Annotated in this window: 29 protein-coding genes and 1 pseudogene; 14 read left to right on the top strand and 16 right to left on the bottom strand. The window is 70.9% G+C overall.

Annotation, left to right across the window (positions count from 1 at the left end; genetic code table 11):
• Positions 1–416: ATP-binding cassette domain-containing protein (locus tag OP86_RS22850; protein WP_033332990.1), on the bottom strand; the 416-nt coding region annotated here is incomplete at its 3' end.
• A gap of 134 nt (positions 417–550) precedes the next feature.
• Between OP86_RS22850 and OP86_RS22845 the strand changes: the two genes are divergently transcribed.
• Both OP86_RS22845 and OP86_RS22840 read left to right on the top strand, forming a co-directional pair.
• On the top strand, positions 551–1,729 hold the full coding sequence (locus OP86_RS22845; RefSeq protein ID WP_030256767.1) for a sensor histidine kinase: 1,179 nt from the start codon (positions 551–553) through the stop codon (positions 1,727–1,729).
• Positions 1,726–2,385: a response regulator gene (locus OP86_RS22840; RefSeq protein ID WP_030060300.1), complete on the top strand. Its 660-nt coding sequence runs from the start codon at positions 1,726–1,728 to the stop codon at positions 2,383–2,385. The genes OP86_RS22845 and OP86_RS22840 overlap by 4 nt, the downstream gene beginning before the upstream one ends.
• A 58-nt stretch (positions 2,386–2,443) precedes the next feature.
• Here OP86_RS22840 and OP86_RS22835 read toward each other — a convergent pair whose 3' ends face one another.
• From OP86_RS22835 to OP86_RS22800, 8 genes are all read right to left on the bottom strand, one after another.
• Positions 2,444–3,553, bottom strand: a complete 1,110-nt coding sequence (locus OP86_RS22835; RefSeq protein ID WP_199815166.1) for a hypothetical protein — start codon at positions 3,551–3,553, stop codon at positions 2,444–2,446.
• 349 nt (positions 3,554–3,902) lie between these two features.
• A complete protein-coding gene (locus tag OP86_RS22830) occupies positions 3,903–4,568 on the bottom strand; it encodes a hypothetical protein (protein ID WP_030256762.1) in 666 nt (221 codons plus the stop codon).
• 208 nt (positions 4,569–4,776) lie between these two features.
• Positions 4,777–5,796, bottom strand: a complete 1,020-nt coding sequence (locus tag OP86_RS22825; RefSeq protein ID WP_030060303.1) for an N-acetylglucosamine kinase — start codon at positions 5,794–5,796, stop codon at positions 4,777–4,779.
• 94 nt (positions 5,797–5,890) lie between these two features.
• Positions 5,891–7,213, bottom strand: a complete 1,323-nt coding sequence (locus OP86_RS22820) for a 6-phospho-beta-glucosidase (protein WP_051830440.1) — start codon at positions 7,211–7,213, stop codon at positions 5,891–5,893.
• Positions 7,213–8,130 carry a carbohydrate ABC transporter permease gene (locus OP86_RS22815; RefSeq protein ID WP_030060305.1) on the bottom strand — a complete coding sequence of 306 codons (918 nt, stop codon included), beginning with the start codon at positions 8,128–8,130 and terminating at the stop codon, positions 7,213–7,215. Before OP86_RS22815 ends, OP86_RS22820 begins: the two co-directional genes overlap by 1 nt.
• A 21-nt stretch (positions 8,131–8,151) precedes the next feature.
• On the bottom strand, positions 8,152–9,165 hold the full coding sequence (locus OP86_RS22810) for a carbohydrate ABC transporter permease (protein ID WP_051830439.1): 1,014 nt from the start codon (positions 9,163–9,165) through the stop codon (positions 8,152–8,154).
• 27 nt (positions 9,166–9,192) lie between these two features.
• Complete coding sequence (locus tag OP86_RS22805; protein WP_030256759.1) at positions 9,193–10,548, bottom strand: ABC transporter substrate-binding protein; 1,356 nt, start codon at positions 10,546–10,548, stop codon at positions 9,193–9,195.
• A 176-nt stretch (positions 10,549–10,724) separates the two neighbouring features.
• Positions 10,725–11,915, bottom strand: a complete 1,191-nt coding sequence (locus tag OP86_RS22800; protein ID WP_030060308.1) for an ROK family transcriptional regulator — start codon at positions 11,913–11,915, stop codon at positions 10,725–10,727.
• A gap of 317 nt (positions 11,916–12,232) precedes the next feature.
• Here OP86_RS22800 and OP86_RS22795 point away from each other — a divergent pair, with 317 nt between their 5' ends.
• A complete protein-coding gene (locus tag OP86_RS22795) occupies positions 12,233–12,670 on the top strand; it encodes a tetratricopeptide repeat protein (RefSeq protein ID WP_324604091.1) in 438 nt (145 codons plus the stop codon).
• An 85-nt stretch (positions 12,671–12,755) separates the two neighbouring features.
• On the opposite strand, the gene OP86_RS22790 is transcribed toward OP86_RS22795, so the two are convergent.
• Complete coding sequence (locus OP86_RS22790) at positions 12,756–13,940, bottom strand: mechanosensitive ion channel family protein (RefSeq protein WP_030060310.1); 1,185 nt, start codon at positions 13,938–13,940, stop codon at positions 12,756–12,758.
• A 524-nt stretch (positions 13,941–14,464) separates the two neighbouring features.
• Between OP86_RS22790 and OP86_RS22785 the strand changes: the two genes are divergently transcribed.
• A complete protein-coding gene (locus OP86_RS22785; protein WP_030060311.1) occupies positions 14,465–15,109 on the top strand; it encodes an HNH endonuclease in 645 nt (214 codons plus the stop codon).
• Between the two features lie 126 nt (positions 15,110–15,235).
• Here the strand turns inward: OP86_RS22785 and OP86_RS33800 are convergent, their stop codons facing one another.
• Positions 15,236–19,168: a glycoside hydrolase family 84 protein gene (locus OP86_RS33800; protein ID WP_234434889.1), complete on the bottom strand. Its 3,933-nt coding sequence runs from the start codon at positions 19,166–19,168 to the stop codon at positions 15,236–15,238.
• Positions 19,169–19,358: 190 nt separating this feature from the next.
• Complete coding sequence (locus OP86_RS33795; protein WP_030256751.1) at positions 19,359–23,693, bottom strand: ricin-type beta-trefoil lectin domain protein; 4,335 nt, start codon at positions 23,691–23,693, stop codon at positions 19,359–19,361.
• Positions 23,694–24,057: 364 nt separating this feature from the next.
• Here OP86_RS33795 and OP86_RS22770 point away from each other — a divergent pair, with 364 nt between their 5' ends.
• Positions 24,058–31,329, top strand: coding sequence for an RHS repeat-associated core domain-containing protein (locus OP86_RS22770; protein WP_051830438.1), 7,272 nt, complete (start codon positions 24,058–24,060; stop codon positions 31,327–31,329).
• On the top strand, positions 31,329–31,583 hold the full coding sequence (locus OP86_RS22765) for a hypothetical protein (RefSeq protein ID WP_030060316.1): 255 nt from the start codon (positions 31,329–31,331) through the stop codon (positions 31,581–31,583). Before OP86_RS22770 ends, OP86_RS22765 begins: the two co-directional genes overlap by 1 nt.
• Positions 31,584–31,762: 179 nt before the next feature.
• Here the strand turns inward: OP86_RS22765 and OP86_RS22760 are convergent, their stop codons facing one another.
• From OP86_RS22760 to OP86_RS22750, 3 genes are read right to left on the bottom strand one after another with little or no spacing between them, the layout of a single operon-like run.
• Entirely contained in the window at positions 31,763–33,019 is a 1,257-nt protein-coding gene (locus tag OP86_RS22760; RefSeq protein ID WP_030060317.1) for a tyrosine-type recombinase/integrase, read from the bottom strand.
• Positions 33,019–33,207, bottom strand: a complete 189-nt coding sequence (locus OP86_RS22755) for a helix-turn-helix domain-containing protein (RefSeq protein WP_030060318.1) — start codon at positions 33,205–33,207, stop codon at positions 33,019–33,021. Before OP86_RS22755 ends, OP86_RS22760 begins: the two co-directional genes overlap by 1 nt.
• Entirely contained in the window at positions 33,204–34,694 is a 1,491-nt protein-coding gene (locus OP86_RS22750) for a replication initiator (protein ID WP_324604090.1), read from the bottom strand. The genes OP86_RS22755 and OP86_RS22750 overlap by 4 nt, the downstream gene beginning before the upstream one ends.
• Positions 34,695–35,277: 583 nt before the next feature.
• On the opposite strand from OP86_RS22750, the gene OP86_RS22745 reads away from it, so the two are divergent.
• The 7 genes and pseudogenes from OP86_RS22745 to OP86_RS39240 all read left to right on the top strand — a co-directional run.
• Entirely contained in the window at positions 35,278–35,664 is a 387-nt protein-coding gene (locus OP86_RS22745) for a winged helix-turn-helix domain-containing protein (protein WP_051830437.1), read from the top strand.
• Positions 35,665–36,320: 656 nt separating this feature from the next.
• Positions 36,321–36,668, top strand: coding sequence for a hypothetical protein (locus OP86_RS22740; RefSeq protein WP_234434888.1), 348 nt, complete (start codon positions 36,321–36,323; stop codon positions 36,666–36,668).
• Positions 36,668–36,919: a DUF7848 domain-containing protein gene (locus tag OP86_RS22735; RefSeq protein ID WP_030062275.1), complete on the top strand. Its 252-nt coding sequence runs from the start codon at positions 36,668–36,670 to the stop codon at positions 36,917–36,919. The genes OP86_RS22740 and OP86_RS22735 overlap by 1 nt, the downstream gene beginning before the upstream one ends.
• A 169-nt stretch (positions 36,920–37,088) precedes the next feature.
• Positions 37,089–37,550: an EndoU domain-containing protein gene (locus tag OP86_RS35105; protein ID WP_078588604.1), complete on the top strand. Its 462-nt coding sequence runs from the start codon at positions 37,089–37,091 to the stop codon at positions 37,548–37,550.
• Positions 37,551–37,556: 6 nt separating this feature from the next.
• Positions 37,557–37,907, top strand: coding sequence for a hypothetical protein (locus OP86_RS22730; protein ID WP_030062274.1), 351 nt, complete (start codon positions 37,557–37,559; stop codon positions 37,905–37,907).
• Positions 37,908–38,468: 561 nt separating this feature from the next.
• Entirely contained in the window at positions 38,469–38,882 is a 414-nt protein-coding gene (locus OP86_RS36840; protein WP_157849817.1) for a hypothetical protein, read from the top strand.
• A 66-nt stretch (positions 38,883–38,948) separates the two neighbouring features.
• A pseudogene (locus OP86_RS39240) lies at positions 38,949–39,116 on the top strand (Imm1 family immunity protein); the annotation flags it as partial.
• Positions 39,117–39,194: 78 nt separating this feature from the next.
• On the opposite strand, the gene OP86_RS22725 reads toward OP86_RS39240, so the two are convergent.
• Positions 39,195–39,368: a hypothetical protein gene (locus tag OP86_RS22725; protein ID WP_234434887.1), complete on the bottom strand. Its 174-nt coding sequence runs from the start codon at positions 39,366–39,368 to the stop codon at positions 39,195–39,197.
• Between the two features lie 170 nt (positions 39,369–39,538).
• On the opposite strand from OP86_RS22725, the gene malQ reads away from it, so the two are divergent.
• Positions 39,539–41,676: 4-alpha-glucanotransferase (gene malQ, locus OP86_RS22720; protein ID WP_051830436.1), on the top strand; the 2,138-nt coding region annotated here is incomplete at its 3' end.

Here is a 41,676-nt window from a genome sequence, read left to right as displayed (position 1 = left end):
GCGATGCCGAGGCGCTGCTTCATGCCCAGCGAGTAGCCGCCGATCCGCCGCCCGGCGGCCTTGCCGAGCCCGACCTCCGCCAGCACCTCCTCGACCCGCCCGAGCGGGATGCGGTTGCCGCGGGCCAGCGCCGACAGGTGCGCCCGGGCGCTGCGCCCGCCGTGCACGTCGCCCGCGTCCAGCAGCGCGCCGACGTGCCGCAGGCCGCGCGGGCGGCGGGCGAAGGGCACGCCGTCCACGGTGACGCTGCCCCCGGTGGGGGTGTTGAGGCCCAGGATCATCCGCAGCGTGGTGGACTTGCCGGCGCCGTTGGGGCCGAGGAAACCGGTGACGGTGCCCGGTCGGACGGTGAAGGTCAACTGGTCGACGGCCGTGGTGGCGCCGTACCGCTTGGTCAGTCGCTCGATCTCGATCACGGGGACCACGCTGCCGGTCCGGCCCGCAGCCGGGCATCGGGCCGCGGGCCACAACCGCGGGCCGCGGCACCCGCCCCCGGGACTACTCCCGCGGGCCAATGTGCCGCCGAGCCGCCCGCGGCTACCATCGCGTCATGATCACCGAACCCCGTACGCCCCTGCTCAGGCGCCTGCCCGCGGGCGTGTGGGTGGCGGCGTTCTGGACGGCCATCGTGGTGTTCCGCTTCTTCACCCGGGCCGACGAACTGCGGCACCTCCTCGACTACGACGGCAACACCGAGGACATGCCGATGGTGGTCACGGCCGTGGTCACCACCCTGGTGGCGTTCCTGCTGGTCCGGCTGCCGCTGGCGGCCGTCGCCGTGGCGCTGGCGGGCGGCGTCTTCACGCTCGGGATGCGGGAGGTCCCGGCGACGTGTCCGCTGCAGTTCCTGATCGCCGAAGCGGTGGTCGGCTACTGCGCGGCCGCCCGCTCCCGCCTGGTCTCGACGACCGCGGTGGGGATGCCGCTGGCCCTGCTCGCCGGGCTCTACCTCTGGGGCACCGTCAACGGCCAGGTCGTGAACCCGTACGCCTACGGCGGCCTGGCCGCGACCGTCCTGATCGCCTGGCTGGTCGGCAACACCGTCCACCAGAGCCGCGCGCACGTCGAGGCGCTGCGCGGGCGCGCCACCGGGCAGGCCGTGACCGCCGAACGGCTGCGGATCGCCCGCGAGTTGCACGACATGGTCGCCCACAACATCGGCATCATCGCGATCCAGGCCGGCATGGGCAGCCGGGTCATGGACACCCAGCCCGCCGAGACCCGCAACGCGCTGAACGCCATCGAGGCCACCAGCCGGGAGACCCTGGCCGGCCTGCGTCGGATGCTCGGCGCGCTGCGGGCCGGCGAGAACGAGTCGGCTCCGCTCGAAGTCGCCCCCGGGATGGCCGAGTTGGACCGTCTGGTGGACCGCAGCGCGGGCGCCGGCGTACGGGTCGCGGTGACCCGTGGCGGCGAACCGCGCGCCCTGCCCGCCGACGTCGACCTGGCCGCGTTCCGGATCGTGCAGGAGTCGGTGACCAACGTGGTCAAGCACTCCGGCACCCGCGACTGCCACGTCACCGTCGACTACCGGCCGCACGAACTGGCCGTCACCGTCGTCGACCTGGGCGCGGGCCCGCCGACCGCCACCCCGGGCACCGGCTACGGCATCGCCGGCATGCGCGAGCGGGTCGCCCTGCTGCACGGCGAGTTCACCGCCGGCCCGCGCCCCGAAGGCGGCTTCCGCGTCGCCGCCCGACTGCCGATCCCCGTGGAGGTGGGACCGTGATCCGTGTCGTTCTGGTGGACGACCAGCCGCTCATCCGCACCGGCCTGCGCGTGCTCATCGCCGACGCCCCCGACCTGGAGGTGGTCGGCGAGGCCGGCGACGGCGCCGAGGCCGTCGAACTGGTCACCCGGCTGCGCCCCGACGTCGCCGTGATGGACATCCGGATGCCGGGCACGGACGGCATCGAGGCCACCCGCCGGATCACCGCCGACCCGGACCTGCCCACCCACGTCCTCGTCCTCACCACCTTCGACGACGACGACTACGTCTACGGCGCGCTGCGGGCCGGCGCGAGCGGCTTCCTGGTCAAGGACCTCGCCCTGGAGACCATCCTGGACGGCGTGCGGATCGTCGCCGCCGGGGACGCCCTGATCGCCCCCGGCATCACCCGCCGGCTGATCGGCGAGTTCGCCGCCCGCCCGGAGGCCGCCGCCGCCCGGCCCCGGCGGGCCCTCGTCGACAGCGTCACCGAACGCGAACGCGAGGTGCTCACCCTGGTCGGCCGCGGCCTGTCCAACGCCGAGATCGCCGCGGAGCTCACCATCAGCGTCGCCACCGCCAAGGCCCACGTGGCCCGGCTCTTCACCAAGCTCGACGCCCGCGACCGGGTCCATCTGGTCATCCAGGCCTACGAGTTCGGCCTGGTCAGCGCATAGCGAAGCGCCGGGGCGGGCCCCCACGGCCCACCCCGGCGCCTACCCCCTGGTCAGATCGTCAGGGGACGATCGCGTGCGAGATCTGGCAGCCGCTCACCGCGTTCGACCAGGTCCCCTGCATGGCGAAGGAGCCGGTCGCGAAGGCCACGTTCTGCGAGCCACCGGTGCCGCCGACGCCCTTCCAGGCGCACTTGTCGGCGTTCTCGTACCCGGTCGAGTCGGTCCAGCCGCCGGCCGGGTTCTGGTCGGTGACGGTCTCCGAGTACTCGTGGCCGTACACCATGGTCACGCCGTCCAGCAGGCCCGCGCTACCGCTGTTGACGTAGTTCTGGCCGCAGGAGGTGCCCATGTCGGTCACGTACGGGTCGTTGGTGAACGCCAGGTCGCCGTACGGGGAGGAGGCCGCGCCACCGCTCAGCGTGGTGTCGCCGTTCCAGTCGTGCCAGGCGCAGAAGTTGCCGGTCGAGGTGTTGAAGCCGTCCGGGTGGGTGCCGGTGGGGGAGAGCACCACGTACTGCACGTTGCGGTTGGCGGCGGCGGAGGTGTTGCCGAAGTGCCCGGCGCCCTTGATCGCCTCGTTGGCGATCTGGTTGCCGGTGGCGTTGCTCGGCGCGGCGGCCGAGGTGTCCACCCAGACGCCGGCCAGCGCACCGCCGGTCGGGTAGCCGACGTGCGCGGCGGTCGACGGGCAGCTGGTGGCGCCCTTGGCGATGCCCTCGCAGTACTGGGTCATGACGCCGGACCAGGTCTCGTTGTTGGTGCCCAGACCCTTGAACAGCTGCTGCGCGCGGACGGCCTCGCCCGACGGGTCACCGGAAAGGGTGGTGTACCCGTTGGAGTCGGTGCCCTGGGTGCCCCACTGGGAGCCCCAGAAGATCAGGTAGACCTTCGGCGCGCCGGTGGTGACACCGATGCCGTCGACGCCGCCGCCGTACTTCAGGTTCGACGTACGGGTTGCGGCGGCGGAGTTGGCGTTGGCGTGCTCGGCGCTCTCCCTGGTGGGGACGGCGCCGTGCCGGTACGGGTGGGACTGCCCGGCGAACTCGCTGCCCGGCTGGTCGGCCTGGGCGGCCGGCGCGGCGGCGAATCCGGCGGTGGCGAGCGCGAGCGCGCCGAGGCCGGTCAGGGCCCGGGTCCGCATCCGGCGGGAGGTGGGGGACATGCCCATCGTGAGGGTTCCTCTCTCATGCCGACCGCACCGGGGTAGGGCGCGGCGGCACCGTGGGGGGACGAAGGGGAGTGCGACGACGGCAGACCGGAGCAGCGGACCGTCCGTCATGGCCGGTCAGCGGCGTGGGGATGGGGAGCCGGTTTCACCGTCGACGGCCGGAAGCAAAGCAGAGCCGCTGAAATTGGGTCAACGACGCCACGGGTAAGACCAGCCCCAAGGGGGGCTCCAGCGGACGTCATGAACGTCAAAAGCCCGCAGCTGGCACCTGGTTGACGCGCGTAGCGCAGCCGATTATCAACAGTTGCGAGGAGCTTCTACACCGTATTCCCGCTGCTGGCCGCCGCGGTCACGGCCCCGGGACCTCGCCGATCCGCATGATCCGCCCGTGTGAGTCCAGCACCACGTCGTAGGCGTTTCCGTGGCAGCCCCACGGGTCCGCCGGGTCGCGTTCCGCCAGGCAGTCGTTGAGGTGGGTGATCAGCTCTTCCAGCGGGACGGGCTTGGCCCGGTCGCCGCGGGGGCGGTCGACCAGGGTGGCCGTCACTCCGGCTGCCGCGAAGCCGTAGTGGACGGGCGTGCCGGTGGGGGTGTAGCGGGCCGGTTCGCAGGTGTAGCGGGCGGGTTGGGCGGTGACTTCGGCGGGGCCGGCGGAGACGACGACGAGGACCTGGTGGCCGGGGGCTTCCGCGGGGGCCGTGCAGTCGGGGGCGGAGTCGCCGGTGAGACCGGAGCCGGGACCGTAGCCGGGATCGGAGTCGGGGTCGGAGCCGGAGGAGGGATCGGCGGCGGAGGTGGTGACGGTCGGGTCGGCGGCGGGGGAGTAGCCCTCCTCGCCCTCCTCCGTGAGGTAGTCCTCGTCGTCGAGGAAGTCGTCCGCACCCTCGTCGGCGGCCGCGGCGGCGGAGGCGGCGGCCACCGTCGGGCGGGAGTCTGCGGGCGTGCAGCCGGAGAGGACGGCTGCGGTGCCGCCGGCCAGCAGGGCGGCGACGAGGAGGTTGCGGGGCACGGCCATGGCACAAGTCTCCCCGGGCGGCGGCGGAAGTCGGTACTCGGGATACACGACGGGAGCCCGTGGCGCGGTTCCCTCCCTGCCGTCTCGTGAAACTTCCTCCCCGTTACTTCCCGCCCGCAGGCCCCTCCCCCGCCGGACGTGCGGATCCGACGGGGGAGGGAGTCATCGAAGCGGCGTCAGCCGTCAGCCGTCAGCCAGCCGTCAGCCCTCAGGCCGCCACCGGCCGCGGCCCCTCGTACGCCTCGCGCAGCCGCGCCTGCGCCTCCCCGCCCGCCTCCAGGTGGTCGAGCCCGAGCAGGGCCGCGCCCAGGACGGGCGGCGCGACGACGACACGCGGTTCGGCCAGCGGGGCGGCCTTCGCGAGGCGGGCCGTGAGGTTGTCGAGCAGCAGCGGCTGCCGGGAGGCGAGCACGCCGCCGCCCAGGACGACCGGGGCGGGGGAGTCCAGCAGGTCCAGGCGGCCCAGGGCGACCACGGCCAGCCGGACGATCTCGTCGGCCTGGCGGTCGATCAGCTCCAGCGCGACCTCGTCGCCTTCGCCGGCGACCGCGAACAGCACCCGGACGAGCTCGTGCAGCCGCGTGTTCGGCAGGTGTCCGAGGTGGACGGCCTCGGCGACGGCGCCGGCGCTGGGCAGGCCGAAGTGTTCGGCGATGGCCCGGGCGAGGGCGGTGGGCCCGCCGCGGCCGTCCTCGGCGCGTACGGCGTGCCACATGCTGGTGATGGCCAGGCCGGCGCCGCCGCCCCAGTCGCCGGTGAGTTCGCCGAGGGCGGGGAAGCGGGCGGTGCGGCCGTCGGGGAGGAGGCCGACGCAGTTGATCCCGGCGCCGCAGACGACGGCGACGCCGCGCGGGCCGTCGGTGCCGGCTCTGAGCAGGCCGAAGGTGTCGTTGGCGACGGTGTTGCTGGCGCCCCAGGGGTGGGATTCGAGGGCGTCGCGCAGCGCCTGTTCCTCGACCGGCAGGTCGGCGTTGGCGAGGCAGGCGCTGACGTGGCTGGTGAGCACGCCGCTCCAGGTGGGGTGGCCGGCCTCGGCGGCGGCCTGTTCGACCAGCGGGGCGAGGCCGGCGACGGCTGCGGCGCCGCCGATCTTCTGGGGTTCGAAGCCGCCGCCGCGGGCGGTGCCGAGGACGGTGCCGTCGGCGCCGATCAGGGCGACGTCGGTCTTGGAGTTTCCCGCGTCGATGGCGAGTACGCCGGGCAGGAGCGGTTCGGGCTGGTGGGTCATGTGGTCCCCGCGGCTCGTACGTGGCCCGGCCGTCAGTCGCGGCCGGGGGCCCGGCCGGGAAGTCGTCGGCCGGGGGTGGACGGTCTCCTCCGGGTCAGGCCCAGGCGAGGTGCTCGCGGTTGTGGGCGAGCAGCCGGTCCGTGAGCCGGTCGGCGAGTTCGATCTGGCCGACCAGCGGGTGGGCGAGCAGGGCGTCGAAGACCCGGTCGCGGCCGCCGTGCAGGGCGGCGTCGAGGGCGAGGTGCTCGTACGCGGTGACGGCGGCGACGAGCCCGGCGTAGAGCGGTTCCAGCGGGCGCTGCGGCAGCGGGCGCACGCCCGCCGCGTCGACCTCGGCCGGCACCTCGATGACGGCGTCGTCCGGGAGGAAGGGCAGGACGCCGTCGTTGCGGGTGTTCACCACCTGGACGGAGGTGCCGCCGCCGGTCCCGAGCAGTGCGGCGATCAGCTGGACGGCGGCCTCCGAGTAGAAGGCGCCGCCGCGCTTGCCGAGCAGTTCGGGCTTGGTGTCGAGGGTCGGGTCGGCGTACATCTCCAGCAGCTGCCGTTCGATCTCGGCGACCTGCGCGGCCCGCGAGCCCTGTTCCCTGAGCTCGGCGACCACCGCGTCGTGCTGGTAGAAGTACCGCAGGTAGTAGGACGGTACGACGCCGAGCCGTGTGATGACGGCCTGCGGCAGGTGCAGGTCCTCGGCGATGTCCTTGCCGAAGTCCCGCAGCAGTTCGGGGAGCACCTCCCGGCCGCTCGCGGAACCCGGGTCGTCCAGCAGGGTCACCCCGCGCTCCCAGGTCAGGTGGTTCAGCCCGACGTGGTCGAGCCGGACGAGCTCCGGGGCCACCCCGAGGTGCGCGGCGAACTTGCGCTGGAAGCCGATGGCGACGTTGCACAGCCCGACGGCCTTGTGGCCGGCCGTCTGCAGCGCCCGGGTGACGATGCCGACCGGGTTGGTGAAGTCCACGATCCACGCGTCCGGGTTGGTCCGGCGGACCTGCTCGGCGATGTCGAGGACCACCGGGACGGTGCGCAGCGCCTTGGCGAGCCCGCCGGCGCCGGTGGTCTCCTGCCCGACGCAGCCGCACTCCAGCGGCCAGGTCTCGTCCCGGTCGCGGGCCGCCTGCCCGCCGACGCGCAGCTGCAGCAGGACGGCGTCGGCGTCGGCGACACCCGCGGCCAGGTCGGTCGTCACGGTGACCGCGGCGCCGTGCCCCTGCTTGGCGAAGATCCGCCGGGCGAGCCCGCCGACCAGCTCCAGCCGTTCGGCGGCCGGGTCGATCAGCACCAGTTCGCCGATCGGCAGGGTGTCGCGCAGCCGGGCGAAGCCGTCGATCAGTTCCGGGGTGTACGTCGAACCGCCGCCGACGATGGCCAGCTTGAGCGCGGAGGCCGAGGCGGCTCCGGACGTCTTCGGTACGGACATCAGCCCTTGACCCCTGTCAGTGTCACGCCTTCGATGAAGGCCTTCTGAGCGAAGAAGAAGAGGACGATCACCGGTGCCATCACCAGCAGGGTGGCGGCCATGGTGAGGTTCCAGTTGGTGTGGTGGGCGGCCTTGAACGACTCCAGGCCGTAACTGAGCGTCCAGGCCTCGCGGTTGTTGCTGGCGTAGATCTGCGGGCCGAAGTAGTCGTTCCAGCAGTAGAAGAACTGGAACAGCGCGACCGCCGCGATGGCCGGCTTGGCCATCGGCAGGACGACCCGCAGCAGGGTGCGCAGGTCGCCGCAGCCGTCGATCCGGGCGGCCTCGATGTACTCCTTGGGGATGGTCAGCAGGAACTGGCGCAGCAGGAAGATGGAGAACGCGTCGCCGAAGGCCATCGGGATGATGAGCGGCCAGAGCGAGCCGCTCAGGCCCATCTGCTTGGCCCAGAACAGGTACATCGGGATGACGGTGACCTGCGGCGGCAGCATCATCATCGCGATGACGGCCATCAGCGCCAGGTTGCGGCCCCGGAAGCGGAACTTGGCGAGCGCGTAGGCGACGGGCAGGCTGGAGACGACGGTCAGCAGGGTGCCGAGCCCGGCGTAGAGCAGGGTGTTGCGCCACCAGGTGAGGAAGCCGGGGGTGTCCCAGACCTTGCTGTAGTTGCCCCACTGCCAGCTGGTGGGCCAGTAGTCGGTGGTGAGCGCCTGCTGGTCGGACATCACCGAGGTGAGGAAGACGAAGACGAAGGGCAGCAGGAAGAACAGCGCGGCGGCGATGGCCAGCGAGTGCACGGCCACCCAGTTGAGCAGCGCGCGGCGCCGGGCGGCCCGGGCGGCGGGGCCGCCGGGGCAGGCCGGGCGGGTGGAGCCGGTCGGGGCCGGTGCCCCGGTGAGCGTGTTGCTGAGAGTCATGATCAGGTCCTCACTGGCCCGCTAGTCGTCGCTCGCCATGAAGCCGGAGCGCCGGCGGAGCAGAATCGAGGTGACGGCCATCGACATGGCGAACAGCACCAGGGCGACGACGCAGGCCGCGCCGTAGTTGAAGCGCTGGAAGCCGAGGTTGTAGACCATCTGCGGCAGGGTCCAGGTGGAGCCGTTGGGGTAGCCGGGCTCGAACTGCTGGCCGGAGTTGCCCGCGATGCCGCTGGCGACCTTCCCGGCGACGATGGCCTGGGTGTAGTACTGCATGGTCTGGATGACGCCGGTGACCACCGCGAACATGATGATCGGCGAGATGTTCGGCAGCGTGACGTACCGGAACCGCTGGAAGGGGCCGGCGCCGTCCAGTTCGGCCGCCTCGTACTGCTCCTTGGGGACATCCAGCAGCGAGGCCATGAAGATGACCATCAGGTCGCCGACGCCCCACATGGCGAGCAGGGTGAGCGCGGGCTTGGACCAGTCCGGGGAGGCGAACCAGCCGGGCTGCGGCAGGCCGAGCTCGCCGAGCAGGTGGTTGACCGGGCCGGTGCCGGGGTTGAACAGGAAGGCGAAGGCGACGGTCGCGGCCACCGGCGGGGCCAGGTACGGCAGGTAGAAGAGCGTGCGGAAGAAGCCGGCGCCGGTCTTGACCTTGGTGATGAGCATCCCGATGCCGAGGCCGAAGAGGACCCGCAGGCTCACCATGACGACGACCAGCCACAGGGTGTTGCGCAGGCCCTGCCAGAAGGTCGGCAGCTGGTCGAAGACGTAGTGCCAGTTCTTGAGGCCGTTGAAGGTTGGTGAGCCGAAGCCGTTGTACTGGGTGAAGGAGAAGTAGGCGGTGGAGACCAGCGGGTAGACGAAGAAGACGCTGAAGCCGATCAGCCAGGGGGAGAGGAAGGCGAGGGTGCGGGCCGCCTCCCGGCGGCGCTTCCGGCGCAGCAGGTGCTGCGTGGAGGGCGCCGCCGGGCCGGTCGGGCCGGCACCCTCGGAGGTGCCTCCCTTGCGGGTGCCGAACGCGAGTGACATGGGAGCTCCGTGGGCCGTTCGCGGCGCTTACTTGGCCTGGGCGATGTCGGTGTCGACCTGCTTGGCCGTGGCGTTCAGCCCGGCCTGCAGGTCGGTCTGCTTGCCGGACTCGTAGTCGTAGCCCAGGTTCTGCAGGGAGACGATGTAGCCGCTGCCGTTGACGGCCGGCGGGGTGGTGCCGGAGTGCGGGTTCCGGGCGACGTCCAGGAAGGTCCTGAAGTTGTCGTCGGTGACGAGCTTCGGCGAGTCGAGCGCCGCGAAGGTGCTGGGCACGTTGTGGATCGCGTTGGCGAAGCTGACGACCGCGTCGGTGTCGGTGGTCAGGTACTTGACGAACTCCCAGGCGGCGGCCTGCTTCTTGCTGGTGCTGGCGATGCCGACGATGGTGCCGGTCTGGTAGCCGCGGCCGTAGGTGTCGGCCTGGTCGTCCGGGACGGGGAAGGCGGCGGTGGCCCACTCGAAGCCGGGCTTGTTGTCGGCGAGCGAGGCGGCGCGCCACTCGCCGTCGATGGCCATCGCGACCTGGCCGGTGTGGAAGGGGTTCTTGGCGCTGAACTCCTCGCCGAAGGTCGAGCGGAACTTCTCCAGCTTGGCGTAGCCGCCGAGTTGGTCGACCAGGCCCTTCTGCCACGTGAGCATCGCGGCGACCTTCGGGTCGGTGCCGATGTTCGACTTGCCGTCGGTGCCGAAGTAGGTGGGGCCGTACTGGCCGAGGAAGTGCTCGGTGGTGGACTCGTAGCCGTGGTAGAGCGGCATGAAGCCGAGCTGCTTGTACGAGTCGCCGTCGGCGACGGTCAGCTTGGCGGCGTCCTCGGCGAACTCGCTGAAGGTCTTGGGCGGGTTGGCGATGCCGGCGTCGGCGAAGGCCTTCTTGTTGTAGTACAGGCCGTAGGCGTCGCCGAGCAGCGGCAGCGAGCACTGGTTGCCCTGGAACTGCGTGTAGTCGAGCATCGCGGCCGGGAAGGTCTTGGCCGGGTCGATGCCGCTCTTCTGCAGCAGCGGCTTGAGGTCGGTGAAGGCCTTGGTGGAACAGAACATGCCGACGTTGTTGGTGGTGAACGAGGACACCACGTCGGGCGCGTCGTCGCCGCCGGCCCGCAGCGCCTGGTTGACCTTGTCGTCCGGGACGTTGCCCACGGCCTTGACGTGGATGTTGGGGTGGGTCTTCTCGAAGGCGGCGATGTTGTCGTTGATCGCCTTGGTCTCGTTGTCCTGGCTCCAGCCGTGCCAGAAGGTGATGGTGACGTCCTTGCCGCCGGCCGAGTCGTCGGTGCCGCCCGAGTCGCTGGAACCGGTGCAGGCGGTGGCGAGCAGGGCCAGGACGGCGCTGCCGGCGACGGCGACGATCGTGCGGCGTCCTCTGCGGGAGGTGGTGGCGTGCACTTCGAGGTCCTCCTGGGGGTGCGCGGGCAGGCGTCATTGCCTCGGGGCCCGCGTTCGGGGGTCGGGGAGAGGTGGGTGCAGGTGTACGAGGTGACAGGGGAGCGTCAGTGGGCGGGTCAGGGGGTGGGTCAGTGAGCGGTTCAGTGAGCGGTTCAGTGGGCGGGTCAGTGGGTGGGTCAGTGGGTGGAGAAGACCGCCTCGCGGGCGTCGGACAGAGCACGCTGCAGGGCGCCGAGCAGGACCGGCGAGCCGGGCAGGGCGCTGCTGCGGACCTCCGGTCTGGCGATGGAGATCCTGGCCAGTTCCTCCTCGACGAGCGCGCGCAGCCGTTCCCCGCCCGCGCTCGGCACCGCCCCGGACAGGACCACCAGCTGGGGGTCGACGACGGAGACGATCACGGCCAGGCCGACGGCGAGCCGCCCGGCCAGCTCGCTGAGGAAGGCGTCGCCGGCGCCCGGGGTCGCCAGGGCCTTGGCGATCGACTCCTGCGCCGTGGGCGCGCCGAGCCCGTGCTCGCGGGCCAGCGCCCGGACGGCGGGTGCGCCGACGAGGGCCTGGAACCCGCCGAACTTGCGCCGCCGGGAGTCCCATTCGACGGGGGAGTCGGGCACCGGCATGTAGCCGACCTCCCCGGCGCCGCCGGTGAAGCCGCGGTGCAGCCGCCCGGCGATCACGATCGCGGCGCCGACGCCCGCCTCGGCCCAGAGCAGGACGAAGTCCTCGAAGCCGGCCGCCGCGCCGGAGGCCTGCTCGGCGACGGCGGCCAGGTTGACGTCGTTCTCGATCGACACCGGCGCGCCGATCGCCTCGGTCAGCTCCTCGACCAGCCGCGGCGAGTGCCAGCCGGGCAGGTGGGAGGCGTAGCGCAGCTTGCCGGTGACCGGGTCGGGGGCGCCGCCGACGCCGATCGCGACGGTACGCAGGCTGCCCTCGGCGAGACCGGCGGCCCGGACCGCCGCGGCGACCGCCTCGGCGACCCTCGGCACGGTCCCGGCGGCCGGGACGCCCTTGCTGGTCACGGTGTGCTCGGCCAGTGTGACACCGGTGATGTCGGCGACCGCGACCCGGATCCCGCTGTTGGTGACGTCCAGTCCGGCGACGTACCCGGCGGCCGGATTCACCTGGTACAGCTGCGCGTTGGGCCCCGGGCCACCCGCCGTGGTGCCGACCGGCAGCACCAGCCCGGCCGCCTCCAGCCGGGCCAGCAGCTGGGAGGCGGTCGGCTTGGACAACCCGGTCAGGGTGCCGATCTGGGTGCGGGAGAGCGGTCCGTTCTCCAGCAGGAGTTCGAGGGCGGCGCGGTCGTTGATGGCCCGCAGCAGGCTCGGCGTGCCGGCGAGGGGGGCCTTGGCGGTGCTCTTGGTCATGCCCGGAATCCTCCCCCTTCGGCCGGTCCGAGTGAACTGTTAGGAAACTTTCCAGTCGCTCGACAAGGACCGTAAGCGCCGCGTGAGCGGAGTGTCAATGGCCGGTACAGCCGAGGATGCCGAAGCGTTACCGGCCCCGCGCACCAAAAACGCACGCAGCGGCCCCCTCCGACGATGAGGCCGCCGCCCAAGGCCCAGCAAGCCACGCCCTGACACCCGGGCCTGAACCAGGGGAAGCAAGTGATCAACGAAACCGGGCGGGCCAGCTGCTGGCCGACCTGCGCCACCAGACCGATCAGCTGTAGTGCCACGCTGTCCTGACCAGGTGGATCGGCATCGGCCAGATGTGCCTGGGCCACCACGAGGAGGCCCGTACGATCCTCCGGCAGTCGCTCGACCTCGCCGCAGCCATCGGCAACACCCGGGCCGTCGTAGCCACCGGGCTCAACCTCGGCGACGCGCACCGCTACGCCGGTGACGTGCAGGCTGCGGACGTGCTCTACCGCAGCGCGCTGAACACCGCGCGAAGCAGGCACCCGGAACTTGTCGACTTCGCGCTTCAGCACACCGGCAAGCACCTGATGGAGCGCGGCGACCTCGCGGGTGCCCAGGCCCATCTCCAAGAAGCGATGCGGCTGCGGATCGCCAAGGGGGACGCCGGGCTGGTCGAGTCCACGCAGGCCGCGCTCGCCCGGGTGGAGCTGCTGATCGGCCAGGCCGATGCATCGGCGGCGGACCGTCCCGCTCCCTACTGACCAACCCGCACCCCCGCCGCCCTCAGCCGCTGGCGGCGGAGGCGGGGCTTCCATCCCCTTTGCGGGACCGTTTCCGCTACGGGGCCTACGGCTCCGGCTTCGGCAGGGGGATCGGCTCCGTCGCCTTGAACCGCGCCGAGTTCGGGTCGGCGAGCGCGGACGGCGCCGCCTGCTCGGTTGCGGGAGCCGCCGCGGGCGCGATCACCACCCCGGTGGCCGCCCCCGCAGCGGCCGCAGCCGCGGCCGCTGCCGCCGCCGTCGGGGTCTCTTCCTTGACCTTGATCCCGGCCAGGTCGAAGGCCACCTTCAGCCGCTGGCGCAGCGCCCGGGAGACGGCCGGCGCCTTGCCGGGGGCGGTGCGGGCCTCGACCCGCACCATCACCGAGTCCGCCGCGACCGACTCCACGCCCAGGATCGACACCGGCGCCCAGACCAGCTCGTCGTACGGCGACTCCTTGGCCAGCTCCTCGGCGGTCTGCAGGATCAGGTCCTCGGCCCGCAGCAGGTCCTCCTTGTACCCGATCTGGACGTCCACCGAGGCCGTCGCCCAGCCCTGGCTCATGTTGGCGATCCGCTTCACCTCGCCGTTGCGGATGTACCAGATCTCGCCGTTCGTCCCGCGCAGCTTGGTCACCCGCAGGCCGACCTCCAGCACCGTGCCGTTGGCCACCCCGGTGTCGACCTCGTCGCCGACGCCGTACTGGTCCTCCATGATCATGAAGACCCCGGAGAGGAAGTCCGTGACCAGGTTGCGGGCGCCGAAACCGATCGCCACACCGGCCACACCGGCGCTCGCCAGCAGCGGCGCCAGGTTCACCCCCAGCGCGGAGAGCACCATCAGCGCCGCCGTGCCGAGGATGGTGAAGGAGGCCACGCTGCGCAGCACCGAGCCGATCGCCTCCGAGCGCTGCTGACGCCGCTCCGGGTTGACCACCCCGGTGTTGGCCAGCAGCCCGCCCAGCCGGCTCTCCTCCTGGTGGTCCGGGGTGCGCGCCATCCGCCCTATCAGCTGGGTGATCAGCTTGCGCACCATGGCCCGCAGCACCAGCGCCAGCACCACGATGAAGACGATCCGCAGGCCGGAGGCCAGCCACCCCTGCCAGTGCGTGTCGAACCAGCTGGCGGCCTGCTTGGTGGTGTCCGAGACCTCCTGCGCGCTGGTCGGAATGCGCAGGTCCGGCAGCTGCGGCGCGGTGGGGCTGGGGGCCGGTGTCGGGGTGGAGAGCGTCGGGGACGCGTCGGACAGACCGGTGGCGCCGGAGCGGAACACGGGCGGACCTTCCTTGCAGGGAGCGTGTCGGGCCCGCGCCGCCGCAAGCGGCCCACGGACCGTGCGCCTTAGCCTATCCGTCGCCGAACACCCGACCGGACACGCCGGGACGACGCCCGCGACCTCGCGCGAAGCCCCCCCAGGGCGTACGGAATACCCCGGACGCCCCGTCAACGCACCGGTGCGCTCCCCCAGGACCCCAGCCCGGACCCGCCCCACCAGGGCCCCACCAGGGCCCCGGCACTGCTCCGACCGGCCGATCCGTCCCCCGGGAGGGCCACCATGCCGCCCCGCCGCCGCCCCGCCGCCGGGCCCCGGCGGCGGGGCGGTGCAACCCGACCGTCCCCCGGGCATACCGGCTATGACAGAAACCACACCCGGAGTTCACCGCAGGTCCGTTACACAGGAGTGGTGGCGCCGTACAACGGCGTAAGGCGACACTGGGGGAGATCGCGCACTCGTTGCGCGATCCAACCGCTCGTCCCGGCGCGAGCCACGCGCCGCAGGCGTCCAAGGAGGCATCCGTGCCGCATGTCCTGGTCCTCAACGCGTCCTACGAGCCACTCGGCGTCGTATCGATGCGCCGCGCACTCATCCTGGTCCTCAATCACAAGGCGGTCAGCCTGGAGGACTCGGAAGTCACTCTGCACAGCGCCACCAGCGCCCTTCCGGCGCCGTCCGTCGTCCGTCTGACCCGTTTCGTCCGGGTCCCGTTCTGCGGGCCCGTCCCGCTCACCCGCCGGGCACTGTTCGCCCGCGACCACGGCCGTTGCGTCTACTGCGGGGCCGCCGCCACCAGCGTCGACCACGTCATCCCGCGCAGCCGGGGCGGCCAGCACCGGTGGGACAACGTGGTGGCGGCCTGCCGCCGCTGCAACCACACCAAGGCCGACCGCCACCTCACCGAACTCGGGTGGCGCATGAAGCGCCCACCCGCCCCGCCCAGCGGCCTCGCCTGGCGGATCATCGGCACCGGCATCAAGGATCCGCGCTGGCGCCCCTACCTGGAGCCGTACGGCGGTGGTGACCAGCTACGCGCCCCGCAGTGGGGCGAGTACGAGCACCACGACCATACCGAGCCCAACCACTCGGTCCCGATCGGCCGGGCGCACGCCGCCCACCCCACCCCCGTCCGCCGCGGCGAGCAGCCCGAACCGCTCTCCGCCTGACCCAAGCGACACAAGGGCCCGCCCGTCACACCGTCGGTACGCGCCTCATGGGCCGCCGCGCCCCCCGCACCGGGGAGCACGGCGGCCCGCCCTTTTTCTTGGGTTACTGCTTCGGCGTTTCTTGGGTTACGGCTTCGGCGCCGCCGCCGGAGGTGTCGCGGGAGCGCCCGGAGTGCCGCCCGGCTGCGCGGGCGGCTGGCCGGCCGGCGGCTGCGGCTGGGCCGGCGGGGTCACCGCGTACAGCTCGACGCCCCACAGCGAGTAGCCGTACTTGGTCGCCCGCGCCACGCCCTGGATCCGGACGAACCGGACGCCGGGCGCGTCGAAGCGCACCGTCTCGTCTCCGCCCTTGCCGTTGTCCACCGTCGCCGCGTCGGTCCAGGAGTTCCCGTCCGCCGAGACCTGGATCCGGTACGCGGCGGCGTACGCGGCCTGCCAGTGCAGCACCGCCGCGCCCAGCCGGGTCGCCTGCGGCAGTTCCAGCCGCACCCAGGCGTCGTCCTTGGCCGGCGAGGACCAGCGGGTCTTCGGGTCGCCGTCGGTGACCGCCGAGGCCGGGAAGTTCGCCGTCTCGTCGCCCGAGGAGGTGGCCTTCGCACCGAGCGCCAGGTCGGCCCCGCCGGTCGGCTGCACCACGTGCACCTGGAGCACCTGCTTGACGGTGGTCGTCCCGGCCACGAACTGCACCGGCACCTGGTACGTCCCGGACGGCGTCCCGGGGGCGGCGCTGACCAGCAGCGGCACGCCCACCCGGCCGCCGCGCGGCACGGTCACCGGGCCGGCCGGGGTCACGGTCAGGCCCTTGGCGACGGCCGGTACCTCGGTGCGCAGCTCGCCGGTGGTGCCCTCGGGGCGGCCGGCCTCGACGGTGGCCCGGGTCTGGACGGGCGCGGCCGCGCCGGTGACGACGTCCAGAGCCGGGTCGGAGAGGCTGAGCCGGGCCGCCGGGGCGTCCGCGTACCAGGGGATCACCTGGTTGACCACCGGCGGGTCGCCGCCGGGCTTCCAGGTCAGCCGGAACGCGTCGGCCAGCTGCCCGCCGGCCGGCAGCTCGTTGTAGCCGGGCTGCACGGTGCCGATGTCCGCCCAGGTGCCGTCGGCCCGGCGCACCGCGACGGTGGCGGTGGCGCGCACGCTCGGGTCGGTCAGGATGGTGAGCCGGTCCAGCGGGCGGGCGGCGCCGAGTTCGACGGTGAGCGGGTCGTCCTGCGCGGTCGGCGCCTTGGCGGCCCGGTAGGCGGTGTCGGGGTTGCCGTCCAGGACGGCCGCGGCGGAGGAGCCGGGCAGCGCGTCGGGCCCGCCGGTGACGCTCGCCGGGGACTCGTCCGGGGCGGTGACGGTGAACTCGCGCACCGCGACGGCGGTCTTCTGCGCGGAGGTGGCGCGCAGCCGCACCGCCCGTACCACGGTGCCCGGCGGGAGCTGGGCGCTGACCGTCTTCTGGTTCTTCACGACGGCGAGCTGCTTCCAGCCGCCCTCGCCGGTGGTGTACTCCAGCACGCCGTCGCGGATGTAGTCGTCCACGGCGGTCTGGGCGTCCGGGCCGTTGCCCCAGCCGCCCATCAGCACGGTGACGTTGCCGACCGGGCGGCCCGCGCCGAGGTCCAGGCCGACGGCGTCGCCGGGCTGCGGGGGAGCGGAGCTCCAGTAGAAGGTGTCGGCCACGCCGTCGGCCATCAGGGCGGGCAGGTGGTCGTGCGCGGTGCCCATGGTGGTGGTCGGGATGACCCCGCCGCCGCCGACGCCGGCCCAGTTGTCGGCGGCGCGGACGGCGCGCTCCAGGAACGGGCCGAGCACCCCGGGGCCGATGCTGGCAGGCGCCCGGTCGAGCTGGGCGCGCAGCCGGTTGAGTTCGACCCGGGCCTTCCAGGCCGCGGCGCCGTCGCCGCCGTGCTGGGCCAGCAGCATGTCCAGGGCGGCCTGTCCGGCGAGCCCGTAGTCGCGCAGCGGGCCGAGCCAGGGCCCGGCCTCGCCGGCCAGCTGGGCGGTGGCCGGGGTTCCGGCCAGGGTCTGCTGGGCGGTGGCCATCGAGGCGAAGGCCTGCCGCAGCGGGGTGGCGGCCTCGATCAGCCGGCCCAGGTCGGGGGCCACGCCGGAGGTGGGTTCGGCGGCGGCCCAGAAGCGGTCGAGCAGCGGCGTCAGGTAGCCGGACTCCTGCTTGGCCAGCGGCGAGGAGGTGCTGTTGCCGGCCAGCGCGGTGAGGGCGGGCAGTGCGCTCCCGGCGGGGGTGGCGGCGGCGCCGGTCGGCCCGGCGAGCGAGCGCACGGCGGCCTGCCAGGACTCGTCCGGCTTGTACGCGGTGGGGTTCCAGGCGAAGTCGCCGGCCGTGGCGATGGCTATCCGGGAGGCCACCGGCTGCTGCATCGCGCCGGTCAGCATCACCGCCGAGCGGGTGGCCACGCCGGGCTCGCGCCCGGTGTAGGCGCCGAGGAAGAGCCGGTCCGGGCTGGCGTCGTTGACCGGGTAGTTGTCCATGGTGACCAGCGGGTGCCCGTACAGGCCGGCGGTGTCGGAGGTCTGCGCGGCGGTGATCTTCTCCGGGATCACCCCGACCCCGCTCCAGGCCACCTGCACGCCGTCCGGAAGGGCCGCGGCGAGCGCCTTGCGGTACGGGGTGGCGCCCTGCTGGTGGTACTCGGTGGGCACGACGGACAGCGGGGCCAGGCCCGGGTTCTTCGCGACCAGCCGGTCCTGCACCTTCTTGACCAGCTCGGCCTGCGCCTTGGCGGCCGCGGCGGGCCCGGTGCCGTACTCGTCGCGGTCGTCGCCGCAGTGCCACTCGTCGTAGCTGACGTCCAGGAACTGCAGCTGGAAGGCGGTGAAGCCGAGCTTGCGCAGCCCGTCCAGCTTGGCCACCAGCGCGTCCACGTCCTTGCCGGAGCTGAAGCAGAGGGACTGCCCCGGGTCGATCGCGTAGCCGAGCGTGACGTGGTTGCGCCGGGCCCGGTCGCCCAGCTCGCGCAGCTCGTCCGCCTGGGCGGCCGGGTAGGGGCTGCGCCAGCCGGAGAGCCGGTACGGGTCGTCACCGGGGGCGTACAGGTAGAAGTTCTGCTTGGACCGGCCGAGGAAGTCGACCTGGTCCAGCCGCTGCTGGGCGGTCCACGGGGTGCCGTAGAACGCCTCCGCGGTGCCGCGCACCGGCGCGCCGGTCGGCCAGTCCCGCAGGGTGATCCCGGGCAGGCCGAGCCCGGTCGCGCCCGGCGCCTGGCCCTGCCCGGCCGGTACGGCGGCGAGCAGCTGGCGCAGGCTCTGCGCGGCGTAGAAGGTGCCGGTGGCGTCCACGCCCGACAGCACCACGGCGCCGTACGTCCCGCCGCCCTGGGCGGGCAGCTGACCGGCCGACAGCACGTGGCCGCCGACCGGCATGCCCGCCGTCGAGGGCCCGGTGCCGTCCTTGCCGCCGGCCGCGGCGGCCAGCTGCCGCAGCACCCGGTCCACCTCGCCGCCGGCGCCCTCGGCGGGCCCGCCGACGTACACCACCAGTGAGCCGGCGGCCGGCGTCCCGCCGTCCGGCTGCGGCGTCACCTCGGTCGTCCCGGCGACCTTCAGCACCTCGCGGACGGCCAGCACCGCCCCGAGGTCCGCCTTGGGCGCCGCCACCAGCGTCACGGCCGCCGGCACGGTGACGGCCTTGCCCGCCACCGCCTGCTCCTGCGGGCGCGGGAACACCTGAGGATCGGTCACGCTGCCCAGCGGGGTCTGCGGCGCGGTGCTCACCACGTCCGGCCCCGGCGTCGCCGCGTACGCCGACGGCAGCGGCCCGGCCAGCAGCCCGCCGACCACCGCCGCGGCCGCGACCCCGGCCGCGATCTGCATCGCCCGCAGCCCCGGCCGCCCCGCCGCACGCTCCGCCCGCACCGACGCCAACAGCGGCTCCGTGCCCTTGAGGTCGGCGATCAGCCGGTCCGCCGCCCGCGGCGCCAGCTGACGGCACGTCCGCGCCGTCGCCCGCCGCGCGGCCAACGCCGCCGGGTGCTGCAGCACCTCCCGCAACGCCGCACTCTGCTCCAACTGCGACCGCAGCCGCCGCCCGGCCACAACGGACACTCGGGCTTGCACAGGAGCCTCCTCGCCAGGCCAGAACCACATCGCCCGCAACCCCACCAGCTCCCCGACCCGGTGTCAACGCCGCCGACGGCTATGCCGCCCTTGCCCCGATTCCTCCCCTTACCAGCCCCACCCGACAACCCAACGGGCCCGCACCACCGATCGGCGGCACGGGCCCTGGCGCCCCCTCAGAACATCGAGGTCAGGATCGCGGTGGAGCGGGCAGCGCAGCAGTCCGCAGCATCGGCATGCTCCACTGCTGCTTCGCCTCGTCCTTGCAGTCCGACAGCTGGAGCCGTGCTCCTGCGGTCGGCCCGTCGGGCGGCAGGCTGAAGCAACGGCCGGAGACCGGGTGGTACAGCGCGTTGTTCGCGAGCGGGATCCACCGCTGCTCCGAGGTGCCGTAGCAGGTGCGGAACTCCAACTGCGTGCCGGCGGCCGTGCCGGCGTTCACCGGAGCGATGCACCCACCCTTGACACGGACGGTGCCGTCACTCCCGAGCGAGAGCTGCTGCGCATCGCTCTCGTTGCAGCTCACCAGCAGGATCGGGTTGCCGTCGGCGGTACCGGCGTTGACGTCGTCGACGCACAGGCCGGAGTCGACGCCCGAGCGGACGAGGCCGGTGACGCCCGGCGCGGCCGGAGCGACCGCGAACGGGTAGACGGCGGTGCTGCCGATGCTTCCGTCGAAGTTCGAGCTCGGCTTGGACTGGTACTTGTACTGCCCGAGCGTGAACGCTCCCGAGGACGGCGGGCTGGTGCTCGCCCGGTGGACCGCCGTGCCCGCGAGGACGCCGTCGACGTACAGCGCCATCATGCCGGTGTCCGCGTTGTAGGAGGCGGTCAGCCGGGTCCACACACCGGGACGGGTCCGGGCAGCGGCGTTCGTGGTGCGCGTGGAGTCGTACGACCAGTTGTCGTCGTCGGCGTACGCCAGGGCGAAGCCCCAGTTCTGGTCGGGACCGTCCGTGTACAGCATGAAGTTGCTGCCGTGTACGGTCTCCTGGCTGGCGATGACGCCGCTTCCTCCGGCCTTGGCCCAGGTGGAGACGGTGAAGCTCTTGCGGGTGTCGACCACGGGACCCGACATCGTGACGTGCGAGCCGGCGCCGGGACTGAAGGCACCCACGGTGGCCGGTCGACCGTCCACGGTGTCCCCGACCCAGCCGACGTTGGTGGCCCAGCCGTCGGTGCGCTTCTGGCCGTCCCGGACGGCGTTGGTGCCGTCGGGCGCGGCCAGCCAGCTGCCGGTGGGGTGGTTGAGGTTCCCGAGCACGACCGGGGACTTCTCCAGCCCGGTCACCGTCGGGCCGCCGTTGGGGTCGGCCGCCCTGGTGCCGATGCCGGCCCAGGCGATCAGCTGGTTGTCGGAATCCACGGCCCAGAGGTCCGGAACACCGTCCCCCGTGACGTCACCGTTGGAGCCGACCTTCGGGTAGAGCTTGGCGTCGATCCCGTCGGCCAACCTGCCGTCGGCGGGGTTGGCGAAGGCGGAGGCGTCGAAGGCGCCGCCAGGAGCCGGAGCCAACTGGTAGGCGTGGATGGAGCCGTCGATCTTCGAACGAGCCCACACCGTGGGGATGTTCGTTCCCTTGGCCGGGCCGGGGGTGATCAGGTCGTAGGAGGCCCAGTCCGGCTTGTCCTTCTGCTTGTTCGGATCCGACAGCAGGATGGTCGGCCCGTCGAGCATCCCTGAGCTCGTGGAGCGCGCGAGCCAGAGCCGGCCGTCTTCGACGAAGAGCAACGAAGAACGCGGTAGACGGGCCGCTGTGGTGCCCGGATCCTTGACGGTGTCGCCCGTGGGAGATCCGAACGCCGCTATCTGGGTCACCGCGGACCAGTCGCCGCCGTTCCCGTACGCCGAGCAGGTGATCGACGTCCCTCCAGGGAGTACACATGTACCCGACTTGGTCAGGGGCACGTTCGACTGACCGTCCAGGTGGCCGACGGTGTCGTCATTGCCGTAGAGGTACAGCTCGCCGGCGCCAGGCGCATGCGCGACCAGGTCGTCGACGTTGTGCTCGGTGAACGAGCCCCGGTGGGTGATCTGGACGGTGCTCCAGTCCTGGTTGCCGGCTGCTCCCGGTGCCGAGGCCGGCTTGGTGTTCGGGGCGGCGTACGGGTCGGCGTTCGCGCCGACCAGGCGCAGTGAGCCGGTGCCGTCCGGCAGCAGGATGTCGGCCTTCCGGTCGCTGTCGATGTCGCCCATGACCGGGTCGCCGGCCTCGGGGTTGCCGGGGACGAAGAAGGTGTACGCGACCGGCTGGGACATGTTGCCGGCGTTGTCCTGGGTCTGCAGGTAGAGGAAGTTGGTCCCCCAGTGCTTGGGCTGGTACTTCAGCTGGAAGCTGCCGTTGCCCTCCATCTTGACGATGCCGTTGTCGTTGCAGCTCCAGCCGGTGGCCGCGGCCTGGACCGGGTCGGTGGTCCAGCGGGCGCAGGCCAGCCCCGAGGAGCGGCCTCCGGTGGCCGGAGCCGGGTCGGTCCCGGTCAGGGTGAAGATTCCCTCCTCGCCGACCCGCTTGGGGTGCCCGCCGAGGCTGCCCGACTCGGGGAAGTCCGTCGAGGTGATGCGGGCGGTCGGCGGGGTCCGGTCGATGCGCAGGAAGCACATCGGGCTGTTGTCGCTGGTGAGAGTGCCATCGGTGGTGGCGGCGAACCAGCCGTACTCGTGTCCGTCGATCAGGGAACCGACGCTCGCGTTCTTGCGGCCCGAACTCGCCGTCCAGCCGGTCTCGTAGAGCTTGGAGGAGCCGTTGTCGTCGTTGTCCCAGATCTTGAACGAGGTCCAGAGCTGCTCGCCGGTCGGCGACCAGGTGTCGACGCTCAGGTTGATGTCGGTGTTGATCCCGACCCAGCCGGGGTTGTCCCAGGGGTTGGCGGTGCCGGGGGTCTGGCACTGGCTGTACGCCGCGTCACGGGCGATGCCCGGCGTCGGGCTGGTGGCCGGATCGCCGATGTGGGGTTTGAAGTCGTAGGTGACGACGACGTGCGGGTTGTTGGCGAACCGCTGGTGGTAGTACTTGTTGGTCTCGTCGTCGGGGGTGAACATGAACGTCCAGTTGCCCCAGTGCTCGCGCGCTGTCTGGGCCATCTGGCCGAGGACGTCGTACTCGATGCCGCCCGTCCCCTTGATCCAGTTCAGGCCGATCCTGGAACAGTCCCCGGGGTTGGGGCACGGCTGGCGGTTCCAGGTGGTCTCCCAACCGATCTGCTTCTCCGGTGCCGCACCGGTCGAGTAGAGGCCCATCGGTGTGGGGGTCGAGGGACTGGACGATTCCGCGATGGTGGCGTAGAGCTTGGCGCTCTGCACTTCCGAGTCCCAGAACGCCGGGTTCAGGCCGACCCTGAAGTAGGCGCGCTCCTTCCCTTGCTTCTGGCACTTGTTGACCGTGTCGATGTAGCCGCAGTAGCCGGCGCCCGGCGTGTCCTGGCCGTACTGGGTGCCGTTGTACTCCCGGGTGTCGGGGTAGGCCGACTGCACCTGTGCCCAGGCCTCGGTGCCGCCGTCGACACTGGGGTTCCAGCCCGGGTCGATGTACCACGGGCCGGTGCCCTGCCCGAGGAGCACGGCGTCCGGGACCAGCTCGATGCCGGTGCCGCTGACGGTGGCGGCGATCGGCGAGGTCCTCGCGTTGGGGCCGGGCGCCTTGCTGTCGGACCCGACCGGCGCCGGGGCACCGTCCGTGGCCGGAGCTGCGGCCTTGGGCTGCGCGGAAGAAGCGGTGGTGGCGGGCGTCGTGGTGGAGTCCCACATGACCGGTGCCGGGGCGCTGAAGCGGGCCTTGCCGGCGGCGTCCTCGGCCGTCAGGTTGCCGTTGGCGTCCGCCTTGACGGTCAGCCCGTCGGTGGCGGTGTCGAGGTGCAGCCTGCTGATCCTCGGGTCGGCCGCGGCCTGCGGGGTCCGGATGATCAGAACCTGGCGCCAGCCGCCCGCTGGTGTGGCGCTCAGCTCCAGGTCGACATCGGGCAGGACGGACCGGTAGAGCGCACTGCTGCCGGTGAGTTGGGGCTTCGGCAGGTCGAACTGGGCCTTGATCGACAGCTTCTTGCCGTCCGCCGTCGTCATGGTGGCCAGCGGGCCGCTTCCGCCACCGGAGAAGGTGAGAGCGGAGGGCACGGCGGTCGGAGCGAGCGTGCCGTCCGGGTTGGCCCGCAGCGTCGCGTCCACGCCTCGCCAGCTGCCGTCGGCGTTCTTGACCCGCTCCGCCACCGGCGAGGAGTCACTGGTCAGCGTGCCGTCCGGGTTGGCGGTGGTCTGGCTACTGCCGGTGGTCAGCGCGTCGACGACGACGGGCTTCCCGGTGCTCCTCGCCTTGGTCTGGGCGGTGCGGATCGCCTCGATCTGCGCGGACTTGGGGCTTGCCTGGCCCTTGTCCGGTGGCGGTGGTGGCGTCGGCCAGGAAGGGTCGGCAGGGCCGTGGTTGTGGTCGGCGGTCGCCGCCGCCGCAACACCGGGCGTCGCCAACAGGCCGGCGCCGAGGGTGAGGGCGGCGGTGCAGGCGACCGGCAGCAGAGCCGCGCGGAATGTCCGCATTCCCTTGTTCCGTCCGGGAATTGAAAGAGGAGGTGGTTGTGACCTCGACATGAAGACCCCGTCGTCAAAAGTGATGTGAGCAGAGATCGGTCGCACGCTGCCTTCACATCTCCCGCGCTGTCAAAGGACTTTGTCGACAAGGTGTCCGAGTTGTCGTGACTGGTGTCACATTGCTCTCTGCGTGACGATCGCCACACTGCGTGAACATGAAGTCGTCCTATCGCACATAGGTCGTATGCCCCTAAGGTGCCGGGGGTCCGGGCCGGCACGGTTGCTCGGTTCGAGCCTTGGTGATCTGTGGGGGAGTCAGTTGTCGCGCAAAGTCCGTGTGTTCACGCGTCCACGCAGTCTGAGAGTGTCCGTCGTGGCTGCCCTGGCCGTCTGCATGTCGGTGGTGACGGTCCCCTCGGTCGAGGCGGTCGCCCAGGCAGCCGCCCCGCCCAAGGTGTGGGTGCCACCGAACACGCCGGTGCCGGATGTCCGGCCGGTGAAGGGCACGAACGGCAAGGCTGCCGGTCACACACCTGACGCGGGCAAGAAGTGGTCACCACCGGCCGACAGCAGCCCACCGTCCGGCAGCGCCACCGCGGTGCTCGGAGGCGCGAACGGTCGGCCGGGCCAAGCGCCGGCGGCTTCCGAAGCCGCCCCGGCCCGCGGACCCGCACAGCCGGTCCAGGCCGGTTCCCTGCCGGTCTGGATCGCGCCCACCGCCGGCACCGAGCAGTCGGCCCTGAGCGCACCGGCAGCCGCTGCCACGGACTCCGCCCGGACGCTCAGGGTCGAACTGGCCGACCAGGGGCAGGCCAAGGCTGCCGGAGTGAACGGCGCCCTGGTCGCGCTCACCGACGCCGGTGGGGGCAGCCAGGCGGGCCGGATCCAAGTCAGCATCGACATCCAGGCCTGGGCGAAGAATGCCGGCGCGAACTGGGCGTCCCGGGCCCGGGTCGTCCAACTGCCGGGTTGCGCGCTGACGACCCCCGGCGACGCCGCCTGCAAGACACGCACCCCGGTGCCGTCCCACCGTGACGAGTCCACCGGCCGACTCGTGGCCGAGGTCGATGTCCCCCAGACCACCACCACGGGTGCCTCCAAGTCCTTCGCCGCGGGCGCCTTCGCGTCCCCCGGCTCCGCCCCGCCCACCGTGGCGCTCGCCGTCGAGGCCGACGCCAAGGGCAGCAGCGGTGACTTCACCGCCTCGCCGATCACCCCGTCCGCCTCCTGGCAGGCGGGCGCGAACGCGGGCAACTTCACCTACGGCTACACCGTCGAGCTGCCCTCCGCCCTGGCGGGGCCGGCTCCCGACGTCTCGCTCGGCTACGACTCCTCCAGTGTCGACGGCAAGACGGCCTCCACCAACGCCCAGCCGTCCTGGATCGGCGAGGGCTGGGAGTGGCACCCGGGCTCGATCGTCCGCGGCTACAAGAGCTGCAAGGACGCCGGCATCGACAAGTCGGGCGACCAGTGCTGGGGCGGCGACCTGCTGCAGCTCTCGCTCGCGGGCCACGCGGGCCAGCTGGTCAAGGACGACACGTCGTGCGACTGGCACCTCCAGGGCGAGGACGGCACCAAGGTCGAGCGGCTGACAGGCCAGAACAACGGGGCCTGGAACGGCGAAGCCTGGCGGATCACCACCGTCGAGGGCACCCAGTACTACTTCGGCGCCAACCACCTGCCCGGCGGCGACGGCACCGATCAGGCCGCCAACTCGGTATCCACCGTGCCGATCTACTGGCCGGGCGGCCAGGACCCGTGCCTCAAGACCGGTTCCCCGGCCACCGGCTCCTGGAACCAGATGGGCTGGCAGTGGTCGCTGGACTACGTCGTCGACCCGCACCAGAACCTGATCACCTACCGGTACGAGCAGGAGCAGAACTCCTACGTCCGGGGCGGCGGCCAGAACAACGGCAACGGCCCTCGGGCCCAGTACCAGCGCGCCAGCTACCCGACGTCCGTCGGGTACGGCCAGCGCCTGCCGGACCAGATCGCCGCCAAGGGCAGGGCCAACCCGGCCGCCCGGGTGTTGTTCCGTACTGTCGAGCGCTGCCTGCCGGACAACACCCTCTCCTGCGACCCGTCCCAGCGGACCAAGGCCAATGCCAAACGCTGGCCGGACACCCCGGTCGACCAGACCTGCGATCAGACCGGTGACTGCACCGTCTACTCGCCGACCTTCTGGACCACCAAGCGCCTGACGGCGATCGACACCGAGGTCTGGGACGGCGCCTCCTACCGCGCGGTCGACTCCTTCGCCCTCAGCCATTCCTTCCAGGACCCGGGCGACGGCACCTCGCCGTCCCTGTGGCTGGACTCGGTCCAGCGCACCGGCAGGAACAACCGCACGCCGGTCACCCTGCCGGCGGTGTCCTTCCAGCCGCTGCAGATCGCCAACCGCGTCAGGGGCCCGATCGTCCGACCGGACGGCACCTCGGCCTCGGTCGAGCCGTACAACCGCCCGCGCATCCAAAAAATCACCACCGAGACCGGTGGTCTGATCGATGTCGTCTACCGGCTCGCGGAGTGCTCGCGCGAGCCCGGCGGCCAGATGCCGGCCTCCGAGGACAGCAACACGATGGCCTGCATGCCGGTCAAGTGGTACCTGCCCGGGCAGAGTGCTCCGGACCCGGTCAACGACTGGTTCAACAAGGTCATCGTGCAGTCCGTCACCCAGGAGGACTCGGTCGCAGGCGGCCAGCCGGCGGTCGTCACCGACTACGAGTACCCCGGCGGCGCGGCCTGGCACCGCAACGACTCCGAGATGGCCGACCCCAAGACCCGCACCTGGGACCAGTTCCGCGGCTACGCGACGGTCATCACCCGCACCGGCAGCGGCAGCCCGGCCGAGAAGGCGCCGCGCACCCAGTCGATCGCGACCTTCCTGCGTGGCATGGACGGCGACGTCCTCGCGAACGGGACCACCCGCCAGGTGTCCGTGCGCGACGTCCACGGCGGCACCATCAAGGACGAGAACGCGCTGGCCGGTTTCATCCGGGACTCCGCCACCTACAACGGTGAGAACGGCGAAGTCCTCTCCACCGTCGTCTCCGACCCGTGGCTGGGCCCGGTCACGGCCACCCGCGCCCAGTCCGGCGGCATGCCCGCGATCACCGCCCGGGCCGTCAACGTCCAGAAGGTCACCAACCGCGACAAGCTGGCCAACGGCTGGCGCACCCGCGAGCGCTCCACCAGCTACGACTCGACTCCCTTCGCCCGGCCGCTGACGGTCTACGACAACGGGGACACCGCCCACCCCGAGCAACTGCTCTGCACCTCCTTCGAGTACGCCACCGGCCCCGGCGGCGCGCCGACGCAGCTGGCCTCGCGCACTCTGGTCCTCAAGGGCGCGTGCGGCCAGACCGCGACCAAGGACAACACGGTCGCCGACACCCGGGCCTACTTCGACGGCCTGGAGCTCGGCAAAGCCGGAACGACGGCCGAGCAGACCTCGACCGAGGTCCTGGAGCGCTACGACGAGGCGGGCAAGCCGGTCTACCGGACCACCGCCCGGGCGAGCTTCGACACCTACGGCCGTGTGATCAGCACCGTCGACCCGACCCGCACCGACGCCACCCACCCGACCGGCGCCGAGACCAAGACCGCCTACTCGCCTGCCACCGGCCAGCTGCCCACCCAGGTGACCCATACCAACCCCATGGGCTGGCAGACCGTCAGCACCCTCGACGTGGGGCGCGGCTCGGCGCTCAAGATCCAGGACGAGAACGGCCGGGTCAGCGAGCAGGAGTTCGACTCCCTCGGTCGCGCCGTGGCCGGGTGGAGCCCGGGCCACGAGCGGAGCAGGTTCCCCGACCGCCCGAACCGCAAGTTCTCCTACTCCGTGAACGGCGCCAACGCGCCCTCGCTCGTCCTGAGCCAGGCGCTGATGGGCGACCTGGCGACGTACACCTCCAGCTTCACCATCTACGACGGCCTCGGCCGAGTCCGCCAGACCCAGGCCAGCACGCCCTCGGGCGCCACCGGCCGCATGATCACCGACGCGCTGTTCGACTCGCACGGCTGGCAGATCAAGACCAGCGCCGCCTACTACAACGACCAGGCGCAGCCCAGCGGTCAGCTCTTCCTGCCCAACGGCGGAGTCGAGCCGGACGGCAAGATCCCTTCCCAGACCGTCCAGACGTACGACGGCATGGGGCGGGTCACCGACTCGGCCTTCCTGTCCTACGGCGTCGAACAGTGGCGGACCCACACCGACTTCGTCGGCGCCGACGAGGTCCGCACCACCCCGCCGGCCGGCGGCTACGCCTCCGCGACCATCACCGACGCCCGCGGCAACACCGTCGCCCTGCGCCAGTACAAGGGAAACACCCCGACCGGCGCGTACGACGAGACCACCTACGGCTACACACCGGACGGCAAGGAGTCCTGGCGCAAGGACGCGGCCGGCAACCTCTGGGCGTACGAGTACGACCTGCTGGGCCGGCCGGTGAAGTCCACCGACCCGGACGCGGGCACGGGCACGACGGCGTACGACGACAGCAAGAACCTCGTCACCGTCACGGACTCCCGCGGCAAGAGCGCCACCACCGTCACCGACCTGCTCGGCCGCACCGTCGCGGCCTACGAGGGCACGGCGGTCGATCCGACCAAGAAGGTCGCCGCCTGGACCTACGACACACTCGCCAACGGCAAGCCGACGTCCTCGACCCGGTACGTCGGCGGGGTGGATGACGACCACGCCTACAAGTCGGAGATCACCGGCTACGACATCGGCTACCGCGAACTCGGCTCCAAGACCACCATCCCGGCGTCCGAGGACAAGCTGCTCGCCGGCGTCTACCAGACCGACAACACCTACGACGCCGCCGGCCGCCTCGACACCACGACGATGCCGGCGGTGGCTGCGGCCAACTTGGGCCGCGAGAAGGTCAGCATCGCTACGGACACGGTCGGGCACCTCGTCGGACTGAGCAGTGTCCTAGGGAACGCCCCCTCCACCACCTACGTGGCCGACGTCCGGTACGACCCGTACGGCCGCCCGTACCGCACCACCCTGGGGGGTGCAGGTTCCCAGGTGGTCGCCACGCTGTCGATCGACGACGCCACTGGCCGGGTAATGCGCTCGACCCTGGACAAGTCGACCGCCCCGACCGCTCACGTCGACTCCGTCGACTACACCTACAACCCGCTCGGCCAGGTCACCTCGGCCCGCAACGCGCAGGACGGCCAGGTCGCCGACCTGCAGTGCTTCACCCACGACTACCTCGGCCGCCTCACCCAGGCCTGGACCGACACCGGCACCCAGACCACCAAGCCGCAGCCCAGCGTCCCCGGCGTCGGCGCCTGCGCCAACACCGACAGCCCGTCGGTGAGCGGCGGAAAGCCGAGCGTCGGCGGCCCGGCCCCGTACTGGCAGCAGTACGAGTACGACCTCATCGGCAACCGCACCAAGCTGGTCCAGAAGGACGTCAACGGCGACACGACCAAGGACGTCACCACCACCCAGACCTTCGGCACCGGCCCCAACACCCCGTCCACCGACCCGAAGACGGGCGGCGGCACGGGCGGCCCGCACGCACTGATGAAGTCCGCCCAGACCGGGCCGGCCGGTACCGCGGTGACCTCGTACACCTACGACGCCGCGGGCAACACCACCTCGATCACCGACACCCCGGGCACCAGGACACTGACCTGGAACGCCCAGGGCAAGCTCGACCAGATCACCGGCACCGGGCAGAGCGGCGCGACCGGCTACGTCTACGACGTGTCCGGCAACCAGCTGATCCGTCGTGACCCCGGCAAGACCACGCTCAACCTGGGCGCCGACCAGATCACCCTGGACACCACGAGCGGCACCAAGGCGGTCACCAACGTCCGCACCTACGCGGCGCCCAACGGTATGTCCATCACCCGCACCACCACCGCCGACGGCAATTCCACACTCGCCTACCAGGCCGCGGACCCGCACGGCACCAACGGCGTCCAGTTCGACGCCACGACACTCGCCCACGTCCGCCGCCCCACCGACCCCTTCGGCAACGAGCGCGGCACCCAGCCGGCTGCGGGCGTCTGGGCCGGCGACAAGGGCTTCGTCGGCGGGACCAAGGAGAAGTCAACCGGCTTCACCCTCCTCGGCGCCCGCGAATACGACCCCAAGACGGGCCGCTTCATCAGCCCCGACCCCATCACGGTCGCCGGTGACCCGCAGCAGTGGAACGCCTACGCGTACGCCAACAACAGCCCGATCAACAAGTCCGACGCCAACGGCCTGCGCCTCGACTGCGACCAGGCCTCCGAGTGCGCAGGCTGGCACACGGACTCCCACGGCGAAACGACCCAGGTCGTCGTCGTGGAGAAGCCCACGGCCGACGTGCAGAAGGCCCAGCAGGCCGTCGAAGAGGCCGACCACGTCGTCCGCGTGAACACGCGCAAGCGCGATGAACTCGTGCACAAGGTGGTCGACATCGTCGGCGATCTGATCGGCTTTAACGACGCGCGAGACTGCTTCACCAAGGGCGACGTACTGAGCTGCATCAACACAGCGCTGAACGTGGTGCCCTGGGGCAAGCTCGCCAAGGCCGTCAAGGCCGGCATCGAAGCCCTCAAGATCTACAAAGAGATCAACAAGATCTACACTGCCATCCGGAGCGGCGAACGCGCCGCAAAGGAAGCCGAAGCCGCCCTGGTCACCGTCAAGACGGCCGCAGGCGAAGCCCGAGCAGCCGAAAAGGCGGCAGCCAAGGCAGCAGAAGAAAAAGCAGCAAAAGAAACAGCAGCCGATGCAGCCGGTACAGAGTCCAAAGCAGCCAAGGCTGAGGCGGACGAACCCAGCCTCGCGAAGTGCAACAGCTTCCCCGCCGCGACCCTGGTTCTGATGGCCGACGGCAGTACCAAGCCCATCGGTGATGTTCGTGACGGCGACGTCGTCATGGCAACCGACCCGCAGACCGACGAAACCCGCCCCGAGACCGTCACCGCCACCATCACCACCCCCGACGACAAGGACTTCACCGACCTCACCCTCACCGACGACGCCAACCCCCGCGGCCCGCCCGCCTCCGACCAGGCGAAGATCACCTCCACCTACCACCACCCCTACTGGAGCGAGACCCGCCAGCAATGGGTAGACGCCGGCGAACTCACCCCCGGCGAACACCTCCGCCAGCCCGACGGCACCACCCGCACCATCCAGTCCATCCGCAACTACCCCTACGCCGTCACCACCCACAACCTCACCGTCGCCCAACTTCACACGTACTATGTGCTCGCCGGGGCGACGCCCGTCCTGGTTCACAATTGTGACGGCGAGGTTGACTGGGTGGCCGAGAACGCGTCTAAGTCCGGGCCTGCTCAGGCATATGAGGACGGTGTGACGGGCGCGAGGTCCCGAATCTCCACTCAAACTCGCGAAGCTCCCGCGCTCGACTATATTCATCCCTCTGGCCAGACGCGGCAGATCAGGTTTGATGGATTCGACGAAGTGAACGGCGTGCTGATTGACCGTAAGATGGCCGTCACAACGTTCAACAAGTCGTACAGGCAAGCCATGAACCAATCGCTGGCGCTTGAGCAGAACGGCTATACAGGCCGATGGGAAGTCCCAACCGAAGCTGAAGCCGCGAGGGCTCGGAAGCTTCTTGGAGGCCTCTTGATCACTAACATTCGAGTGAGGGTGGTGCCGTGATGAGCGTGAACAAGGTCCTGGCGCAGGCGTTCGTCAGCGTCGCAGTATCGATCGACTTGGCCGATGATGAGGAGATTGATCCCGATGTCGCCATGGGGATCCTCGAACCGGCAGCCGCCTTCTTTCGAGGCCTGACCGAAGAGGATCGACAGGAGGTTTCTTCCTTGATCCTGGAGTGCGCGGAACAGGAAGAGGATTCTGAGCGCAGGAGCGTTATTCTGGGACTTCCTGAAGCCATTGGAATTGTCGACTAGAGCCGATCTCGGCGGAATCATCTGGCCTTTAATTCGAACTTAGCGGCCACTACTTCCGCGTTCTGAGATTGTCTTTAATGCTCCTTGCCAAGAAATCATCTCAAGGCACGACGAAGCCCTCCCGCGCAGGCTCGCGGGGAGGGCTTCGTCGCGTCTTGACGGCAACGCTGACGGCAACGTCAGCGGACGGGTGCTGCACTTGGCGGGTCGTCGGGGCTCTCGGTATCTCGGAGTGCGTCGCCGAGGGTGTCGATGGCCTGCCGCTGGAGGCGGAGTCGGACGTGGGCATACACCGAGGCGGTGACGCCGATGTGGGCGTGGCCGAGCAGCTCCTTGATCACCACGAGCTCGACGCCCTGTTCGAGGAGCAGGGTCGCGGCGGTGTGTCGGAGATCATGAAACCGTATGCGGCGGAGCCTGGCCGCCCGGCACAGCGTGGTGAAGTTTCGGGTCAGGGTTGACGGGTCGGTGGGTGAGCCGTTGGGCGAGGTGAAGACGTGCCCGCTGTCCGTCCAGCCCGCGCCGGCGGTCTCGCGCTCTCGGTCCTGTTGTTCGCGGTGGCGCTTGAGGGCGTGAATGCATTCGGTGGGGAGGGCGATGCGGCGTTCGGAGCTGACGGTCTTGGTGGGCAGGGTGGTCAGGCCGCCGGTGGGGGTGCGCTGGAGGGTGCGGCGGATGCTGGCGGTGCCGCCGTCGAGGTCGAGGTCTTCCCAGCGCATGCCGAGCAGTTCGCCCTTTCGCAGTCCGGTGCGGAGCGCGAGGTCGAAGAGGGCCTGCAGCCGGTGGCCTTCGATTGACGCGAGGAAGCGCCGGGCCTCGGCGACGGTGAGCGGTTCGAAGCGCCGGGGCCGAGGCGTTCCAGCCTTGATGTTCCGGGCTACGTTGCGCGGGAGCTCGTCCTCACGGACGGCGTGCCCCAGGGCGGACTTGAGGACCGAGTGCACGTAGGTGACGGTGAGCGGGGACAGTCGCTTGCCGCAACACTGGCCGATGGCGCAGCAGCTCTGCTGCTTGTCGAGGCCGCGAGCGCAGCACTGGCAGGTGGTGCGGAGCCGGTCGAGCCAGGTGCGGATGTCCTTGGCGGTGAGGTGGGCGATCTTCTTCCGGCCGAGGCCGGGTATGACGTAGAGGCGGGCGCAGGTGCGGTAGCGGGTGTGGGTGTTCTCGCGGAGGCGGTGGACGGCGACGCTGTCGAGCCAGTACGTGAGGTATGCGGCCACGGTGCTGTCGGTAGCGGCGATGGGTCGGCCCTGGTTGCTGGCGGCGATGCGTTCGGTGAGCTTGTGGGCGGCTTCCTTGCGGGTGGTGCCGTAGACGCGGACGCGTTTGCGGCTGCCGTCGGTGGCGAGGACGTAGCCGGCGGCTTCCCAGCGGCCGTCCTTGCGCTGGTAGATGGTGCCTTCGCCGTTGGCGCGGCTCTTGCGGGGTGTGGTCATCAGGCGGCGTCCTGTTCGAGGCGGGTGCGGATGAAGTCGGTGAGGGCGTGAGTGGGGATGCGTCGGGCTCGGCCGAGGGTGAGGGAGGGGAGCTGGTGGGTGCGGAGCAGGTCGTAGACGGCGGTGCGGCCGAGTTGGAGGCGTTCCATGACCTGGGGGACGGTGAGGAGTTCGGTGGCGGCGGTCACGCGACTGCTCCCGTCCGGACAGCCCTCACCGGGTGACCGACCGGCTGACCGGCGGAGTGACCGGGTTGTTGCGGCCGCCGGATCCGGTTCGGGCTGTTGCGGTGTGTCGGTCGCCTTTCGGTGAGGAGTTCGGAGAGGTGCGCGAGTTCGGGCAGCAAGCCCGTTCCGGCGTACTGCCAGTGGGAGATCAGCGTCGAGCCCGAGTCCCCGCGCTGACCGGCGCTGTCGCGGTGACCGGCGGAGTGACCGGGGTGCTGACCGTGACCGGATCGGTGGCCGGTGGTCAGGTCGGTGGAGTGACCGGGCCGGTCACCGACCGGAGGGCCGTTGGTCACCTGACCGGGCTTCGGCTCGGCCGTCGCGGAGGCCGTGGTTGGGGCGTCGGACCGATTGGTTCGCCAGGCGGTGCGTTCGGCTCGCAGGCGGGTAAGGGTGGTGGAGTAGTGGCGGGTGCGGGTGGAGAAGTGGCCTCGGAAGCCGAGCATGTGGGCCCATTGCCGCAGGCGGAGGTGGGCGTGCTCGGGACGGGTGCCGAGGTGCCAGGCGGTGTGGATCATGCGGCGGGCGTGGTCGGTGATGTCGAACTGGGCGAGCTCGGCGAGGAGGCGGAGGCGGCGGTCGAGGGTGCCGGTGGTGGTTTCGGCGCCCTTGGTGGCGTACTTGGCGATGTAGGCGGCGACGTGCCGCTCGGTGACCGGGCCATCGCCGGTGAAGTCCGTGCCACGGATCGGCCGGACATCGATCTGCCGACCGAACTGGAACACCGACCGCCCACCTCGACCGGCACCCCAGGCCCCGGGCGCGATTTCGGCAGGATTCGGCTGGCCCTCGTTCGCGACGCGGGTGCGTGCGGCGGCGGCGCGGACGGCCTGGTCGAGGAGCTCGGTGGTGGCCCAGGCGGGCGGTTCGCTTGTGGGGCCGGTGAGTCCGTCGAGGCGGATGACGGCGTGGAAGTGGACCTGGCCGCGCTTCTGGTACTCGGCGACCTTGGCGTACGACAGCGTCGCGTGGTGCCGCAGGCTGCGCTGGGTGAGTCCGGCGGCTTTGGCGATCTCGCGTCGTAGGTGGGTGGTGAAGCGTGCCCACAGGGCGGGGGCGTGCGCGTTCCAGAGCACCGCGCCGGTGTAGTCGTAGCGCGCGGGGTTGAGCGGGGTGCCGAGGAGCGGGGCGTCGTCGGAGTGGGTGTGGCCGCAGTGGCAGGGGCCGGTGTCGGGCTGGTTGTGGACGGGACCGAAGCCGGGCGCGGTGAGGGTGGCGAAGACGCGGGGGTGGGTGGCGACGGTGGTGGGGACGGTCTTGCCGCCGCGTAGTCCGGCGGCGATGAGCTGGTAGGTGTCGTAGCGGTAGACGGTGGAGCAGGCCGGGCAGCGGGTGGTGCGGCGGTTGCCGCAGCGCACCAGGAGTTCGCCGGCGGGCAGGTGGCGGGAGTCGAGGTGGTCGAGAATCTGGCCGGTGGCGGTGTCCAGGCGGGTGCGGTGTCCGGTCATGCGGATCGGGCGGGCGCAGCCGCCCAGGGAGCCGACCTGGCGGGCCAGGGGTGAGAGGTATCCGGCGGCGGCGAGCTTGACCAGCTTGGCGGTCAGCCGCGCCCGGCGTTCCAGCGCCGAGTTCCTGTTCGCGGACGTATCGGTGCTGGTGGTGAGCGCCGGCGCGGCGAACGCCGCGCCGGCGGGAGAGGAGGTGGTTGCAGGGGTGGGGAGTAGGAGCTGCGCGGGCATGGGGACAGACCTCCGGCAGGAGTCGGGACAAGAGGAGAGGCGATTGAGGGGCGACCCGGGTGATCGGCGCACGTGGGCACGGTGCGCTTGACGGCGGGCGCGGATGGTGGGCCGGGGACGTCTGGCCTGGTCAGCGGTGGTGTGCACCAGCGGTGCGTGAAGGTAGCATCGCTTCAAGTGCGCATTCAAGTGCATCCCTCCTCATCTATTTCGGCGGCCGGTGGGGACGCGAGTACTGTGGCCCCGGTCTTCCGTTTTGGACGGGCCGGATTTCGGTGGTAGAGGCGCAGAGAAAACGGGGTGACCTGCGGTGACGGTGGGGCGGCGGGGACGTAGACCGGCGGGCGGCACGGTGCTGCTGACGTTCGAGGTCATCGCCGAGGCCCTGCGGGAGCGGATCCGCTCCGGGGAGCTGAACCCCGGGGACGCGCTGCCGACGCAGGCCGTGTTGATGGCGGAGTACGGGGCCTCCAGCCTGTCCGTGCAGAAGGCCATGGCCCTGCTGAAGCAGGACGGCTACGCGATCTCCCGCCCCGGCAAGGGAGCCTTCGTCGCCCACCTCGACGCAGACACCGACGGCGACTCAGATGACGGGGCGGCGGGGAACACGCCCGTCGGCGGGACGGCGGCGCGCGTCGAGGCGCTGGAGCTGGCACTGGCCGAGACGCTTGATCAGCTCACCGCCCTGCGTGCCCGCGTCGAAGCCCTTGAAGCGGGCGGCACCGAGCGAGGCTGCTGACCCGTCGGCCGCTGGACCGCCAGGAGCTGGAGCTGTGCGTCCAGATTTTCTCTACGAGGTTCAAGGCGGTGCCCCGCCGTCTGAGCTGGCCGAACGCCGCCGACCGACCCGTTGTCGGGCGTTCAGCCGCTGCCCGCATTGAGTGCCGGTGGAGCCAGCAAGCCGACGTCCGGAACACTGCCCGGCCGGGTGCCCGCAGGGAGCAAGTTGTGGGGTAAGCGCTGCTTACCCCAGCACCGCCCAGGGTCGGAGCAAGTTGTGGGCTATGGACTCCTTGCCCGCGACGCGGAGCAATTTGTCGCCTGCGACCGTCCTACGGCCGGATCGCGGGCAACAGGGTCGGCCAGGGGTCCGACCCGCTTCTATCGCCGGGCTCGCCGAGGACGGTGGCCGATGTCGCCTCCGGCACGGAGCGAGGCTCCCCGCCGACCCCACCCGCGCCGCGCCGTTCCAGTCAACCGCGTGCCCGAGGCTACGCGTGGCGGTGGGTCACCGTCTCGGGTGGGTATCTGCCCAGAGAGCCCGGTCAATTCGCCCACCGGGCGTACCGTGGCGCTGGAGGTGCCAGCGATCGAGGCCGGAGATCCACTGTGGGCATGCCGAGGAGCGACGCGGACCGTCTGCGTCGCAGGGAGTTGCACGAAGCGGCGTCGGGCATGGCGGGACCCCGCCTGCTGCCATGGACCACCGAGGACGGGCGCCCCTGCTACCTGAGCACCGACGGCAAGGGCTACATCTCGACGCTCGCCGACGGCATCGAAACCGTGCAGCTCGGCATGGGTCAGGAGCTGCTGGAGTACGCCCGGGGCGTCCTGGCCCCCGGAGCCAAGGCGCAGTCGGCCATCGAGTACCGCTGGCTCGCCTGTCGGCTGACCGAGGCCCTGTCGGACGCGCTCAGGGTCGCCGAGTCGCGCGGAGAGCGCATCCCGGCGCCGCAGGAGGAGGCAGCCGAGGACCGTGAACCCGCGAACGCCGGCCCCCTTGGCGGACAGGAGGAAAGCTGATGGGCAAGGCCACCCGCTATCGCTTCCGCGAGTACCACGTGGCCACCGTGACCGACCCCATGGCGCTGCCGACCTTCGAGGCGGTCTGCGTCACCGGCGAAGAACGGAACTGCGCCGCCGCGTCCGGCGAGCTGCACACCCCCGAGGAACTCACCCGCTGGATCGCCGGACACTGCGCGCAGACCGGCCATCAGTCGTACGAGCAGACCACCCGCACCATCGTCCGCGCCGAGCCCGGAGCTTGGCAGTAGGATCACGCGCGCAGCGGTCGGCGAGGGCGATTGGTCTACACCTCTGACGGCAGTAGTGACGGCAACAACCACGGACTTCAGCGCACATCCACGGACGCCGACGGACCGTCAAACCACCGTTGACCTGCGAAAAAGCAGGTAGAGAGGGGCCGCGTAGCACACGTACTATGTGCTGGCGGGTACCACACCGGTACTGGTTCACAACTGCCCCACTATCTCTGCCGAAGCTCGTGAGCATGTTTTGGATGGCGTTGTCACGGACGACGGCCGATTTGGTGGATGGCACTTGCATCCGGATCAGACCGGAGGTATCCCGGAGAATCGCTTTATCAACGGTGAATTGGTTACCGGGACTGACGGTACGGTTCGGGTCAACGGAACAGTCGGTGCCCGATTGGAGAACGGTCAGACTGTGCAGAAGGTAGCCACGGCCGGCCACACATTCTTCCCGGCGAACTGGACGGCTGAGGATATTATGGCCGCTGGAGAGCACCTCTTTGCGAACGGCACATATAGGCGTGGTGGAACCATGGCCAGGGGAGAGTTTAGAGGTGTCAAGATGACTGGATTCCTAGAGAAAATGGCCGACGGGGCCTATACGCCATCGACCTTCTTTCCGGTAGGAAAGTAGGTCGCGATGGGCCACCTTGGCTGGTATTTCGAGATTGACGATGACGAACTGGTGGTTCCAGTGGCCCCCTCGGGCATCTCGGAGAATCTGAGATTGGCCGTGGAGACTCTCATAATCCCGTTCGGGCTCAACGCTGAAGCTGTACAGAACTACCTCCGGGAGTGGCGGAGGATGGATCGGGAGTTCGGGATTGGCTACGTTCTGGAGACAGCTAGTGCGAGCGCTAGGAGGGTCTCACCAGCTGACGTTGAGATCAGTGACCTATATGGGCAGTTCGACGTCTGTACCATGCGTGCGGCCGAGTTCGAGGCCGTGCTCGAAGGGCTTTCAGAATTTCTAGGCGATTCGATTATGTAGAGAATATCCGATTGGCAGCTACTCTCGACGATTTGAGCGGTCGGGAGTAGCTGCCATTCGTGTGTGCCGCTATAGCTAGCGCCTCCGCACGTACTATGTGCTCGCGGGGACCACGCCGGTCCTGGTTCACAATTGCGGGAAATGGACAGGCCAGGGCGAGCACCCTCTTGAGGATGCCGTGGCTAATGCCATCGAGGACGCTCACCCGGATCTCGTGAAGGGTATGGGGCGGAAGACGCTTCGCGAGGATGGAACAACCTGGTCAGATCACGATGTCTACGGAGACAACTTCGTCATTGAGGTGGCCAGTGGAAAGGGGTCCGGCAAGACCGCGCAAATCCGGGATCGAGTCTTGCCTACAGCTGGCGGGGCCCGTGTCGCGGTATATGGCCCAAAGATGGGCGGCCATGTTGCGCGAGGAATTGAAGAGCTAGGCGTACCTGTCTTCAGGAGGATGGAAGACCTCGTGGCCTGGGCGGCTGGCGGATAACCACCGCTGCGCGCCGGTCGAGGATAAGAATCATCGGCCGGCGCGCAGCCGTTTCAAAGGAGTCGCAGTCGATGGAGACGCTTGTAATTGTTATCGCCGCAGAAGGCTGGGGTTTTCAAGCGGTCGCGAATGCGCTGGAGCCCTCGCATCAAGTGTCCTTGGTAGACGATAGGTACCTTGAGGTCTCGCAGGCGACCTCCAGTGCCTATGTGTGTGTTATGGATCCGCAGGAGGACGGCCTCTTTGAAGATTGGCCCGAGGTGCTGATCCCTAAGGGGCCGTTTGCGGCCTTCTCGGTTGACTACCGAGATCCTATACTCATGGAGTCAATCGTTAGAGAGATTTCCGTTAAGGTAGCTACTGCCATTGATACAAATTTTGGCGACGTGGTGTCCGGTGGCGAATTTATTGCTCGGATTGATCGCGACAATCCTCGATGGGAATGGTGGCATTGGCCGCATGATCTCGATGATTCCTTCACGTAGGAACCTGGCTCATAATCAACTCCCGGGGCTGATCTTGTAGCTTCGCCGAGCCTTGACCCGCGGGTTGTATCAGATCCGGGTGAGACAAGGTTTCACGACCCGAGAATCTGTCTGCCGGTGCCCGAGGTGCGCGCAGCTCTTGAAGAATTCTGCCGAATGGGCACGGGCAACCGTCCAGAGTGTATTCACTGGGTCTGCGGATACATGAACGGATATCGCCTCTCCGAACGTTAGCGGCAAACAGAAGTGGCCCCACCGAATCGTTTCCGGTGGGGCCACTTGGCGTCTTGACGGCAGTAGCTGACGGCAACGTCAGCGGACCGGCGCTGCACAAAGCGGTGGGTCGTTGCCGTCGTCGGTCTGGCTGGTGGTCTCTGCGGGATCGCGGAGGGCGCGGCCGAGGAGGTCGATGGCGTCGCGCTGGAGGCGGAGGCGGACGTGGGAGTAGACGGTGGCGGTGGCGCCGATGTGGGCGTGGCTGAGCAACTTCTCATAGAGAGGAGAGTCAGCAATGCCAGGCAGGCGGCGAAGGTCCCGCTGTGCCGGCCCGACTGATCCGCCGCCCGCCGTCGTGTCGCGCAGCGTCGTCGGGCGGTTACCCGGGTAGGACTTGGGAGTCCTGACCGGGCGTAGCCGAGACATCGCAGGAGCCGCGAGTGGCCGCTTACCACGACAGTGACGGAGCCGAGCAGGTGCCGGCGCAGGATGCTCCGCCGCCGCCCGCCGAACTGCTGGCGCTGGCGCAGGCGTACGGGGTGGACACCCGGTACCCGGGGCCGGGCGGGCAGGCGGTGGGGGCGCGGACGCTGGTGGCGGTGCTGGCCGCGCTGGGGGTGGCGGCCGGCACGCCGGAGCAGGCGCGGGAGGCGCTGGAGCGTCACCGGGCGTCCGTGCAGGGCCGGTTGCTGCCGCCCTGCGTGGTGGTGCGGCAGGGGCGGCGCACCGCGCTGGACGTCCCGGCGGACGCGCGGCTGCACGTGGAGCTGGAGGGCGGCGGGAGTTGGGAGCTGCCGTACGGGCACTCGCACTGGCTGCCCGCCGACCTGCCGCTCGGGCGGCACACCCTCAGGGCGGAGTCCGACGGCCGGAAGGCGGCCGCCGCGCTGATCGTCGCTCCGCAGCGGCTGCCCCAACTCCCCGGCCGCAGTTGGGGGTTCCTCGCCCAGCTGTACTCCGTGCTGTCCGACCGCTCCTGGGGCATGGGCGACCTCGGCGACCTCGCCGAGCTGGCCCAGTGGGCCGGCGACGGCCTGGGCGCGGGCTTCGTGCAGATCAACCCCCTGCACCAGGGACTGCCGGGCACCCCCTCCGACCCGTCCCCCTACCGCCCCTCCTCCCGCCGCTTCGCCGACCCGGTGCACCTGCGGATCGAGGCCGTCCCCGAGTACGCGTACCTGGACGGCGAGCGGCGCGACCAGGCCGAGGAGCTGACCCGCCGGGCCACCCGCCTGCGCGAGGAGGTCCTCGGCCACGACGGCCTGATCGACCGCGACGCCGTCTGGGCGCTCAAGCGCGAGGCCCTGGAGCTGCTGCACGAGGTGCCGCGCGGGCCCGGCCGGCAGGCCGCGTACGAGGCGTTCCAGCGCCGCGAGGGCGAGTGGCTGCGCCGACACGCGCTCTGGAACGCCCTGGCGGAGGTGCACGGCGCCGACTGGCACCACTGGCCGAAGGGCCTGCGTCACCCGGACGGCCCACACGCGGAACAGGCGGAGAAGGAGCACGCGGAGCGCGTCGAGTTCCACCGCTGGCTCGCCTGGCAGGTCGACCAGCAACTCGCCCACGCCCAGCGGGCCGCCCGGGAGGCCGGCATGCCGGTCGGCCTGATCCACGACCTCGCCGTCGGCGCCCACCCGGACGGAGCCGACGCCTGGGCCCTGCAGGACGTGCTGGCCGGCGGCATCTCGGTCGGCGCCCCACCGGACGCCTTCAACGCGCACGGCCAGGACTGGGGCCTGCCGCCCTGGCGCCCGGACGCCCTCGCCGAGGCCGGCTACGCCCCGTACGCGGAACTACTACGGGCAACGACGAGGCACGCCGGGGCCCTGCGCATCGACCACGTGATGGGCCTGTTCCGCCTCTGGTGGGTGCCGGAAGGCCACCCGCCCACCGAGGGCGCGTACGTCCGCTACGACGCGGAGGCGATGCTCGGCGTGCTGGCCCTGGAGGCGCACCGGGCCGGGACGGCGGTGATCGGCGAGGACCTCGGCACGGTCGAGCCGGGCGTCCGGGAGGAGCTGGCGGCGCGCGGCGTGCTCGGTACGTCCGTGCTCTGGTTCGAACGGGACTGGCAGGCCGGCGGCGGCATCCTGCCCCCGGACGGCTGGCGGGCGGGCTGCCTGGCCACCCTCACCACCCACGACCTGCCGAGCACCGCGGCCCGGCTCTCCGGCGAGCACGTCGAGTTGCGGCACCGCCTCGGCCTGCTGGTCCGCCCGCTGGGCGAGGAGCAGGAGGAGGCGGCCGCGGAGCTGGCGGACTGGCGGGCCGAGCTGACCCGGCTGGGGCTGCTGATGCCCGGCGAGCCGCTGTCGATGCCCGCGCTGTACGGCTTCCTGCGGGCGACCCCGGCGGAGCTGGTCGGCGTCTGGCTGCCGGACCTGGTGGGCGACCCGCGCCCGCAGAACCTGCCCGGCACCTGGGACCAGTACCCGAACTGGCGCCTCCCGGTCGCCGACGGCTCCGGCGCCCCGATCACCCTCGACCGCCTCGCCGCCGCCCCCGCCGCCCGCCTCCTCGCCGCCCTCCTCGCCCCTGTCTCTTATACACATCTCCGAGCCCACGAGACAGGCAGAAA

Origin of the sequence: Streptomyces novaecaesareae, from assembly GCF_000716875.1 — a bacterium.
Lineage (GTDB): Bacteria > Actinomycetota > Actinomycetes > Streptomycetales > Streptomycetaceae > Kitasatospora > Kitasatospora novaecaesareae.
Note: the sequence above shows the minus strand (reverse complement) of the source record. Positions and strands in the feature narration are given on the sequence as shown.

Excerpts from the sequence above, each read along its gene's own strand:
- OP86_RS22825 (WP_030060303.1), bottom strand. The coding sequence starts at position 5,796 with ATGACCCACCAGCCCGAACCGCTCCTGCCCGGCGTACTCGCCATCGAC.
- OP86_RS33795 (WP_030256751.1), bottom strand. The coding sequence starts at position 23,693 with ATGCGGACATTCCGCGCGGCTCTGCTGCCGGTCGCCTGCACCGCCGCC.
- OP86_RS22730 (WP_030062274.1), top strand. The coding sequence starts at position 37,557 with ATGGGCCACCTTGGCTGGTATTTCGAGATTGACGATGACGAACTGGTG.
- OP86_RS22820 (WP_051830440.1), bottom strand. The coding sequence starts at position 7,213 with ATGTCCGTACCGAAGACGTCCGGAGCCGCCTCGGCCTCCGCGCTCAAG.
- OP86_RS22740 (WP_234434888.1), top strand. The coding sequence starts at position 36,321 with ATGGCGGGACCCCGCCTGCTGCCATGGACCACCGAGGACGGGCGCCCC.
- OP86_RS22810 (WP_051830439.1), bottom strand. The coding sequence starts at position 9,165 with ATGTCACTCGCGTTCGGCACCCGCAAGGGAGGCACCTCCGAGGGTGCC.
- OP86_RS22750 (WP_324604090.1), bottom strand. The coding sequence starts at position 34,694 with ATGACCGGACACCGCACCCGCCTGGACACCGCCACCGGCCAGATTCTC.
- OP86_RS36840 (WP_157849817.1), top strand. The coding sequence starts at position 38,469 with ATGGAGACGCTTGTAATTGTTATCGCCGCAGAAGGCTGGGGTTTTCAA.
- OP86_RS22800 (WP_030060308.1), bottom strand. The coding sequence starts at position 11,915 with ATGACCAAGAGCACCGCCAAGGCCCCCCTCGCCGGCACGCCGAGCCTG.
- OP86_RS22765 (WP_030060316.1), top strand. The coding sequence starts at position 31,329 with ATGAGCGTGAACAAGGTCCTGGCGCAGGCGTTCGTCAGCGTCGCAGTA.
- OP86_RS22815 (WP_030060305.1), bottom strand. The coding sequence starts at position 8,130 with ATGACTCTCAGCAACACGCTCACCGGGGCACCGGCCCCGACCGGCTCC.
- OP86_RS22835 (WP_199815166.1), bottom strand. The coding sequence starts at position 3,553 with ATGGGCATGTCCCCCACCTCCCGCCGGATGCGGACCCGGGCCCTGACC.
- OP86_RS22845 (WP_030256767.1), top strand. The coding sequence starts at position 551 with ATGATCACCGAACCCCGTACGCCCCTGCTCAGGCGCCTGCCCGCGGGC.
- OP86_RS22830 (WP_030256762.1), bottom strand. The coding sequence starts at position 4,568 with ATGGCCGTGCCCCGCAACCTCCTCGTCGCCGCCCTGCTGGCCGGCGGC.
- OP86_RS22735 (WP_030062275.1), top strand. The coding sequence starts at position 36,668 with ATGGGCAAGGCCACCCGCTATCGCTTCCGCGAGTACCACGTGGCCACC.
- OP86_RS22760 (WP_030060317.1), bottom strand. The coding sequence starts at position 33,019 with ATGACCACACCCCGCAAGAGCCGCGCCAACGGCGAAGGCACCATCTAC.